The 57,148-nt window shown below is 72.3% G+C and carries 52 protein-coding genes (1 of these 52 cut by a window edge); 29 read left to right on the top strand and 23 right to left on the bottom strand.

Annotated features, from left to right (window positions below):
* From ACRWND_RS07210 to ACRWND_RS07235, 6 genes are all read right to left on the bottom strand, one after another.
* Positions 1-268 carry the start of a TerD family protein gene (locus tag ACRWND_RS07210; RefSeq protein ID WP_431947126.1) on the bottom strand. The gene continues 464 nt to the left of window position 1, outside the view, so only the first 268 of its 732 coding nucleotides appear in the window; the start codon lies at positions 266-268; the stop codon falls past the left edge of the window.
* Between the two features lie 81 nt (positions 269-349).
* Complete coding sequence (locus ACRWND_RS07215) at positions 350-1,492, bottom strand: DUF475 domain-containing protein (protein WP_431947128.1); 1,143 nt, start codon at positions 1,490-1,492, stop codon at positions 350-352.
* Between the two features lie 16 nt (positions 1,493-1,508).
* Entirely contained in the window at positions 1,509-2,084 is a 576-nt protein-coding gene (locus ACRWND_RS07220) for a TerD family protein (protein ID WP_431947130.1), read from the bottom strand.
* Positions 2,085-2,147: 63 nt separating this feature from the next.
* A complete protein-coding gene (locus ACRWND_RS07225) occupies positions 2,148-2,723 on the bottom strand; it encodes a TerD family protein (protein WP_431947224.1) in 576 nt (191 codons plus the stop codon).
* 84 nt (positions 2,724-2,807) lie between these two features.
* Positions 2,808-3,266 carry a peroxiredoxin gene (locus ACRWND_RS07230; protein ID WP_431947132.1) on the bottom strand — a complete coding sequence of 153 codons (459 nt, stop codon included), beginning with the start codon at positions 3,264-3,266 and terminating at the stop codon, positions 2,808-2,810.
* Positions 3,267-3,445: 179 nt separating this feature from the next.
* Positions 3,446-3,886 (bottom strand): DUF3052 domain-containing protein, encoded by a 441-nt coding sequence (locus ACRWND_RS07235; protein WP_026250565.1) that lies wholly within the window; start codon positions 3,884-3,886, stop codon positions 3,446-3,448.
* A gap of 408 nt (positions 3,887-4,294) precedes the next feature.
* Between ACRWND_RS07235 and aceE the strand changes: the two genes are divergently transcribed.
* Positions 4,295-7,039 carry a pyruvate dehydrogenase (acetyl-transferring), homodimeric type gene (aceE, locus tag ACRWND_RS07240; RefSeq protein ID WP_431947134.1) on the top strand — a complete coding sequence of 915 codons (2,745 nt, stop codon included), beginning with the start codon at positions 4,295-4,297 and terminating at the stop codon, positions 7,037-7,039.
* 612 nt (positions 7,040-7,651) lie between these two features.
* On the opposite strand, the gene ACRWND_RS07245 is transcribed toward aceE, so the two are convergent.
* Complete coding sequence (locus ACRWND_RS07245; protein ID WP_431947136.1) at positions 7,652-9,253, bottom strand: MFS transporter; 1,602 nt, start codon at positions 9,251-9,253, stop codon at positions 7,652-7,654.
* Positions 9,254-9,359: 106 nt separating this feature from the next.
* On the opposite strand from ACRWND_RS07245, the gene ACRWND_RS07250 reads away from it, so the two are divergent.
* From ACRWND_RS07250 to ACRWND_RS07260, 3 genes are read left to right on the top strand one after another with little or no spacing between them, the layout of a single operon-like run.
* Positions 9,360-10,043 carry a TetR/AcrR family transcriptional regulator gene (locus tag ACRWND_RS07250; protein ID WP_431947138.1) on the top strand — a complete coding sequence of 228 codons (684 nt, stop codon included), beginning with the start codon at positions 9,360-9,362 and terminating at the stop codon, positions 10,041-10,043.
* Between the two features lie 54 nt (positions 10,044-10,097).
* Positions 10,098-11,294 (top strand): alpha/beta hydrolase, encoded by a 1,197-nt coding sequence (locus tag ACRWND_RS07255; RefSeq protein WP_431947140.1) that lies wholly within the window; start codon positions 10,098-10,100, stop codon positions 11,292-11,294.
* Between the two features lie 54 nt (positions 11,295-11,348).
* The gene (locus ACRWND_RS07260; protein WP_431947142.1) at positions 11,349-12,137 is read left to right on the top strand and encodes a DUF4429 domain-containing protein; all 789 of its coding nucleotides are present in this window, start codon (positions 11,349-11,351) and stop codon (positions 12,135-12,137) included.
* Here ACRWND_RS07260 and ACRWND_RS07265 read toward each other — a convergent pair.
* Complete coding sequence (locus ACRWND_RS07265) at positions 12,098-13,117, bottom strand: aldo/keto reductase (RefSeq protein ID WP_431947144.1); 1,020 nt, start codon at positions 13,115-13,117, stop codon at positions 12,098-12,100. The two genes, ACRWND_RS07260 and ACRWND_RS07265, sit on opposite strands and share 40 nt — an antisense overlap.
* Before the next feature lie 5 nt (positions 13,118-13,122).
* Positions 13,123-13,584: a MerR family transcriptional regulator gene (locus ACRWND_RS07270; protein WP_431947146.1), complete on the bottom strand. Its 462-nt coding sequence runs from the start codon at positions 13,582-13,584 to the stop codon at positions 13,123-13,125.
* 61 nt (positions 13,585-13,645) lie between these two features.
* Here ACRWND_RS07270 and ACRWND_RS07275 point away from each other — a divergent pair, with 61 nt between their 5' ends.
* From ACRWND_RS07275 to fabF, 6 genes are all read left to right on the top strand, one after another.
* Positions 13,646-14,464 (top strand): serine hydrolase domain-containing protein, encoded by an 819-nt coding sequence (locus ACRWND_RS07275; protein ID WP_431947148.1) that lies wholly within the window; start codon positions 13,646-13,648, stop codon positions 14,462-14,464.
* A 236-nt stretch (positions 14,465-14,700) separates the two neighbouring features.
* Positions 14,701-15,900, top strand: a complete 1,200-nt coding sequence (locus tag ACRWND_RS07280; protein WP_431947150.1) for a PucR family transcriptional regulator — start codon at positions 14,701-14,703, stop codon at positions 15,898-15,900.
* Between the two features lie 101 nt (positions 15,901-16,001).
* Positions 16,002-16,937 carry an ACP S-malonyltransferase gene (locus ACRWND_RS07285; RefSeq protein WP_431947152.1) on the top strand — a complete coding sequence of 312 codons (936 nt, stop codon included), beginning with the start codon at positions 16,002-16,004 and terminating at the stop codon, positions 16,935-16,937.
* Between the two features lie 14 nt (positions 16,938-16,951).
* A complete protein-coding gene (locus ACRWND_RS07290; RefSeq protein WP_431947154.1) occupies positions 16,952-17,983 on the top strand; it encodes a ketoacyl-ACP synthase III in 1,032 nt (343 codons plus the stop codon).
* 73 nt (positions 17,984-18,056) lie between these two features.
* Positions 18,057-18,302, top strand: coding sequence for an acyl carrier protein (locus tag ACRWND_RS07295; RefSeq protein ID WP_018556746.1), 246 nt, complete (start codon positions 18,057-18,059; stop codon positions 18,300-18,302).
* 64 nt (positions 18,303-18,366) lie between these two features.
* A complete protein-coding gene (fabF, locus tag ACRWND_RS07300; protein ID WP_431947156.1) occupies positions 18,367-19,626 on the top strand; it encodes a beta-ketoacyl-ACP synthase II in 1,260 nt (419 codons plus the stop codon).
* Between the two features lie 67 nt (positions 19,627-19,693).
* On the opposite strand, the gene ACRWND_RS07305 is transcribed toward fabF, so the two are convergent.
* On the bottom strand, positions 19,694-20,650 hold the full coding sequence (locus ACRWND_RS07305) for a beta-ketoacyl-ACP synthase III (protein ID WP_431947158.1): 957 nt from the start codon (positions 20,648-20,650) through the stop codon (positions 19,694-19,696).
* A 62-nt stretch (positions 20,651-20,712) separates the two neighbouring features.
* Here ACRWND_RS07305 and ACRWND_RS07310 point away from each other — a divergent pair, with 62 nt between their 5' ends.
* Together ACRWND_RS07310 and ACRWND_RS07315 are read left to right on the top strand one after the other, a co-directional pair.
* Entirely contained in the window at positions 20,713-21,315 is a 603-nt protein-coding gene (locus ACRWND_RS07310) for a TetR/AcrR family transcriptional regulator (protein WP_431947160.1), read from the top strand.
* Between the two features lie 936 nt (positions 21,316-22,251).
* A complete protein-coding gene (locus tag ACRWND_RS07315; protein WP_431947162.1) occupies positions 22,252-23,013 on the top strand; it encodes a DUF4239 domain-containing protein in 762 nt (253 codons plus the stop codon).
* Here ACRWND_RS07315 and ACRWND_RS07320 read toward each other — a convergent pair whose 3' ends face one another.
* On the bottom strand, positions 23,014-23,889 hold the full coding sequence (locus tag ACRWND_RS07320; RefSeq protein ID WP_431947164.1) for an NAD(P)-dependent oxidoreductase: 876 nt from the start codon (positions 23,887-23,889) through the stop codon (positions 23,014-23,016).
* Between the two features lie 578 nt (positions 23,890-24,467).
* Here ACRWND_RS07320 and ACRWND_RS07325 point away from each other — a divergent pair.
* From ACRWND_RS07325 to ACRWND_RS07335, 3 genes are all read left to right on the top strand, one after another.
* Positions 24,468-25,904: a cryptochrome/photolyase family protein gene (locus ACRWND_RS07325; protein ID WP_431947166.1), complete on the top strand. Its 1,437-nt coding sequence runs from the start codon at positions 24,468-24,470 to the stop codon at positions 25,902-25,904.
* Positions 25,905-26,131: 227 nt separating this feature from the next.
* Positions 26,132-26,386, top strand: a complete 255-nt coding sequence (locus ACRWND_RS07330; protein WP_431947168.1) for a hypothetical protein — start codon at positions 26,132-26,134, stop codon at positions 26,384-26,386.
* The gene (locus ACRWND_RS07335) at positions 26,383-27,867 is read left to right on the top strand and encodes an SDR family oxidoreductase (protein WP_431947170.1); all 1,485 of its coding nucleotides are present in this window, start codon (positions 26,383-26,385) and stop codon (positions 27,865-27,867) included. Before ACRWND_RS07330 ends, ACRWND_RS07335 begins: the two co-directional genes overlap by 4 nt.
* A gap of 7 nt (positions 27,868-27,874) precedes the next feature.
* Here ACRWND_RS07335 and ACRWND_RS07340 read toward each other — a convergent pair whose 3' ends face one another.
* Entirely contained in the window at positions 27,875-28,291 is a 417-nt protein-coding gene (locus tag ACRWND_RS07340; protein WP_431947226.1) for a MarR family winged helix-turn-helix transcriptional regulator, read from the bottom strand.
* Positions 28,292-28,457: 166 nt separating this feature from the next.
* Here ACRWND_RS07340 and ACRWND_RS07345 point away from each other — a divergent pair, with 166 nt between their 5' ends.
* Positions 28,458-30,593 (top strand): MMPL family transporter, encoded by a 2,136-nt coding sequence (locus ACRWND_RS07345; RefSeq protein ID WP_431947172.1) that lies wholly within the window; start codon positions 28,458-28,460, stop codon positions 30,591-30,593.
* Positions 30,594-30,784: 191 nt separating this feature from the next.
* Here ACRWND_RS07345 and ACRWND_RS07350 read toward each other — a convergent pair whose 3' ends face one another.
* On the bottom strand, positions 30,785-31,279 hold the full coding sequence (locus tag ACRWND_RS07350) for a DUF3145 domain-containing protein (RefSeq protein ID WP_431947174.1): 495 nt from the start codon (positions 31,277-31,279) through the stop codon (positions 30,785-30,787).
* Positions 31,280-31,515: 236 nt separating this feature from the next.
* Here ACRWND_RS07350 and ACRWND_RS07355 point away from each other — a divergent pair, with 236 nt between their 5' ends.
* The 9 genes from ACRWND_RS07355 to ACRWND_RS07395 all read left to right on the top strand — a co-directional run bounded on the left by ACRWND_RS07355 (position 31,516) and on the right by ACRWND_RS07395 (position 42,265).
* Complete coding sequence (locus tag ACRWND_RS07355) at positions 31,516-32,424, top strand: SGNH/GDSL hydrolase family protein (RefSeq protein ID WP_431947176.1); 909 nt, start codon at positions 31,516-31,518, stop codon at positions 32,422-32,424.
* A gap of 230 nt (positions 32,425-32,654) precedes the next feature.
* On the top strand, positions 32,655-33,815 hold the full coding sequence (locus tag ACRWND_RS07360) for a mandelate racemase/muconate lactonizing enzyme family protein (RefSeq protein WP_431947178.1): 1,161 nt from the start codon (positions 32,655-32,657) through the stop codon (positions 33,813-33,815).
* Positions 33,812-34,834: a zinc-dependent alcohol dehydrogenase gene (locus ACRWND_RS07365; RefSeq protein WP_431947180.1), complete on the top strand. Its 1,023-nt coding sequence runs from the start codon at positions 33,812-33,814 to the stop codon at positions 34,832-34,834. The genes ACRWND_RS07360 and ACRWND_RS07365 overlap by 4 nt, the downstream gene beginning before the upstream one ends.
* A 103-nt stretch (positions 34,835-34,937) precedes the next feature.
* Positions 34,938-35,984 carry a hypothetical protein gene (locus ACRWND_RS07370; protein WP_431947182.1) on the top strand — a complete coding sequence of 349 codons (1,047 nt, stop codon included), beginning with the start codon at positions 34,938-34,940 and terminating at the stop codon, positions 35,982-35,984.
* A 6-nt stretch (positions 35,985-35,990) separates the two neighbouring features.
* Positions 35,991-37,112: a multiple monosaccharide ABC transporter substrate-binding protein gene (chvE, locus tag ACRWND_RS07375; RefSeq protein ID WP_431947184.1), complete on the top strand. Its 1,122-nt coding sequence runs from the start codon at positions 35,991-35,993 to the stop codon at positions 37,110-37,112.
* A 66-nt stretch (positions 37,113-37,178) separates the two neighbouring features.
* Entirely contained in the window at positions 37,179-38,729 is a 1,551-nt protein-coding gene (gene mmsA / locus ACRWND_RS07380; protein WP_431947186.1) for a multiple monosaccharide ABC transporter ATP-binding protein, read from the top strand.
* A gap of 1 nt (position 38,730) precedes the next feature.
* A complete protein-coding gene (mmsB, locus tag ACRWND_RS07385; RefSeq protein ID WP_431947188.1) occupies positions 38,731-39,990 on the top strand; it encodes a multiple monosaccharide ABC transporter permease in 1,260 nt (419 codons plus the stop codon).
* A 42-nt stretch (positions 39,991-40,032) separates the two neighbouring features.
* Positions 40,033-41,214 (top strand): aldose epimerase family protein, encoded by a 1,182-nt coding sequence (locus tag ACRWND_RS07390; RefSeq protein ID WP_431947228.1) that lies wholly within the window; start codon positions 40,033-40,035, stop codon positions 41,212-41,214.
* A 205-nt stretch (positions 41,215-41,419) separates the two neighbouring features.
* Positions 41,420-42,265, top strand: coding sequence for a hypothetical protein (locus tag ACRWND_RS07395; RefSeq protein ID WP_431947190.1), 846 nt, complete (start codon positions 41,420-41,422; stop codon positions 42,263-42,265).
* Positions 42,266-42,466: 201 nt separating this feature from the next.
* Here the strand turns inward: ACRWND_RS07395 and ACRWND_RS07400 are convergent, their stop codons facing one another.
* The 3 genes from ACRWND_RS07400 to ACRWND_RS07410 form a co-directional block, all read right to left on the bottom strand.
* On the bottom strand, positions 42,467-43,666 hold the full coding sequence (locus tag ACRWND_RS07400) for a pyroglutamyl peptidase (protein WP_431947192.1): 1,200 nt from the start codon (positions 43,664-43,666) through the stop codon (positions 42,467-42,469).
* Positions 43,667-43,869: 203 nt separating this feature from the next.
* Positions 43,870-44,640: a methyltransferase domain-containing protein gene (locus tag ACRWND_RS07405; RefSeq protein WP_431947194.1), complete on the bottom strand. Its 771-nt coding sequence runs from the start codon at positions 44,638-44,640 to the stop codon at positions 43,870-43,872.
* A gap of 200 nt (positions 44,641-44,840) precedes the next feature.
* On the bottom strand, positions 44,841-46,067 hold the full coding sequence (locus ACRWND_RS07410) for an RNA-guided endonuclease InsQ/TnpB family protein (RefSeq protein WP_431947196.1): 1,227 nt from the start codon (positions 46,065-46,067) through the stop codon (positions 44,841-44,843).
* A 28-nt stretch (positions 46,068-46,095) separates the two neighbouring features.
* Here ACRWND_RS07410 and ACRWND_RS07415 point away from each other — a divergent pair, with 28 nt between their 5' ends.
* Positions 46,096-46,257, top strand: a complete 162-nt coding sequence (locus ACRWND_RS07415; RefSeq protein ID WP_431947198.1) for an Arc family DNA-binding protein — start codon at positions 46,096-46,098, stop codon at positions 46,255-46,257.
* A gap of 222 nt (positions 46,258-46,479) precedes the next feature.
* On the opposite strand, the gene ACRWND_RS07420 is transcribed toward ACRWND_RS07415, so the two are convergent.
* The 6 genes from ACRWND_RS07420 to ACRWND_RS07445 all read right to left on the bottom strand — a co-directional run bounded on the left by ACRWND_RS07420 (position 46,480) and on the right by ACRWND_RS07445 (position 52,183).
* Positions 46,480-47,307 (bottom strand): EI24 domain-containing protein, encoded by an 828-nt coding sequence (locus ACRWND_RS07420; protein WP_431947200.1) that lies wholly within the window; start codon positions 47,305-47,307, stop codon positions 46,480-46,482.
* 35 nt (positions 47,308-47,342) lie between these two features.
* Positions 47,343-47,891, bottom strand: coding sequence for a hypothetical protein (locus ACRWND_RS07425; RefSeq protein WP_431947202.1), 549 nt, complete (start codon positions 47,889-47,891; stop codon positions 47,343-47,345).
* Positions 47,892-48,471: 580 nt separating this feature from the next.
* Positions 48,472-49,479, bottom strand: coding sequence for an NADP-dependent oxidoreductase (locus ACRWND_RS07430; RefSeq protein ID WP_431947204.1), 1,008 nt, complete (start codon positions 49,477-49,479; stop codon positions 48,472-48,474).
* A 200-nt stretch (positions 49,480-49,679) separates the two neighbouring features.
* Positions 49,680-50,408 carry an SCO2400 family protein gene (locus ACRWND_RS07435; RefSeq protein ID WP_431947206.1) on the bottom strand — a complete coding sequence of 243 codons (729 nt, stop codon included), beginning with the start codon at positions 50,406-50,408 and terminating at the stop codon, positions 49,680-49,682.
* Positions 50,409-50,513: 105 nt separating this feature from the next.
* Complete coding sequence (locus ACRWND_RS07440; RefSeq protein ID WP_431947208.1) at positions 50,514-51,410, bottom strand: SMP-30/gluconolactonase/LRE family protein; 897 nt, start codon at positions 51,408-51,410, stop codon at positions 50,514-50,516.
* Complete coding sequence (locus ACRWND_RS07445) at positions 51,407-52,183, bottom strand: IclR family transcriptional regulator (RefSeq protein WP_431947210.1); 777 nt, start codon at positions 52,181-52,183, stop codon at positions 51,407-51,409. Before ACRWND_RS07445 ends, ACRWND_RS07440 begins: the two co-directional genes overlap by 4 nt.
* 242 nt (positions 52,184-52,425) lie before the next feature.
* Between ACRWND_RS07445 and ACRWND_RS07450 the strand changes: the two genes are divergently transcribed.
* The gene (locus tag ACRWND_RS07450; RefSeq protein WP_431947212.1) at positions 52,426-54,327 is read left to right on the top strand and encodes a glycosyltransferase family 2 protein; all 1,902 of its coding nucleotides are present in this window, start codon (positions 52,426-52,428) and stop codon (positions 54,325-54,327) included.
* A 270-nt stretch (positions 54,328-54,597) separates the two neighbouring features.
* Positions 54,598-54,963, top strand: coding sequence for a chaplin (locus ACRWND_RS07455; RefSeq protein WP_431947214.1), 366 nt, complete (start codon positions 54,598-54,600; stop codon positions 54,961-54,963).
* A 60-nt stretch (positions 54,964-55,023) separates the two neighbouring features.
* Here the strand turns inward: ACRWND_RS07455 and ACRWND_RS07460 are convergent, their stop codons facing one another.
* On the bottom strand, positions 55,024-56,475 hold the full coding sequence (locus ACRWND_RS07460; protein ID WP_431947216.1) for a S8 family peptidase: 1,452 nt from the start codon (positions 56,473-56,475) through the stop codon (positions 55,024-55,026).
* Between the two features lie 173 nt (positions 56,476-56,648).
* Between ACRWND_RS07460 and ACRWND_RS07465 the strand changes: the two genes are divergently transcribed.
* The gene (locus ACRWND_RS07465) at positions 56,649-56,924 is read left to right on the top strand and encodes a chaplin (protein ID WP_431947218.1); all 276 of its coding nucleotides are present in this window, start codon (positions 56,649-56,651) and stop codon (positions 56,922-56,924) included.
* The last annotated feature ends 224 nt before the right edge of the window (positions 56,925-57,148 follow it).

Below are 57,148 nucleotides of genomic sequence, written 5' to 3' on the forward strand. Positions count from 1 at the left end.
CGTTGACCATGGCGGGGCCGGCGGCCTGCACCGGCTCGGGCCTGAAGAACTGTGTCTGGCGGCTGAGCCAGGAGCCTCTGCGCTGGTTCCAGCCGCCGGTGTCGGAGGTGCGCATCTGCCAGGACAGGTTGATGCGCAGATTGCCGGCGGCCGCGCCCTGCTTGGACAGGGAGACGGCCTGGTGCCGCCTGGTGAGCTCGATGGTGTGCGCGTTCGCCACGTCGAACTGCGCGTTGAAGCCGCCGCTCGGCCGCAGGAAGTTCCACATGTCCGTCCGTCCCCTGCACGCGGGCCGCCCCCCGCCGGGTGGGCGGGGGGCGGCGTACCGGTTGTCCTGACGAGACAGGGCTCAGACCCCGCTCGTCACCTCCGCTTTGTCGTCCCGCTGCTCGGAGCTTTCCCCGAGACGGCGGTTTCGCACCACCGAGGACCAGTAGGAGGCGCCGATCAGGACGACGCCGACGAGGCCGGTGATGACCTCGTTGATCTCGAACTTGATGGTGACCAGGAGGATGACCGCCAGCGCGCCGATCGCGTAGTGCGCGCCGTGCTCCAGGTAGACGTAGTCGTCCAGGGTGCCCTTGCGGACCAGGAAGACGGTGAGCGACCGGATGTACATCGCACCGATGCCCAGGCCGAGGGCGATGATGAAGATGTCGTTGGAGATCGCGAACGCGCCGATGACGCCGTCGAAGGAGAACGACGCGTCGATGACCTCGAGGTAGAGGAAGAGGAAGAACGCCGCCTTGCCCGCCAGGCCGACGGCCGAGGATCCGCTGCCTGCCGGCTTGCCGCCCGCGCTCAGCTCGTCGAGTTCCTCGTCGGCCTCCTCCGACTCGTCCTCCAGCCGGTCCTCGAAGTAGCTCGAGATACCGCCGACGATGAGGTAGGTCAGGAGGCCGCCGATGCCGGCGAGCAGCACCGTGGAGGACTTGTCGCCACCGCCGTGCGAGACGTCGGTGGCCAGGGTGGTGGCGGTGATCAGCAGGGCGACGAGGGCGACGACCACGGAGAGCGTGTCGAGCTTGCCGAGCTTGGCCAGCGGCTTCTCCAGCCAGGCGAGCCACTTGTGCTCACGCTCCTCGAAGATGAAGTCGAGGAAGATCATCAGCAGGAACATCCCGCCGAAGGCGGCGATCGACGGGTGCGCGGAGGTGACGAGGTGCTCGTACTTCTCCTTGTCGTTGATCGCCAGGTTGACGGCCTCGATGGGCCCGAGTTTCGCCGTGATCGACACGATGATGATCGGGAAGACGAGGCGCATGCCGAAGACGGCGATCAGAATGCCGACGGTGAGGAAGATCTTCTGCCAGAAGGCGTTCATCTTCCGCAGGATGCCCGCGTTGATCACCGCGTTGTCGAAGGAGAGCGAGATCTCCAGCACCGACAGGATGGCCACGAGGGCAAACCCCTTGGCACCCCACAGGAAACCGGCGAGGGCCAGGCCGGCGGCGGTGACGCCGAACGACCACCCGAAAGTTCGGAGGAGCACTGGATATCCAATCCCTTTACGAAACGTTGACCCCAAAGTCTAGGGCGATGCCCCGGAGCCCTGATGCATACCCCTGGCCAACGGCTCGGAACTTCCATTCACCGCCGTAACGGTACAACTCCCCGAAGATCATCGCCGTTTCGCCGGAGGCGTCCTCGGAGAGGTCGTAGCGCGCCAGCTCGCTCTGGTCGGCCTGGTTGACCACCCGGATGAAAGCGTTGCTGACCTGCCCGAAGGTCTGGCCGCGGACATCGGCGTCGTGGATCGACACCGGGAACACGATCTTGTCGACCCGCTCGGGCACGGCGGTCAGGTCCACCAGCAGGACCTCGTCGTCGCCATCGCCGTCACCGGTCAGGTTGTCGCCGGTGTGCTCGACCGAGCCCTCCGGGCTCTTGAGGTTGTTGTAGAAGACGAAGTACTCGTCGCCGAGCACCCGGCCCGAGGCGCACAGCAGCGCGCTGGCGTCCAGGTCGAAGGGCGCTCCGGTGGTGGAGCGCGCGTCCCAGCCGAGACCGATCAGCACGTTGGTCAGGTTGGGTGCGGCCTTGGTGAGAGAGACGTTGCCCCCCTTGGCGAGCGTCACGCCCATGCTGTACTCCTCCTCCGCGGGGGCTCGCGGCCCGCAGGACGCGGACCGCGAGGCCCCGGCGAATCAGACGTTGACGCCGAAGTCCTGCGCGATGCCGCGCAGGCCGGACGCATAACCCTGGCCGATGGCCCGGAACTTCCACTCGGCACCGTGGCGGTACAGCTCCCCGAAGACCATCGCCGTCTCGGTCGAGGCGTCCTCCGTGAGGTCGTACCGGGCGAGCTCCCTGCCGTCGGCCTGGTTGACCACCCGGATGAACGCGTTGCGGACCTGGCCGAACGACTGCTGACGGGTCTCGGCGTCGTAGATCGACACCGGGAAGACGATCTTGGCGACCTCGGTCGGCACCCCTGCCAGGTCCACCTTGATCTGCTCGTCGTCGCCCTCGCCCTCACCCGTGATGTTGTCACCGGTGTGCTCCACGGAGCCGTCGGGGCTCCTGAGGTTGTTGAAGAAGACGAAGTGCTGGTCGGAGAGGACCTTGCCCTCGGCGCCCGTGAGCAGGGCGCTGGCGTCGAGGTCGAAGTCCACGCCCGTGGTGGTGCGGGCGTCCCACCCGAGGCCGACGACGACGGCCGTGAGGTTGGGGGCCTCCTTCGTCAGCGATACGTTGCCACCCTTGCTGAGGCTGACTCCCACGAGTCCTCCCATGTCGTCGCGTTCTGCTTGTCTCGAGGTCGTATCAGGATCAACGCCCCGAGGCTAGTACCCGGTTCCCCGCGACTACAGGGCTTCGAGCGCCTTGAGGTACTCGTTCAGGTCACGGGCGTCCGGCAGTCCGTTGACGACGGTCCAGCGGACCACGCCCTTCTCGTCGATGACGAAGGTGCCGCGCAGCGCGCAGCCCTTGTCCTCGGCGAAGACCCCGTAGGCGCGGGAGACCTCGCCGTGCGGCCAGAAGTCGGACAGCAGCGGGAAGTCCAGGCCCTCCTGGTCGGAGAAGACCCGCTGGGTGTGCATCGAGTCGGTGGAGACGGCGAGCAGCTGGACCTCGTCGTTCTGGAAGGCCGGCAGTTCGTCGCGGAGCGCGCCCAACTCGTCCGTGCAGACCCCGGTGAAGGCGAAGGGGTAGAAGAGCAGCACGACCTTCTTGGCACCCTCGAAGTCGGAAAGCCGCACGGTCCGGCCGTGCTGGTCCCGCAGTTCGAAGTCCGGGGCCTGGTCGCCGACGGCGAGCGCCATGGGGGACACACCTCTCTTGTGGACGGTGACGGAGCCCGCGCCCGGGCCCTGCCGCCAGTCTCGCACCGCGGCCCCCGCCGGGGCGCCGCGGCCCACGCCCAACGCATCGCGGTCCCGGCAAACGCACCGCGCCCCCGCGACGCTCGGTCACGGGGGCGCGGTGCGGCCTGCGGCGCTGCTCAGCGCTTGCCGGCTTTCGCCGTCTTGGGGGTCACCAGTCGACTGGCGGTCCAGTCCTTGGAGACGTTGACACTGCTGGTCTGGGCCAGGCCCGCGGTCTGCGCGGCCTCCCCGATGTCACTCGGCTCGACGTGCCCGTCACGGCCGGTCTTCGGGGTCATGAGCCAGATCTGGGCGCCCTCGTCGATGGCGGACGTGGCGTCGACCAGGGCGTCGGTCAGATCGCCGTCATCATCACGGAACCACAGGATGACGCCGTCGGCGACGTCGTCGTACTCCTCGTCCGCGAGCTCTTCGCCCGTGATCCCCTCAATACCCTCGCGGAGCTCATGGTCGACGTCGTCGTCGTAGCCGAGCTCCTGGACCACCTGTCCGGGCTCAAAACCAAGCCGGCTCGCCGGGTTGGTTTGCTCCTCCGCGTGGCCCGCGGTCGCGCTCACGCTCTGCCTCCTGTCATGGGGGTCGTCTTCCCGCTCCAGTGCGGGGTTATGGGCGGTAGTCCACACGGGCGCGGCGGATCGCGCAAGTACCCAGCCGCCCATCCCGCCCAAACGTTGACGTGTCACCGCAACCCGAACCGTGAGGGGTGACGTAGCTCACTCCACTATGCCAGGATTTCTACCCAATCGGCGCTGCGGTCGGTCGTACGTCCGACTGGGCGTAGAGTTGCCGTTTGGTCGAACGGCCACCGGACAGCCACGCGCGAGCCTCAAGAGGGTCTGCAAGAGGGGGGTCTGTCTCACTTAGTGGTGGTTACCACTCGGTAGAGATGACGTATCCCGAACGCGCGGTACACGATGGAGGCGGCGCGACCCAGCAGAGCAAGACCCTAGAAGCGAAGGAATAGCGTGGCTTCCGGATCAGATCGCAACCCGATCATCATTGGCGGCCTTCCCAGCCAGGTCCCGGATTTCGATCCCGAGGAGACGGCGGAATGGCTCGACTCGCTTGACGCCGCCATCGACGAGCGCGGACGTGAGCGCGCCCGCTACCTCATGCTCCGCCTGATCGAGCGGGCCCGCGAGCGGCGGGTCGCTGTGCCCGAGATGCGCAGCACGGATTACGTCAACACCATCGCGACCAAGGACGAGCCGTTCTTCCCCGGCAACGAGGACGTCGAGCGGCGCATCCTGAACGCGACCCGCTGGAACGCGGCGGTCATGGTGTCCCGGGCCCAGCGGCCGGGGATCGGCGTCGGCGGGCACATCGCCACCTTCGCTTCCTCCGCCTCCCTGTACGACGTGGGCTTCAACCACTTCTTCCGGGGCAAGGACGACGGCAAGGGAGGGGACCAGATCTTCTTCCAGGGTCACGCCTCCCCCGGCGTGTACGCCCGCGCCTTCCTGCTGGACCGGCTCTCCGAGACCCAGCTCGACGCCTTCCGCCAGGAGAGGTCCAAGGCGCCGTACGGCCTGTCGAGCTACCCGCACCCGCGTCTCATGCCGGACTTCTGGGAGTTCCCGACCGTCTCCATGGGCCTCGGCCCGCTGGGCGCGATCTACCAGGCCCGGATGAACCGCTACCTGCAGGCGCGCGGCATCGCCGACACCGAGCAGTCGCACGTGTGGGCGTTCCTCGGCGACGGCGAGATGGACGAGCCCGAGTCGCTCGGCCAGCTCTCTCTGGCCGCCCGCGAGGGCCTGGACAACCTCACGTTCGTCGTCAACTGCAACCTGCAGCGGCTCGACGGCCCGGTGCGCGGCAACGGCAAGATCATCCAGGAGCTGGAGTCGCAGTTCCGCGGCGCCGGCTGGAACGTCATCAAGCTGATCTGGGACCGCTCCTGGGACCCGCTGCTCGCCCAGGACCGCGACGGCGTGCTGGTGAACAAGCTCAACACCACGCCCGACGGCCAGTTCCAGACCTACGCCACCGAGACCGGCGCCTACATCCGCCGGCACTTCTTCGGTGACGACCACCGGCTGCGCGCGATGGTCGAGAACCTCACCGACGACCAGATCCTGCACCTGGGCCGCGGCGGCCACGACCACCGCAAGATCTACGCGGCGTACAAGGCGGCCCGTGAGCACAAGGGCCAGCCCACCGTGATCCTGGCCCAGACCGTCAAGGGCTGGACGCTCGGCCCGAACTTCGAGGGCCGCAACGCGACCCACCAGATGAAGAAGCTGACGGTCGAGGACCTCAAGCGCTTCCGCGACCGGCTGCACCTGCCGATCTCCGACAAGGAGCTCGAGTCCGGCGCCCCGCCGTACTACCACCCGGGCCGGAACTCCGAGGAGATCCAGTACATGCACGACCGGCGCAAGGGCCTGGGCGGTTACGTCCCGACCCGCGTCGTGCGCGCGAAGCCGCTGGCGCTGCCGGACGACAAGGCCTACGCGGCGACCCGCAAGGGCTCCGGCCAGCAGACGATCGCCACCACCATGGCCTTCGTCCGGCTGCTGAAGGACCTCATGCGGGACAAGGAGATCGGCAAGCGCTTCGTGCCGATCGCCCCGGACGAGTACCGCACCTTCGGCATGGACTCGCTCTTCCCGTCGGCCAAGATCTACAACCCGCTGGGCCAGACGTACGAGTCGGTCGACCGCGAGCTGCTGCTGGCCTACAAGGAGTCCCCCACCGGCCAGATGCTGCACGACGGCATCTCCGAGGCGGGCTGCACCGCCTCGCTGATCGCCGCCGGGTCCTCCTACGCCACCCACGGCGAGCCGCTGATCCCGGTCTACGTCTTCTACTCGATGTTCGGCTTCCAGCGCACCGGCGACCAGTTCTGGCAGATGTCCGACCAGCTGGCGCGCGGTTTCGTGCTGGGCGCCACGGCGGGCCGCACCACCCTCACCGGTGAGGGCCTGCAGCACGCCGACGGCCACTCGCACCTGCTGGCCTCGACCAACCCGGCCGTCGTCGCCTACGACCCGGCGTTCGGCTTCGAGCTCGCCCACATCGTCAAGGACGGCCTGCGCCGCATGTACGGCCAGCCCGCCCCCGGCGAGGACCCGAACGTCTTCTACTACCTCACCGTCTACAACGAGCCGATCGTCCAGCCGGCCGAGCCGCAGAACGTGGACGTCGAGGGCATCCTGAAGGGCCTGTACAAGTACCGGTCCGCCGAGGCGGGCGCGATCCCGGCGCAGATCCTGGCGTCCGGCGTCGCGGTGCCGTGGGCGCTGGAGGCGCAGAGGATCCTCGCCGAGGAGTGGAACGTCCGGGCCGACGTGTGGTCCGCGACCTCCTGGAACGAGCTGCGGCGTGACGCCGTGGAGGCCGAGGAGCACAACCTGCTCCACCCGGAGGAGGAGCAGCGCGTCCCGTACGTGACGCGGAAGCTCAGTGGCTCCGAGGGCCCCTTCGTGGCCGTGTCGGACTGGATGCGGGCCGTCCCGGACCAGATCTCCCGCTGGGTGCCCGGCACGTGGCAGTCGCTCGGCGCCGACGGCTTCGGCTTCGCCGACACCCGTGGCGCGGCGCGCCGGTTCTTCCACATCGACGCCCAGTCGGTGGTCCTCGGCGTGCTCACCGAGCTCGCCAGGGAAGGGAAGATCGACCGCTCGGTGCTGAAGCAGGCGATCGACCGCTACAAGCTGCTCGACGTCGCGGCCGCCGACCCCGGCGCCGCGGGCGGCGACGCGTAAGGCCGTCGCCCCACCCGGGGCCCCCGTCGCGACCACGCGGCGGGGGCCTCGGTCGTTCCCGGCTCCCCGCGGGCCCGGTCACCGGCCGGCCATCCGGAAGGCGCGGACCGTGTGCCGTGGCTCCGGGACCCCTGTGCCGGACGGGAACGTCGTGAAGTCGCCCTGGGGTGGCGCTGCCGGCGCTCCGGCGGGTCGTCACCGGCCCGCCGGACCGGTGGGCCGGCGACTTCGCGGACGTCCCCGGCGGCAGCGGCGCACGGGGTTCCGATGTCTGTGTCCGCGCGTTCGTGGACGAGACGTGCCCCGCGGAAGCCGCCTCCGGCCCATGGGCGCGGCTCGCCCGGATCGCGGCGAGTGGCGGGACCGCCCGCCGCGGCGGCCGGGGCGGCCCGGCAGCGAGCGCCGGAGTGGCCGGGGCTGCCCGGGCCGCGGCTGCCGCGGTCAGCACAAGGCCCAGGACGGTCAGTGCTGCCAGGGCGGTCAGTGCTGCCGGTACTGCGCCGTGCATGTGGATCACTCCCCCGTGGTGGCCGTGCTTCCACGGTGAACGGCGAGGCCCGGGGCCGCCAAGGGCCCCGGGCCTCGTTCACCCGGATAGGGGGTTCTCCGGCGTCAGATGTGCACGCCGCCGCCCGCGGCGTCCGCGTTGACGCCGCGCTTGGTCAGGAAGGCGATGGCCGCCGCGAAGGCGGCCACGACGCCGGCGACGGTGAAGGCGAGGCCCATTCCCGAAAGGAAGGTCTCATGGGTGACCTTCGTGACCAGCGCGACGACCTCGGCCGGGGTGTCCTTGGCGACCGGCGGCACACCGACCACGACCGCGTCGGCGGCCTGCGCCGCCTGCTCGCCCTTCAGCGGGGGCAGGCCCGCGGCGGCCCACTTCTCGGGCAGCACACCGTCCACCCGCGAGGCCATGACCGTGCCCAGCACGGCGGTGCCGAGGCTGCCGCCCACCTGCATCGCGGAGCCCTGGAGGCCGCCGGCCACGCCCGACAGCTCCAGCGGGGCGTTGCCGACGATGACGTCGGTGGCGCCGACCATCACGGGGGCCAGGCCGAGGCCCAGCAGTCCGAACCAGAGGGACATGACCGCTGTGCCGGAGTCGGCCTCGAGGCTCGTCATGCCGAACATGGCGACCGCCGTGAACACCATGCCGCCGACCAGCGGCACCCTGGGGCCGAACCTGGTGATCAGCGCGCCTGCGACGGGCGAGCTGACGATCATCATCGCGGTGAGCGGCAGCAGGTGGACGCCGCATTCCACCGCCGACATGCCGTGCACGTTCTGCAGGTAGAAGGTGACGAAGAACAGGCCGCCCAGGAAGGCGAAGGCCATCAGCACCATCAGCGCGGTGCCCGCGGACAGCGGCACCGAGCGGAACATCCGCAGCGGGATCAGCGGCTCGGCGGACTTGTTCTCCCAGAGCGCGAACAGTACGAAGAGCAGCACCGAGCCGACCAGGAAGCCCAGCGTCAGCGGATCGCCCCAGCCCCACTCAGGTGCCTTGATCAGGCCCCACACCAGGCCGAACATCGCGCCGGAGAGCAGCACGATGCCTGGGATGTCGAAGGACCGCGGGGCGTTCTCGGCGCGTACGTCCTTCAGGATGACCAGGCCCATGGCGAGCGCGACCAGGCCCACGGGCACGTTGATGAAGAAGACCGATTCCCAGTTGACGTGCTCGACGAGCAGCCCGCCCGCGATCGGTCCGGCGGCGGTGGAGGCGCCGATGACCATGCCCCAGATGCCGATGGCCATGTTGAGCTTCTCGGCCGGGAAGGTGGCGCGCAGCAGGCCGAGCGCGGCGGGCTGCAGCAGCGCGCCGAAGACGCCCTGCAGGACGCGGAGCGCGATCACCATGCCGACGCCGCTGGACACGCCGATCAGGCCGGAGGTGAGGGCGAAGCCCGCGAGGCCGACGAGGAAGGTCTGGCGGTGGCCGAACCGGTCGCCGAGCTTGCCCGCGGTGATCAGGGAGACCGCCAGGGCCAGCATGTAGCCGGTGGTGATCCACTGGATCTGCTCGCGGGAGGCGCCCAGGTCGGCCTGGATGGCCGGGTTGGCGACGGCGACGATCGTGCCGTCCAGCGCCACCACCATGACGCCGACGGCGACCGAGAACAGGGTCAGCCAGGAGTGACCGCGGAGGGATTTCTTGGAAGGCGCCGGTATCGGTTCCGGGGCCTTGTCGGTGACGACGGAGCCTTGGGTCATGGGCAGGAGAATATGGCAGAGACTGACAAGTGACCAAAGCAGACATGCGCTGGTAACTGACAGGTTGCACGGAAAGTATCGTGGCCCCAACGGAGGTGGACGGCAGATGAAGCACGCGACGTGCGCGGCACCCGTGTGCGGGCTGCGCGAACGCAAGAAGCGGCGCACGCGCGACGCCCTCATACGGGCGGCGATCGAGCTGTTCGTCGTCAAGGGGTACGAGCGCACGACCGTCGACGAGATCGCCGCGGAGGTGGAGGTCTCGCAGCGCACCTTCTTCCGCTATTTCGCGGGCAAGGAGGAGGTCGCGCTCGCACTGGAGGACATCGTCGAGGCGGCCTTCGTCGGCGCGGTGGCCGAGCGCCCGGCCGGCGAGGCCCCCTTCGAGGCGCTGCGCGCGGCGCTGAACGAGTCCTGGCACAGCATCGGCGCCGTCATCGCCGCCGTCGTACCGCTGCCCACGTACATGGCGATGTACCGGGTGATCGAGTCGACGCCGACGCTGCTGTCCGCGCAGATGCGCCACTCGGCGCTCGTCGAGGAGCAGCTGGCCTCGGTCATCGCCGCCCGCGAGGGCCTGGACCCGGCCGACCCGCGGCCGCGGGTGCTGGTGTCGGCCGTAGGCGGGGTCATCCGGGCGGCGCAGCGCCTGTGGGGCAACGGCGACGAGACCACTGTGGAGTCCATCCGCCGGATCACCGAGGAGCATCTCGACCTGCTGGTCCCGGTCCTGGCGCAGCCCTGGGACGAACACCGCGGTCTGTCCGGAATCTCCCTGCTCCAAACGTGACGTGAGTCACTGCGTGCTCCGGGCGGTGTACGGCGTCTCCTAGGGTGTCCCCCAGTGAACCTCGCCGACGAGCGATTCAGCTCCCCCTCCCTGCGCGCCTTCCTGGCCCTTGCCGTGGTCTTCGTGATGCTGGCGACCACCGGCTGGACCGTGCTGCGCCACCACGAGGGCGGCGGGAACGCGCTGTCGGTGGCCACCGCCGCGTGGCGGCACGGCTCGGTGGGCGGGCGTCCGCTCCCCGACCCCCAGGCGGCCCCGGGCGTCATCGCGCGCTTCTTCGGCGCGATCGGACCGGAGTCGGGCAAGCGGCTCGCCGACCGCTACCCGCTCGTCGTGGGCAACCTCGACGGCGCCCCGCTCACGCTGCGCTACCAGGCCAACCGGCGCTCGCTCGTCACGGCCCGCGCCGAGGAGACCGCCCGCTCGCACAGCCCCGAACTGACCGCAGAGGGCCGCCAGGACGCCGCGCAGCGGGCCGACCGCTACGCCTCCCTGCTCGCCGGCGGACGACAGATCCTCGCCTTCGATCCCACCGGCCGCGGCCGGGCCGCCGAGGTCTTCGGCGACCTCGGCGACGCCGAGCGCGTGGCGCTCGTCGTGCCCGGCGTCGACACCGACGTGCTCTCTTTCGAACGTGCGGCCGATCCCACCCGCGCCCCGGTCGGGATGGCGCGTTCCCTGTACTCCGCCGAGCGTGCCGCAGCCCCCCGCACGCGCACGGCGGTCATCGCCTGGGCCGACTACACCACCCCGCAGGGCGTCGGGCTGGACGCCTCCACCGGGGAGCTGGCCGAGCAGGGCGCCGTCCGGCTGGCCGCGCTGGTACGGGCGCTGCCGGCCCGCGGCCACGTCGCGCTGTTCTGCCACTCCTACGGCTCGGTGCTGTGCGGGGTCGCCGCCCCCGAACTGCCGCACGGCCGGGTCTCCGACATCATCGTCCTCGGCAGCCCCGGGATGCGGGTGGACAAGGCGGCCGACCTCGGCACGACCGCCCGGGTGTGGGCGACACGCGACAGCACCGACTGGATCAGCGACGTACCGCACATGGAGTTCGCCGGGCTCGGGCACGGCGCCGACCCCGTCTCCCGATCCTTCGGCGCCCGTGTGGTGACCTCCGATGCCGCCGAGGGGCACGCGGGGTACTTCCGCGCCGGCACCGACAGCCTCGCCAACTTCACCAGCATCGCCCTCGGCCGCTACGCGCACGTCCGGTGCGCCCCCGGCAGCGACTGCACGGCGGACATGGCCTAGTCCGGCCGTGCCCGGCCGGTTCCCGAAACGACGACGCGGCCTACCATGACCCGTATGGGTGACGTATTGGCCGGATCCAACGCCGTATGGGAGTTCGACGCCGATGCGGTGCTCATCCGTTACGAGCGGGGCATGCGCAACTCGAAGCTGTTGCAGACCCTGGCGCGGCGGCGCCTGCCGTACGCGGCCCTGTCGGGCGTGGAGCTCGCCCCGTGGCGGCGGGGCACGGTCGTGCTGCGCGCGCTTCCGCGGCAGGGCGCCGATCCGCTGATGGTGGCCGCGCGGGGCCAGCTCAAGGAGATCTCCGACCCCTACCGTCTGGTGCTGCCCGCCGAGCGGGAGCTGCTGGCCGAGTACTACGCCGAGCAGCTGCTCTCCGCGATCACCGCCGCCGGGGGCGGCGCGGACGCCGGCCCCGCCCCTCGGCACCTGGTGGAGGCGCCCTCGGCGCCCCTGTCGTTCAAGGCCTACGACGGCAAGGCCTCCTTCGACGGCGAGACGGTGTCCTTCCGCTGGTTCTGGACCGGCGCCTCGACCGCCAAGTGGAAGGCAGGTGACCAGCACTTCCCGGTCAGCGAGCTGTCCGGGGTGGACTGGCGCTCCCCCGAGATGCTCGGCGGCCATCTGCGGCTGCTGCCGCGTGACGGCGACGGCCGCGGCGCCGGCAACCCGGACGACGACCCGGCCACCGTGGTCTTCGGTCTGGGCTACGGGCTCGTCCACGAGTCGCTGCCGCTCGCGGCGGCGGTCGTCGCGGCGATCCAGCGGACCGCGCGGACACGGCCCGCCCCGGACCGCGACAGCTACTCGCGCGCCGCCGACGTCGAGGACATGTCCGGGTAGCGGTCACCCGCGACCTGCCCCGCGATCGGCTCCAACCGCCCCAGCTCGCCCTCGTCCAGCACGATCCGCGTCGCCGCCACGTTCTCCCGCACCCGCTCGGCCCTGCGCGTACCCGGAATCGGCACGACGGCCAGCCCGTGCACCCGCGCCCGCTGCTGCACCCACGCCAGGGCGATCTGGGCGGGCGTGGCGCCGTGCGCCGTCGCGATCTCGCGCAGCGGCTCCAGCAGGTCCAGGTTGCGCTTGGCGTTCTCCCCGGAGAAGCGGGGCTGGTACTGCCGGAAGTCGTCCGCGGACAACTGCGAGGCGTCCTGGAAGGAGCCGGTGAGGAACCCGCGGCCCAGCGGGGAGTACGGCACGAGGGCCACGCCCAGGTCGGCGGCGGCACCAGTCAGCGATATCTCCACGTCACGGCTGAACAGCGACCACTCCGACTGCACGGCCGCGACCGGGTGCACGGCGTGGGCCTCGCGCAGTTCGGCCCCGGTCACCTCCGACAGGCCCAGGTGCCTGACCTTCCCCGCCCGCACGAGTTCGGCCATCGCGCCGACGGACTCGGCCAGCGGCACGGCGGGGTCGCGGCGGTGCATGTAGTACAGGTCGATGACGTCCACGCCGAGGCGGCGCAGGCTGCCGTCGACGGCCTGCCGGATGTACTCCGGGTCGTTGCGCACACCCCGGTGATGCGGATCGTCGGCCTTGCGTTCGATGCCGAACTTGGTGGCCAGGGTGATCTCGTCCCGGTGCGCGCGGACGAAGGGCGCGATGAACTCCTCGTTGGCGCCCAGGCCGTATATGTCGGCGGTGTCGAAGAGCGTGACCCCGAGGTCCAGTGCCGCCTCCAGGGTGGCGCGGGCGGGGGCCTCGTCGGTGGGGCCGTAGAACTCGCTCATGCCCATGCAGCCCAGGCCCTGCACACCGACCAGGGGGCCATCCGTACCGAGCGCGACCTTGGCGATCGGTTTGCTGTTGTCGCTCATGCCTTTCATGCCCTCTCCGGCGCCCGACGGGCGTCAGCGTAGGTGTCGATCTTGTGGTCGAGGACCGCGAGGGTGTCCCGCAGCTCGGCGATCCGCCGCCGCACGTCGCGCCGGGTCGACTCCAGGAGCTCCCGGCGGGCGCAGAGGGTCTGGTCCCCCAGCCGCACCAGTTCGGCGTAGCGGACCATGTCCGCGACCGGCATCCCCGTCAGCCGCAGCTTGCCGACGAAGGCCAGCCAGTCGAGGTCCCGGTTGGTGAAGCGGCGCTGCCCGGTGGCCGAGCGGTCGACGTGGGGCATCAGCCCGATGCGCTCGTACCAGCGCAGCGTGTGGGCGCTCAGACCGGTGATGTCCGCCACCTCGCTGATCGTGTAGCGGTCCCTGCCGTCCGGGAGCGGGTGCCGTGCACCCTCGGAGCAGCTGAGCACGCTGCCGGGCTCACTCTTGGCCACCTGCGTCACGGTCATAGCCTCCACGCTAAAACCCTGGAGTGCACTCCAGGCAAGGCCATTCGTTAGGCTCGCGGTCATGCGGAGCCTGAGCAGCCTGAGCGCGATCGAGAACTGGCCTGTCCCGACGGCCGCGGCGGCGGTCGTGCGCCGTGACGGCACGGTCGTCGGGTCGTACGGCGAGACGGGGCGGCGCTTCCGGCTGGCCTCGGTGACCAAGCCGCTGTCCGCCTACGCGGCGCTGGTCGCGGTCGAGGAGGGCGCGATCGAGCTCGACGAGGCGGCCGGCCCCGAGGGCTCGACCGTACGGCATCTGCTCGCCCACGCCTCCGGCCTCGCCTTCGACGAGCACCGGGCCATGGCGGCCCCCGGCACGCGGCGGATCTACTCCAACGCCGGCTTCGACGCGCTGGCCGACCACATCGCCAAGGCCAGCGGGATCCCGTTCGCCGAGTACCTGCGGCAGGCGGTGCTGGAGCCGCTCGGCATGCGGGCCACAGACTGCCCGGGTTCGGCGGCCGCGGGCGCGGTATCCACCGTCGACGACCTGGTCCGCTTCGCCGCGGAGCTGCAGGCGCCGCGACTGCTGGCCCCGCAGACCGTCGCCGCGGCGACCTCCGTCGCCTTCCCCGGCCTGAAGGGCGTGCTGCCCGGCTACGGCGGCCAGAACCCCAATGACTGGGGCCTGGGCTTCGAGATCCGGGGCCGCAAGTCACCGCACTGGACGGGCGCCGCGTCCTCCCCCCGCACCTTCGGCCACTTCGGCCAGTCCGGCACCTTCCTGTGGGTCGACCCCGAAGCCGGCGTCGCCTGTGTCGTCCTGACGGACCGCGACTTCGGCGAGTGGGCCCTGCCGGTGTGGCCGGCGCTCACGGACGCGGTGCTGGCAGAGGTCTGACCGGCGCCGCGGGAGAACGGCCGCCGTGCCGGACCGGCGCGGACCGGGCGGTGACCGTCATAGGGCCCCGGCCGGGTCGGGCCCCGTCAACGGGGCACGGCGCCGACCGCCTCGCCGGACCGCCCCGCGCTGCGGCGCCGGCGGGACGGCCCCCCGGAGCCTCCGCGCCGAGCCACGGAGCGCGCAGGTGAGGGGTCCGTGCCATCCATCCGCCCGGATAAGGCAGGCTTGTACCCGTGCCAGAACCCGCGCTCAACGCATTCGACCCCGCCCGCGACCACCCGCACTCCGCCACGCTGAGGAGGCTGGAGAAGTCCGCGGGGCGCCTGGCTGCGGCCGCGATCGCGCGGATGGACGGACAGCTGCCCTGGTACCGGGCCATGCCCCCGGAGAACCGCTCGTGGATCGGGCTGGTGGCCCAGGCGGGGATCGCGGCCTTCACGGAGTGGTTCCGCCACCCGGAGACCCCGCAGGCGATCAGCACCGACGTCTTCGGCACCGCCCCGCGCGAGCTGACCCGGGCGATCTCGCTACGCCAGACGGTGGAGATGGTGCGCACCACCATCGAGGTCATGGAGTCGGCGATCGACGAGGTCGCGGCCCCCGGAGACGAGTCCGTGCTGCGCGAGGCGCTGCTGGTGTACGCGCGGGAGATCGCCTTCGCGACGGCCCAGGTGTACGCGCAGGCCGCCGAGGCACGCGGCGCCTGGGACGCCCGGCTGGAGTCCCTGGTGGTCAACGCGGTGCTCTCCGGCGAGGCGGACGAAGGCGTGCTGTCGCGGGCGGCGGCGCTCGGCTGGAGCTCCCCCGACAACATCGTGGTGGTGCTCGGCACGGCGCCGAACGGCGACAGCGAGCTCACCGTCGAGGCGATCCGGCGGGCGGCGCGCCACGCCAAGCTGCAGGTGCTGACCGGAGTGCTCGGGGACCGGCTGATCGTGGTCGCGGGCGGCGACGGCGAACCGCTGCGGGTCGCCAAGGCGCTGATCGGGCCGTTCGCGCCCGGGCCCGTGGTGGCCGGGCCCGTGGTCGGGGACCTCCTCGCGGCCTCGAAGTCCGCCCAGGCGGCGGCCGCGGGCCTGCGGGCGTGCGCCGCCTGGCCCGACGCGCCGCGCCCGGTGCTCGCCGACGACCTGCTCCCCGAGCGCGCGATGGCGGGCGACCGACACGCCCGCGATCAGCTGGTGGAGGAGATCTACAGGCCGTTGGAGGAAGCTGGTTCGGCACTGCTGGAGACGCTGTCCGTCTACCTCGAACAGGCCTCGTCGCTGGAAGGAGCCGCCCGGATGTTGTTCGTTCACCCCAACACCGTTCGCTATCGGCTCCGGCGTGTGACGGACGTCACCGGGTGGTCGCCCTCGGACGTACGCTCCGCCTTCACCCTACGCATCGCTCTCATCCTGGGCCGACTCTCCGAGTCCGGGCAGACACCCTAGATGCGCTCGGAGCCTTTGTGGGACACCAACAAATCGCCCGTCGGTTCTTGGTCCCTGTCCCCACGGGCGGGGATCGCCCCGCGCAGGAGAGAGTTGAAAGCGTGCTCGTACTCGTCGCTCCCGGCCAGGGCGCCCAGGCCCCCGGCTTCCTGAACCCCTGGCTCGAACTCCCCGGTGTCGCCGGCCGTCTCGACGGTCTGTCCGCGACCGCCGGTCTCGACCTCACCCGCTTCGGCACCACAGCGGACGCCGAGGAGATCCGTGACACCGCCGTCGCCCAGCCCCTGCTGGTCGCGGCCGGACTGCTCGCGGCGGAGCAGCTGTTCGGCGACACGGCCGCCGCGCGGTCCGCGCTGGGCGCCGTGGCCGGTCACAGCGTCGGTGAGATCACGGCGGCGACCGTCGGCGGCGTACTGAGCGCCGAGTCGGCGATGACCTTCGTCCGCACCCGCAGCACCGCGATGGCCCAGGCCGCCGCGGTCACCGAGACCGGCATGGCGGCCGTGCTCGGCGGGGACCCGGAGGCGGTCGTCGCCCACCTGGAGAAGCTCGGGCTCACCCCGGCGAACATCAACGGCGCCGGACAGATCGTGGCGGCCGGCACGGCCAAGCAGCTCGCCGAGCTGGCCTCGGACAAGCCGGAGAAGGCGCGGGTCATCCCGCTGAAGGTGGCGGGCGCGTTCCACACCCACCACATGACTCCGGCCGTGGCCGTGCTGGAGGAGCTGTCGCAGACGCTGGCGGTCTCCGACCCGGCGCTGCCGTACGTGTCCAACACCGACGGCACGGTCGTGCGCTCGGGCGCCGAGATCGTCTCCCGCCTGGTGTCCCAGGTGTCCAACCCGGTCCGCTGGGACCTGTGCATGGAGACCTTCAAGGAACTCGGCGTCACCGCGATCATCGAACTGGTCCCGGGTGGCACCCTGGTGGGCCTGGCCAAGCGCGCGCTGCCCGGCGTCACGACCCTGGCCCTGAAGACCCCCGACGACCTCGAGGCCGCCCGCGTGATCGTGGCCGAGCACGGCACCCAGGAATAGGAGTCCCCGCACACATGGCGAAGATCAGGCCCAGCAAAGGCTCCCCGTACGCGCGCATCATGGGCGTCGGCGGCTACCGGCCGACCCGCGTGGTGCCCAACGAGGTGATCCTGGAGAACATCGAGTCCAGCGACGAGTGGATCCGCTCGCGCTCCGGCATCGCCTCCCGGCACTGGGCCGGCCCGGACGAGACCGTAGCCGAGATGTCGATCACCGCCGCGGGCAAGGCCATCGCCGACGCGGGGATCTCGGCCGAGGACATCGAGGGCGTCATCGTCGCCACCGTCTCGCACTTCAAGCAGACCCCGGCCGTCGCGACCGAGATCGCGCACCGGATCGGCGCGGGCAAGCCGGCCGCCTTCGACATCTCGGCGGGCTGCGCGGGCTTCACCTACGCGGTGACCCTCGCCAAGGGCATGGTCTCCGAGGGCAGCGCGAAGCACGTCCTGGTGATCGGCGTCGAGCGGCTGAGCGACCTGACGGACAAGACGGACCGCGCCACCGCCTTCCTCTTCGGCGACGGCGCGGGCGCCGTGATCATCGGCCCCGCCGACGAGCCCGAGATCGGCCCCACCGTCTGGGGCTCGGAGGGCGACAAGGCGGGCACCATCACCCAGACCGTGCCGTGGGACCGCTTCCGCGTGGGCGACGTCGCGCAGCTGCCGGTGGCCGAGGACGGGGAGCTGAAGTTCCCCGCGATCACCCAGGAGGGTCAGACCGTCTTCCGCTGGGCGGTGTTCGAGATGGCCAAGGTGGCCCAGCAGGCGCTGGACGCCGCCGGGATCACCGCGGACGACCTGGATGTCTTCATCCCGCACCAGGCCAACATGCGCATCATCGACTCGATGATCAAGGCGCTCAAGCTGCCGGAGCACGTCGCTGTCGCCCGCGACGTCGAGACCACCGGCAACACCTCCGCCGCGTCGATTCCGCTCGCGATGGAGCGCCTGCTCGCCACCGGTCAGGCCAAGAGCGGCGACACGGCACTGATCATCGGGTTCGGGGCAGGGCTGGTCTACGCCGCCACTGTCGTTACCCTCCCCTAGGCAACACTCACGCGGCGCGCACTCCCGCCCGCCGCAGCCCGCAGTAACCAGCACGAAGAAGGAGAGCGCCACCATGGCCACCCAGGAAGAGATCGTCGAGGGTCTCGCGGAGATCGTGAACGAGATCGCCGGCATCCCGACCGAGGACGTCCAGCTGGACAAGTCCTTCACCGACGACCTGGACGTCGACTCGCTGTCCATGGTCGAGGTCGTCGTCGCCGCCGAGGAGCGCTTCGAGGTCAAGATCCCGGACGACGACGTCAAGCAGCTGAAGACCGTCGGCGACGCCGTCGACTACATCCTCAAGGCCCAGGCCTGAGACTGAACCACCCCAGGACGACGTGTCTGTCGCCCGCCCTTCTAGACGTGGAGAGACAATCCCTGTGAGCCCGACCAATCACTCCGTGGTCGTCACCGGTATCGGCGCAACCACTCCGCTGGGCGGGGACAGCGCGTCGACCTGGGAAGGGTTGACCGCCGGACGTTCCGGCGTCCGACCCTTGGAGCAGGACTGGGCCGCCGAGCTGTCGGTGCGCATCGCCGCACAGATCGCCGTCGAGCCGCTGGAGGTCCTGCCCCGCCCGGTCGCCCGCAAGTTGGACCGTTCGGCGCAGTTCGCCCTGATCGCCACCCGTGAGGCCTGGGCCGACGCCGGCTTCACCGCCAAGGCCGGCGAGGACAGCTCGGTCGACCCCGACCGCCTGGGCACGGTCATCGCCTCCGGCATCGGCGGCGTCACCACGCTGCTCGACCAGTACGACAACCTCAAGAACTCCGGCCCGCGCAAGGTGTCCCCGCACACCGTGCCGATGCTGATGCCGAACAGCCCCTCGGCCAACGTCAGCCTCGAGGTCAACGCCCGCGCCGGTGTGCACACCCCGGTCAGCGCCTGCGCGTCCGGCGCCGAGGCCGTCGGCTACGCGTACGAGATGATCCGCTCCGGCCGCGCCGACGTCGTGGTGGCCGGCGGCACCGAGGCGGCCGTGCACCCGCTGCCGATCGCCGCGTTCGCCAACATGATGGCGATGTCCAAGAACAACGACGACCCGCAGGGCGCCTCCCGCCCGTACGACAAGGGCCGTGACGGCTTCGTCCTCGGCGAGGGCGCGGGCGTCGTCGTCCTGGAGTCGGCCGAGCACGCCGCCAAGCGCGGTGCCCGGGTCTACGCCGAGGTGCTGGGCCAGGGCCTGTCCTCGGACGCCCACCACATCGCGCAGCCGGAGCCCACCGGCCGCGGCATCGCCGCCGCGCTGGAGCAGCTGATCGCCGCGACCGGCCTGGACCTGGCGCAGATCGCGCACCTGAACGCGCACGCGACCTCCACCCCGCAGGGTGACGTCGCCGAGGTCAAGGCACTGCGCAAGGTGCTCGGCGAGCACCTCGACCACGTGGCCATCTCCGCCACCAAGTCGATGACCGGTCACCTGCTCGGTGGCGCCGGCGGCATCGAGACGGTCGCCACCGTCCTCGCCCTGTACCACCGGATCGCCCCGCCGACGATCAACATCACCGAGCTGGACGAGGACATCGACCCCGGTCTGGTCTCCACCGAGGCCCGGAAGCTGCCCGAGGGCCCGATCGTGGCCATCAACAACTCCTTCGGCTTCGGCGGCCACAACGTGGTCATGGCCTTCAAGGCCTGAGCCGTACGGCACCTCTGAGGGCCGGTCAGCCGCTCGCGCGGCGACCGGCCCTCGGTCGTCTCCCGGCTCAGGGGCAGCCGACGACCTGCCCGGCCCAGGAGAGCCCGCCGCCGAAGCCCAGCAGCAGCACGGGGGCGCCCGGGGTGAGCTCGCCGCGCTCGACGAGCTTGGAGAAGGCGAGCGGCACCGAGGCCGCGGAGGTGTTGCCGGAGTCGACGACGTCACGGGCCACCACCGCCTGCGGGGCACCCAGTTCCCGCACGACGGCCTCGATGATCCGCAGGTTGGCCTGGTGCGTCACGATGCCGCCGAGCTCGCCCGCCGCGACGCCGGCACGGCGGCAGGCCTCCTCGGCGATCGGGGCGAGGGTCGTGGTGGCCCAGCGGAAGACCGCCTGGCCGTCCTGGGCGAAGCGGGGCTGCCAGGAGCCGGCCAGCCGCACCGCGTCGGCGCGGGTGGGGTCCGAGCCCCACACGACCGGGCCGACGCCGGGGAGCGCCCCCGCAGCGGCGTCGGTGGCGCTGAGGACGGCCGCGCCGGCGCCGTCGCCCAGCAGGACACAGGTGCTGCGGTCGCTCCAGTCGGTGAGGTCGGACATCTTCTCGGCGCCGATGACCAGGGCGTGCCGGGCGGCGCCGGCCCGGACGGAGTGGTCTGCGGCGGCGAGCGCCGTGGTGAAGCCCGCGCACGCGTTGTTGAGGTCGTAGGAGGCCGGCGCGGTCATGCCGAGCCGGGCCGCGACCTGGGCGGCGGTGCTGGGGGAGCGGTCCATGGCGCTGGAGGTGGCCACGACGACCAGGTCGATCTCGGAAGGGTCCAGGCCCGCCGCGGCGAGTGCCTTGCCGGCGGCGGCGGCGGCCATGTCGGCGACCGTCTCGTCCTCGCCGGCGATGTGCCGGGTGGCGATGCCGGTGCGCTGCCTGATCCAGGCGTCACTGGTGTCGACCATGGCTGCCAGGTCGTCGTTGGTGAGGACGCGGTGCGGCTGGTGGTGCCCCACGGCGGCGATACGGGATGCAGTCATGGCGGAACTATAGCGACCGACCGATCGGACTCTAAATCTGGAGAGGTGGTTACGATGGCGGGATGAGCCCACGAAAGTCCGCCGCCGAGGCACGGCACACCCGCGAGCGGATCATCGAACGCAGCGTCGCGGTCGCCTCCGTGGAGGGGCTGGAAGGCCTCACGATCGGTCGGCTCGCGGCCGACCTCGGCATCAGCAAATCCGGGCTGCTCGGCCACTTCGGCACCAAGGAGGCGCTGCAGATCGCCGCCCTGCGGCGGGCATCGGAGATCTTCACCAGGGCCGTGTGGGTGCCCGCCTCGGGGGCCTCCCCGGGCCTCGCCCGGCTGACCGCGATCTGCGAGGCCTGGGTCACCTACCTCGACCGCGAACGCGAGGCCTTCCCCGGCGGGTGCCTGTTCACCGCCTCCGCCGTGGAGTTCGACGGCCGCGAGGGGCCGGTACGGAACGCGGTCGCCCGGCTCTACGCCGTCTGGCGGCGCCGGCTGAACCGCGACATCCGGGCCGCCGTGGAACACGGCGACCTGCCCCCGGACACCGACCCGGAACAGCTCGTCTTCGAGCTGCACGGGATCTACTTCTCCCTCAACCACGCCGTCCAGCTCTTCGGCGACCGCGGCGCCCCCGACCGCGCCCGGCGTGCGCTGCGGCGCGTACTGAGCTGACGAATCAGCCCTTCGGGGGGATTGAACCCATCCCCCGGATGGCCGCGTGCGGCGCCGCGCACCATCGTGAGCATGAGCATCTGGCTAAGAGGCCGCCCGGGTAGGTGGGGTGGACCGAGGAGCGGGTGGAGGGCCGAGTCCGGCACGGCGGAGAGAGACGCAGCGGAGCTGCGGCGACCGACGACAACGCCGCCAGGCGAGAGCCATCGACCCGCGACGCCGCCCCGCCCATCCGCGCGGACTCTCAGGGCGGCCGGCCTCACGGCGGTCGCGGCGCTGACGGTGCTGGTGCCGGGGGCGGCCGGGGGGACGGCGCACGCGCACGACCGGCCGGGGCCACCGGGCCCGCCCGTGGTCCGGTACCTGCCCGACGGGACCCTGCGGGTGGAGGTCGGCGGCGGCGCCGTCCGGGTCGAGACCACCCGTGACGGGGAGACACACGCCCGGGTCACCCACGGCGCGGACACCGTGGAGGCCCGGACGGGAAAGCACGGCTCGTCCGCGACCGTCCGGCGGCGGCACTGCCCCGCGTACGAGTCGACGGTGAAGGCCCGTACGGGCAGCGGCGGTTCACGGGCCTCGGTGTCCTGGAGGCAGCCCTGCGCGCCCGCGCCGCGCCCCACACCCACCCCTCCCCCACCGCCCCCTCCCCCACCGCCGCCCCCTCCCCCACCGCCGCCCCCAGCCCCAGCCGCTCCGAAACCCACCCCGCCCCCACCGCCGGCTCCGACGCCCACGCCGACCCCGCCCCCGACGCCCACGCCGACTCCCGCACAGCGCGCGGAACTCCCGCCCGTCGCCTACCGCAAAGCGAGCGCGCCGCCCCCGCCCCAGGGGCCGAGCATCGTCCACCTGATGCTGCTCGTCACGGCCCCGGCGGTCCTGTCCGCCGCAGCGCTCAAGCCCCGCTCCCAAGCCCGCTCTCGGAGGTGACCGATGTCGGACTGGCTCGTCCTGGGCATCGTGATGGCCGCGGCCTGCGCCGTGGTGCTGACCATCGTGCTCATCAACCAGCGCCGTATCGGCGATGACGACGACCCCTCGGAGACCCCCGACGTCATCGAGTACATGACGATGATGATCGGCGTGGTGTACGCCATCGTCCTCGGCCTCGCCATCGCCGGCGTGTGGGAGGCGCGCGGCGCCGCCGAGGACACCCTGCACCGCGAGACCCAGGCCCTGCACGAGGTACGGCAGCGCGTCCAGGTCTACCCGGCCGACGTGCGCGACCAGGTGCACGCCGACGTGGACGCGTACGTCTCCTACGTCGCGCGCACCGAACTGCCCCACATGCTCGAGCACGGGGAGAACACCCGCCGCGGCTCGGAACTCCTGGACCGGCTGCGCCGCGACGTGACGGGCTTCGAACCGCGCACCCCGCTGGCCAACCAGGCGTACCAGCCGATCGTCGACCAGGTCGCGGCCGTCGACGACGCGCGCACCGCGCGCGGCGAGAACGCCGGACCGACCATGCCGGGGGTGGTGTGGTTCGGCCTGGTCACCGGCGCCCTCGTCGCGGTCGGGCTGATCTTCGGCCTGCAGATCAGGCGCTCCCGACGCGAACTCGTCCTCGCCGGGCTCTACAGCGCCCTGATCGCCTTCCTTCTCTTCCTCATCTGGGACCTGGACGCCCCCTTCGGCCGGGACGCGGTCGAGGCGGCCGCGTCCTTCACCAGCCTCTTCCCGCACATCAGCTGATCACTTCTCGAAACTCGCGAAGTACGAGGCGGCCATGTCCTCCTCGCCGTGCCCGAGTTCGGCCGCGCGGCGGAAACGTTCGGCGCCGGCCGCTGCCACGTCGAGCCGGACGCCGACAAACTCCCCCGCCTCCACGATCAGCCGGGCGTCCTTCTCCGCGGTCCGCACGCCGAAGCTGGGGGCGAAGTCGCCGGCCAGGATCGACGCCCCCTTGGCCTGCAGATAGCCCATGTCGAGGGGGCCGCCGGAGACGGCCTTGAGGAAGTCCGCGGCGTCCACGCCGAGGCCCTTCGCCAGCGCGAGGGCCTCGGCGGTGCCATGGGTGACGGTCAGCACCCAGCTGTTGATCACCAGCTTCAGGCGGCTGGCCGTGCCCTCGGCCGCGTCCTCCCCCACCCACACGGTGCGGCTGCCGATCGCGTCGAAGACCGGCGCGACCCGCTGCCGGGCCTCCTGCGGCCCGGCGGCCAGCACCAGGAGCTGCCCGTTCTCCGCGGGCTGCCGGGTGCCCAGCACGGGCGAGTCGAGGTACACGATGCCGTGCTCGCGGGCGAACTGCACGAACGCCCCCGGGGCGCCCACGCCCGCGGTCGTGGCCTGCGCCCAGACCGCGCCCTTGCGCAGGCCCGGCGCCGCCTGCCGCATGGTGTCGAGGGCGGAGTCCGCGTCGAACAGGATGGTCAGCACCACGTCGGCGCCGTCCACCGCCTCCGCGGGGGTGTCGGCGACGCGTGCGCCGTCCTTGCCGAGCGGTTCGGCCTTCTCCTTCGTACGGTTCCACACACGGACGTCGAGGCCCGCCCTGACGAGGTTGCGGGCCATCGCGGCACCCATGATGCCGGTGCCCAGGACTGCTACTGAGGTGGTGTCGGACATGACTGCCACGGTACGACGGACCCATCCGCAGCGCTCGCGGCGCCGCAGGCCGGACGCCGGACGCTGCAAGCCGGAGGGTGCGCCCCGCGCCAGGGCGCGGCCTGCGGCCGCCGGCGTCCCCGCAGCCCTCCGCGGTCGCGGACGGCCGGTACGGACGCCTGGCGACGGTGACCGCCGCGCCGGTGGGTCGCCCGGTCCGGCAGCCCGCGCACGCCCCCTGCGTCACGACCGTAGACCGCCAGGTGGTGCGAGGACCCCAAAAATCCGCCTCCCCAAGGACACGGGCGCCGCCCTCTCCCCGAGGCCACCGGTGCGCGCCCTGGCGGCGGCCCCCGGACCAGCGGCCTCCGCGCGGGTCGCCTCGACCTCGCGTGCCCCGGGCAGCGGGGTCGGGGCCCCGGGGCATGGGCAGGAGACCGACGTCGGCACGAGCGGGGTGAGGACACCCGGCGCGGCCCCGCCCGCCGGCGCGCGGATCTCGACGCGGCAGGACGGGACGGTGCGCCTCACGCCGCGGGGAGGAGCCGCGTCCTAGGCTCACCGGGCGGGACCCCGGCCAGGAGGAGTGAGCACCGGACTTGACGACGTCGATCTGCCTGTTCACCGCCGACCTGCGGCTGCACGACAACCCTGTCCTGCGGGCCGCCCTGGACTCCGCGGAACAGGTCGTGCCCCTGTTCGTGCTCGACGAGGCCATCGAGGCCGCGGGCTTCGCCACCCCCAACCGCGCCGCGTTCCTCGCGGACTGCCTCGCCGACCTGGACGCGGGGCTGCGCAGACGCGGCGGCCGGCTGGTGCTGCGCCGCGGGGACGTGGCGCGCGAGGCGTGCCGGGTCGCGGAGGAGACCGACGCCCGCCAGGTGCATGTCGCCGCCGGGGTGAGCCGCTACGCCGCGCGGCGTGAGGAGCGGCTGCGGGCGGCGCTGACCGGTGCCCGGCGCGAACTGCGGGTGCACGACTCCGTGCTGACCGCGGTGCCGCCCGGCGCGGTGACCCCGGCCGGCAAGGACAGCTTCGGGGTCTTCACGCCGTACTTCGGCCACTGGCAGGCCGTGGAGCTGCGCGACCCGCTGGGCGCGCCCCACACGGTCCCGGTCCCGGACGGCGTGGTGTCCCGGCCGCTGCCCGAGGCGCCGGGGGGCACGTCACCCGGGCTGCCCGCCGGAGGGGAGACCGAGGGGCGCGAGCGCTGGCGGGCCTGGAGCGCGTCGGGACTCGCCGCCTACGAGGACCGCCACGACGATCTGGCGGGCGACGCCACCTCGCGCCTGTCGCCGTATCTGCACTTCGGCTGCCTGTCGGCCACCGAGCTGGTCCGGCGCGCCCGCGACGCGGGCGGTCCCGGCGCGGACGCCTTCGTACGGCAGCTCGCCTGGCGGGAGTTCCATCACCAGGTGCTGGCCGCCCGCCCCGACGCCGCCTCCAGGGACCTGCGGCCGCGCGGCGACCGCTGGCGCGGCGACGGCCCGGAGGCGGAGGCGTGGCGGGCGGGACGCACCGGCTACCCGGTGATCGACGCGGCGATGCGCCAGCTGCGGCACGAGGGCTGGATGCACAACCGGGCACGGCTGCTGGCCGCGAGCTTCCTGGCGAAGACGCTGTACGTCGACTGGCGGATCGGCGCCGCGCACTTCCTGGAGTGGCTGGTGGACGGCGACATCGCCAACAACCAGCTGAACTGGCAGTGGGTGGCGGGCACCGGCACCGACACCCGCCCGAACCGGGTGCTCAACCCCCTGGTGCAGGCCCGCCGTTTCGATCCGGACGGCGCCTATGTCCGCCGCTGGGTGCCGGAACTGGCCGGTGTGGAGGGCGGCGCCGTGCACCGCCCCTGGCAGCTCCCCGAGGCCGAACGGGCGGCCCTGCGCTACCCGGCTCCCCTGGTCGACCTCGGCGGGGCCCTCGCCCGCTTCCGCGACGCCCGTGGCGCGCGGCCCGACGGCGCGGAGGTCCGGGGTGCCCCGGGCGCAGCGCCGGATGATGTGGCGGGCGGCACCGCGGAGGGCGGCCGATAATGACGGAGAGCCTCAGGGAAGGGGCGATCCGATGACTTACGGTGACGAAGCGCGCGCCGGCGCGCCACGGCCGGTGGGGCGCCCGCGGTGACGCCCGAGGCCCGTCCCCTCCCGGGTACGCCCGGCCGTCCTCCGGCCCCGCGCGCCACCGGGGCCCGGAGGGGCCCGGTGCCGCCCGTCGTCCCCTCGGCAGGCACCACCGCCGCCCCGGAAACGGAAGGAGTCCGATGAGCCCGCGCCTGCGGACCGCCGCCCGCCCGGTCGCGGTCCCGCCGCTGCCCGCGCCGGCCCCGCCGCGTGCCGGGGCCCCGCTCGTACCGCTTCTGCTCCCGGTCGCCCTGACGGCGGTGGCGGCCCTGGGAGCGCTGGGGGCTCTGGGAGCGCTGGGGGTTCTGGGAGCACGGGGGGCCCTGGTGCGCGCCCTGCTGCCGCCCGAGCCTGCGGCCGGCCCCTTCGCCCGGGACGCGGCGAGCCCGCGATGAGCCTCACCTGCCTGGTGACGGGCGCCAGCGGCTACATCGGCGGCCGGCTCGTCCCGGAACTGCTGGCGGCCGGCTACCGGGTGCGCTGCCTGGCCCGTACGCCCGGCAAGCTGCGCGACCACCCGTGGGCGGGGGAGGTCGAGATCGTCAGGGGCGACGTCACCGACCCGCGGTCGGTTGCGGCGGCGATGGAGGGTGTGGACGTCGCGTACTACCTCGTGCACGCCCTGGGCAGCGGGCGGGACTTCGAGCGGACCGACCGCGAGGCCGCGGAGGTCTTCGGCTCCCGCGCGCGGGCCGCGGGCGTGCGGCGGATCGTGTACCTGGGCGGCCTGACCCCGGCCGGGGCACCCGAGCGGGAGCTCTCCCCGCACCTGCGTTCACGTGCCGAGGTGGGCCGGGTGCTGCTCGACTCCGGCGTGCCCACGGCCGCGCTGCGGGCGGCGGTGATCATCGGCTCCGGATCGGCCTCCTTCGAGATGCTGCGCTACCTCACCGAGCGGCTGCCCGTGATGGTCACCCCCCGCTGGGTGGGCACCCGGATCCAGCCGATCGCCGTACGGGACGTGCTGCGCTACCTCGTGGGCTGCGCCACGCTGCCGCCGCGGGTGAGCCGCGCCTTCGACATCGGCGGCCCGGACGTGCTCACGTACCGCGCCATGATGCTGAAGTACGCCGAGGTGGCGGGGCTGCCGCGGCGCCTGATCGTGCCGGTGCCGGTGCTGACGCCGCGCCTGTCGAGCCACTGGGTGGGGCTGGTGACCCCGGTTCCGGCGTCCCTCGCACGACCGCTCACGGAGTCGCTGCGGTACGAGGTCGTCTGCCGGGACCACGACATCGCGCGGTGGGTCCCCGATCCGCCCGGGGGAATGATCGGCGTCGAGTCGGCGCTGCGCCTGGCGCTGCAGCGCATCCGGGAGGCGAACGTGGTCACCCGCTGGTCCTCGGCCGCGGTGCCGGGGGCGCCGAGCGACCCGCTGCCGACGGACCCGGGCTGGGCGGGCGGCTCCCTGTACACCGACCACCGCGAGCGGGTCGTGGACGCCTCACCCGGGGCGCTGTGGCGGGTCATCGAGGGCATCGGCGGCGACAACGGCTGGTACTCCTTCCCGCTGGCCTGGGCCGTGCGCGGCTGGCTCGACCGCTTCGTCGGCGGGGTGGGGCTGCGCCGGGGACGGAGGGACGCGGCGCACCTGCGGGCGGGCGACTCGCTGGACTTCTGGCGGGTGGAGGAGATCGAGCCGGGCCGGCTGCTGCGGTTGCGCGCCGAGATGCGTCTGCCGGGGCTCGCCTGGCTGGAACTGACGGTCGGCCGGGACGACGCCGGGCGCACCGTCTACGGGCAGCGGGCCCTGTTCCATCCGCGCGGGCTGGCGGGGCATGCGTACTGGTGGAGCGTGTCGCCTTTCCACTCCGTGGTCTTCGGCGGCATGGCGCGCAACATCGCCGCCGCGGCCCGTGCGGGCGCGGCGGGGCCGTAAGGCCCGCTCAGTCCTGGTCGGGGGCGCGCAGGGCGGTCAGCTCGTCGTTCATCGCGGCCAGGAAGCGCAGGACGACGGCGAGTTCGTCCTCGGTGAAGCGGGCGCGCGCCGCATCGGTGCGCTCCGCCAGGGGTTGGAAGAACTCGCGCGCCACCTCCCTGCCGCGCGGGGCGTAGTGCAGGTGGACCACGCGGCGGTCGGCGGCGTCGCGGGTGCGGCGGATGTGCCCGGCGCGTTCGAGCCGGTCCAGGCAGGCGGTGACGGCACCGGAGGTGAGGTTGAGGCGTTCGCGCAGCAGACCGGGGGTCATGGCCCCTCCGCGGCCGTCGCCGTCCAGGACGGCCACCAGCGCCTGCACGTCGGTGTGGTGCAGCTTCTGGCTCTGCGCGAAGTCCTGCGCGACGCGGTTGAACTCGCTGTTCATGCGGCGCAGCTGCACGGCGAAGGCGCGCAGTCCGGTCGGGGACTCGTCCTGGAGGTTGTCGGACACTCCCCCATCGTAAATAACCTCAATGGTGAAGATAGTCAATCGGTGAGATGTATTCTCCCCGCGAAGAGGTCCCCGGTTCCGCATCCCACGGGAGAGAGCGATGACTTCCCTGCCGCGCGTCGTCCGATGGCTGCTGCCCGTGGTGATGCTGGTCGCCTGGCTGGGCGTCGGGGGCGCCCTGGGCCCGTACGCGGGCAAGCTCGGCGAGGTCTCCATCAACGACCAGGCCTCCTTCCTGCCGCGCAGCGCCGAGTCGACGAAGGCCATCGCCGAGCGGGAGGCGTTCAGCCGTGACGGGACCGTACCCGCGATCGTCGTCTGGACCGCCGACCGGGGCACGGTGACCGACGCCCAGCAGCGGGCCGCCACGGCCGCCCTGGCCTCGTTGGCCGGCACGCAGGGGGTGACCGGGCGCCCCTCCCCCGTGCTGCGCTCCGACGACGGCCGGGCGTTGCAGGGCGTCGTACAGCTCCGGCCGGACCTCGGCCGCGAGGTCGGCGACGCCGTCGACCGGATCGCGCGGTCGGCGGCCGGGGTGGCGGGTACCACCGCGCACGTGGCCGGTCCCGCGGCCTCGCAGGCCGACCTCGGTGACGCCTTCGCGGGAATCGACGGGCTGCTGCTGTTCACCGCGCTCGGTGTGGTGCTGGTGATCCTGCTGCTGGTCTACCGCGCGGTGCTGCTGCCCCTGGTCATCATCGTCGGCTCGGTCTTCTCGCTCGCCCTGGCCTGCGGGGTGGTGTACGCGCTGGCGGACCGCGGGACCGTCCGGGTCGACGGCCAGGTCCAGGGCATCCTGTCGATCCTCGTCATCGGCGCGGCGACCGACTACGCCCTGCTGCTCGCCGCCCGTTTCCGGGAGGAACTCGCGGCGCGCGACGACCGGTTCGCGGCGATGCGCGCGGCGCTGCGCCGGTCCGCCGGGGCAATCGTCGCCAGCGCGGCCACCGTGGCCCTCGGCCTGCTCGCCCTGCTGGCCAGCGACCTCACCAACAACCGGGCCCTGGGGCCGGTCGGCGCCATTGGCATCGTCTGCGCGGTCGCGAGCAGCCTGACCTTCCTTCCCGCGGCGCTGCTGCTGTTCGGCCGGACCGCCTACTGGCCCGCCCGGCCGCGGGAGAGGCGTCCGGAGGGGGAGGGTGTGTGGCGGCGGGTCGCGGCTCTCGTGGACCGCACGCCGCGCCGGGTCTGGGCGGTGAGCCTGGCGGTGCTGGTGGGCTGTGCGGCCTTCGCACCGATGCTGACCGCCCGGGGCGTGCCGCTGGACGAGATCTTCGTCCGCCAGGCGCCCTCCGTGACCGCCCAGCGCGCCCTCGGCGAGCACTTCCCCGGCGGTTCGGGGAACCCCGCCGTGGTCATCGCGGAGGCCGACCGGCTCGACCCGGTCACCCGGGCCGCGGCGGGCACCGGCGGCGTCGCCTCCGTAGCACCGCTGACCGCCTCGGGCCGTCCCGGCGGGGGCGAGCCGCTCGTCGCCGGCGGCCGGTTCCTGCTGGAGGTGACACTGAAGGACGCCGCCGACAGCGACGCGGCCAAGGCCACCGTGCAGCGGCTGCGCGCGGCCGTGCACGCCGTGCCCGGCGCGGAGGCGGTGGTCGGCGGCTACACGGCCCAGCAGGTGGACACCCAGCACACCGCCGAGCGCGACCGCACCCTCGTCGTCCCCATCGTCCTCGCGATCATCCTGGTGATCCTGGCGGCCCTGCTGCGCAGCCTGCTGCTGCCGCTGATCATGGTCGCCACAGTGGCCCTCAACTTCGCCGCCACGCTGGGGGTCTCGGCGCTGGTCTTCCGCCACGTGTTCGGTTTCTCCGCGACGGACGCCTCGGTGCCGCTGTACGGCTTCGTCTTCCTGGTCGCCCTCGGCGTGGACTACAACATCTTCCTGATGACGCGGGTCCGCGAGGAGACGCTCCTGCACGGCACGCGGCAGGGCGTGCTGCGCGGGCTCACCGCCACCGGCGGGGTGATCACCTCGGCGGGCGTGGTGCTGGCGGCGACCTTCGCGGCGCTCGGCGTGATCCCGCTGGCCTTCCTGGTGCAGATCGCCTTCATCGTGGCCTTCGGCGTGCTGCTGGACACGCTGCTGGTGCGTTCGCTGCTGCTGCCCGCACTGGTCGTGGACATCGGCGCCAAGGTGTGGTGGCCCGGCACCGCCGCGACCCGCGGCCAAGAACCGCCGTCACCCGAAAACACCACGGCACCAGGGTGGAAGGTTCAGCGTCAGACGACCTGATGCAGCCAACGCACCGGCGCACCCTCCCCCGCGTAGCGGCGGCTGGACACGCTGCTGGTGCGTTCGCTGCTGCTGCCCGCACTGGTCGTGGACATCGGCGCCAAGGTGTGGTGGCCCGGCACCGCCGCGACCCGCGGCCAAGAACCGCCGTCACCCGAAAACACCACGGCGCCAGGGTGGAAGGTTCAGCGTCAGACGACCTGATGCAGCCAACGCACCGGCGCACCCTCCCCCGCGTAGCGGAAGGGCTCCAGCTCGTCGTCCCACGGCTTGCCGAGCAGCTTGGCGACTTCCGTCTCCAGGTCGGCCTCGCCCTTGCGGGCGCGGGCGAGCGCGGCGCGCAACCGGTCCTCGGGGATGAGGATGTCCCCGTGGATGCCGGTGACGGCGTGGAAGATGCCGAGTTCGGGGGTGCTGCTGTAGCGCTCCCCCTCGGCGCCGGCGCAGGGCTCCGCCGTGACCTCGAAGCGCAGCAGGTTCCACCCGCGCAGCGCGGACGCCAGCTTGGAGGCGGTGCCGGCTTCCCCCTGCCAGGAGAACTCGGCCCGCCAGGTGCCCGGAGAGGCGGGCTGGCGGATCCAGTCCAAGTTCACACGCACGCCGAGCACGCCCGCGACGGCCCACTCGACGTGCGGGCACAGCGCGCGGGGCGCGGAGTGCACGTACAGAACTCCACGTGTCGTCACCGGGACCTCCAGTGTGGGACGAGGTACGCCTTCCCCAGCGGCCTCATGCCCATAACCGAGCCATCCGGGACAGCAGTGGACATTCTGCACTAATCATAACGAATGAGACAAGATCTGACCTCTGATCACCTCTTTCGCACCACCTGTCAGGGAAAAAGCTACCGCGCGGCGTGGGGCGAGGAGTGACGTACCGTCGGGATCAGCGATAAGTCACCCACTCGTCCGAGGGAGAACGGATGCGCCAGTCGCTCCCGCGCGCGGTCAGCGGCGCCCTCACCACGCTGGCCGCCCTGCTCACGGCAGCCCTCACGGCCGGCTGCTCGGTCGCGAACGGTCCGGGCGCCGCCGAGGCCGGCACCGCGGGGCAGCCAGGGGCGGTGCAGCGCCCGGCCTACGCGTGGGACACCAGTCCCGCCTCGCTGGCCGCCCTGGGGGACTCCATCACCCGTGCCTACGACGCCTGCGGCATCCTGACGGACTGTCCGGACCTGTCCTGGGCGACCGGCAGCCGCAGCTCCGTGGAGAGCCTGGCTGCCCGGGTGCTGGACAAGCCGAGCGCCCAGAGCTGGAACCTGGCGGCCAGCGGCGCCAAGATGCGCGACCTGCCGGCGCAGGCGAAGAAGGCGGTCGCACTGCGGCCGCAGCAGGTGACGATCCTGATGGGGGCCAACGACGCCTGTGCGCGCAGCACCGACCGCATGACCCCGGTGGCCGAATACCGCCGGGATTTCTCCGCCGCCCTGCGGACCATCGACAGCGGACTGCCGAAGACCCAGGTCTTCGTCGCGAGCGTGCCCGACCTGATGCGCCTGTGGGAGGTCGGCCGGCAGAACGTGCTGGGGCGGCAGGTCTGGAAGCTGGGCCTGTGCCCGTCCATGCTCGGCGACGCCGAGTCGATGACCTCGGAGGCTCAGAAACGGCGGCAGACCGTACGCGAAAGGGTGATGGCGTACAACGACGTCCTGCGCCAGGAGTGCGCGCGCCATGAGCGCTGCCGCTACGACGGCGGCATGGTCTTCGACTACAGATTCACCCAGAAGGAGCTGAGCAAATGGGACTGGTTCCATCCGAGTGAGGCGGGTCAGGCCAAACTCGCTCGGCTGGTGTACGCGGCGGCCTTCGGGCCGGGCGCGGCCGGCGGCTGACCGGGCCCCGACCGGGCCGACCGGGCCGGGTGGACCCAGGACCGCATCGGCGTCCGGCGTTTCGGACGCCGATGCGGCACGCGCCACCCGCGAACGGACTCAACTCGGCAACATCGCAGACACCTGCCCGACACACCCATTGACACCGCCGGGACCCGTAACTACGTTCCCTTCAGCATTTCGAACGTGTGACGAAATCTCGAACGACACCCTGTGAGGGGCGGCTTCCCGTGCGCATCACCGGCATCAGCACCCATGTCGTGGGCACTCCCTGGCGGAATCTCACCTACATCCTCGTTCACACCGACGAGGGACTCACCGGCGTGGGTGAGACCCGCATGCTCGGCCACACCGACGCGTTGCTCGGCTACCTCCGCGAGGCGGAGGTCAACCACATAGCCGGCTCCGACCCGTTCGCGGTCGAGGACCTGGTCCGCCGGATGAAGTACGGCGACTACGGGCGGGCCGGAGAGATCGTCATGTCGGGCATCGCCCTCGTCGAGATGGCCTGCTGGGACATCAAGGGCAAGGCCCTCGGCGTCCCCGTCTGGCAGCTGCTCGGCGGCAAGGTGAACGAGAAGGTCAAGGCGTACGCCAACGGCTGGTACACCACCGAGCGCACTCCGGAGGCCTACCACAAGGCCGCCCGCGCGGTCGTGGAGCGCGGCTACCGGGCGCTGAAGATCGACCCCTTCGGCACCGGCCACTTCGAGCTGGACCACGCGGCGACCTCCTACTCCATATCCCTCATCGAGGCCGTGCGCGACGCGATCGGCCCCGAGGTCGAGCTGCTGGTGGAGATGCACGGCCGGTTCAGCCCGGCGACCGCGATCCGCGTGGCCAAGGAGCTGGCGCCCTTCAAGCCCAGCTGGATCGAGGAGCCGGTGCCCCCGGAGAACCTCAAGTCCCTGGCGAAGGTGGCCGCCCACACCGACCTGCCGATCGCGACCGGTGAGCGCATCCACGACCGCTACGAGTTCCGCGAGCTGTTCGAGCTGCAGGCCGCCGACGTCATCCAGCCCGACCTCGGGCACATCGGCGGCATCAACGAGGTCCGCAAGCTGGCCGCTACCGCCGAGACCCACTACGTGCTGGTCGCCCCGCACAACGTCGGGGGCTCCGTACTCACCGCCGCGAGCCTCCAGCTCGCCGGGTGCACCCCCAACTTCAAGATCCTGGAACACTTCAACGACTTCGCGGACTCCGAGATCAAGAAGGTGGTCAAGGGCGCTCCCGTGGTGGGCGAGGACGGGTACTTCACCCTTTCGGACGCCCCGGGCCTCGGTGTCGAGCTCGACGTCGACGCCGCCGCCGAGTTCCCGCAGCAGCAGGCCCGGTTCGACCTGTGGGCCGAGGGCTGGGAGCGCCGGAAGCCGAAGGGCACGCGGTGACCGTCCGCACCCCCCGCGCCGTCGTGCTCGACGGGCCCGGCCGGCACCGGATCGCGCCGACCGAACCGGTGCCGCCGGGTCCGGGCGAGGCGCTGGTCCGGGTGCACGCCGCGGGCATCTGCGGCAGCGACCGCGAGATGTACGCCGGCACCCGCCCCGAGGGGTACGTGCGCTACCCCGTCACCCCGGGGCACGAGTGGTCCGGCACGGTGGAGGCGGTGGGCGCCGGGGTGGCCCCCGGGCTGGTGGGCCGGAAGGCCGTCGGCGAGGGCTTCCGCAACTGCCAGGTCTGCGAGCGCTGCCACGCGGGGGAGACGACGCTGTGCAGCGCCCCGTACGAGGAGACCGGCTTCACCCGGCCCGGCGCCATGGCCGACACCCTGACGCTGCCCGCCCGGCTGCTGCACGTCCTGGACGACGCCGCCGACCTGCGCACCGCGGCGCTCCTGGAGCCGGCCGCGTGTGTGGCGGCGGCGCTGCTGAAGGCCCCGGCCGCGCCGGGTGAGCGGGTGGCGGTCGTCGGAACCGGCACGCTCGGCATGCTGGCGGTGCAGCTGCTGGCGGCGGTGTCGCCGGCGGAGCTGCTGGTGGTGGGCACCGGGCGGGTCCGCGAGGAGCTGGCCGCCGAGTTCGGCGCCACGCGGTTCCGCACGGCCGGTGAACTGGCGGACGTGGAGGGGCGGTACGACCTGGTGGTCGAGGCCGCCGGGTCCGCCTCGGCGGCCCGTGCGTCGGCGGGGCTGCTGCGCCGCGGCGGCAGGCTGGCCCTGACCGGCATCCCCGCGCCGGGGGCGCTCGGACTCGACCCGACCGACCTGGTGGTGCGCCAGCTGACCGTGCACACGGTCTTCGGGGCGCCGCCTGCCGCCTGGGCGCACGCCGTACGGGCCTTCGACGCCGGGATCCTCGACCCGGCACCGCTGATCACGCACGAGCTGCCCCTGGAGGAGTACGCCGACGCCCTGGAGCTGCTGGGGAGCCGGGACCCCTCAGTGGGGAAGGTGCTGCTGCGTCCATGACCGCTCTCCGCGCGGCGGACACACGGTGTCCCGTCCGTGCCTTCCCCGACCCTGTGAACCGAACGTCGTCCGATATCCCGAACGGCGAGAACGAAGGAGCACCGTGACCGACGCACCCACCCCGAGCCCCGGCACGGCCGGCACCGCCTCAGGTCGCCGGCAGCCGGGCGAGTACGCGCTCGCCCTCCTCGGTCACGGCGCGCCGGCGGACGACCCGGCCGACGCCTCCCCGCACTCCTTCCCAGACGGCGGCACCTGGCGCACCGAGATCCCCTCCGTGGAAGGACCGGAGGTGCTGGCCGCCGTGCTGGAGGAGAGCGAGCGGCTGGACGTCCCGGTCCACCGGATCAGCCAGGGCAGCGGCATCTGGATGCTGACGGACGCGGAGATCACCGAGATGGTCGCCGCCTGTGCCGAACGCGACATCGAGCTCTGCCTGTTCACCGGTCCGCGCGGCACCTGGGACGCCGGCGCCGCCACCCGCACCGACTCCCGCGGTGGGGGCCTGCGCGCCCGCGGCCACGACCAGGTGGCCGGCTGCGTCGAGGACGCGCTGCGGGCGGCCGCCCTGGGGGTGCGCTGCCTGCTCGTCGCCGACGAGGGCGTGCTGTGGCTGCTGCACCGGCTGCGCGAGCAGGGGCTGCTGCCGGCCGACACCACCTTCAAGGTCTCGGCGCTGGTCGGCCCGGTCAACCCGGCCGCCTACGCGGTGTGGGAGCGGCTGGGCGCGGACTCCGTCAACATCCCCTCCGACCTGACCCTCCAGCAGATCACCGAGATCCGCCGGGTCAGCCGGGCTCCGATGGACTTCTACATCGAGGCCCCGGACGACCTCGGCGGCTTTGTACGGCTCTACGACGCGGCGGAGCTGATCCGCCGCGGAGCTCCGATCTACCTCAAGTTCGGGTTGAGCAAGGCACCCGGCATCTACCCGTACGGACGCCAGCTGCGGGAGGTCGCCCTGGCGACCGCCCGCGAGCGGGTCCGGCGCGGCCGCCTCGTGCTCGACCTGCTCTCCCGGCTCGGCGCGGACGGCGGGCGCTCCCCGCTGGGCGCGCGGCTGCCGGGCCCGCTCCACCGCTTCCCCCAGGACATCGCGACCGACACCGACCAGGCGGCCGACACCCGCCTGGCCGCCGAAAGGATCTGATCAGCCATGCGCATCGCCAGAGCCGCACGTCTGCGCACCGCCGCCGCGCTGGTGGCCACCCTCGCCCTCGGCGTTACCGCGACCGCCTGCGGGCAGAGTGACAACACCGGTGGCGGTGACAAGGACGGTGGGAAGGGCGGCACCGTCGGCATCGCCATGCCCACCAAGTCGTCGGAGCGCTGGATCGCCGACGGCGCCAACATGGTCAAGCAGTTCGAGGACCTGGGTTACAAGACCGACCTGCAGTACGGCGACGACAAGGTCGAGAACCAGGTCGCCCAGATCCAGAACATGATCACCAAGGGCGACAAGCTCCTGGTCATCGCGGCCATCGACGGCTCGGCCCTCAGCGACGTGCTGCAGCAGGCCCACGACGCGGGCATCAAGGTGATCTCCTACGACCGCCTCATCCTGGGCACGGCGAACGTCGACTACTACGCGACCTTCGACAACTTCAAGGTCGGCCAGCTCCAGGGCGGTTACATCGTCGACAAGCTCGGCCTGAAGGACGGCAGCAAGAAGGGCCCCTTCAACATCGAGCTCTTCGCCGGCTCACCGGACGACAACAACACCAGGTACTTCTTCAACGGCGCGATGGACGTGCTCAAGCCGTACATCGACAAGAAGCAGCTGGTCGTCAAGAGCGGCCAGACCGAGCTCAACCAGATCACCACCCTGCGCTGGGACGGCGCCACCGCCCAGGCCCGCATGGACGACCTGCTCAGCAAGTCGTACACCTCCGAGGACGTGGACGCGGTCCTGTCCCCGTACGACGGCATCTCCCGCGGTGTCATCTCGGCGCTGAAGAGCGTGGGCTACGGCACCGGCAACAAGCCGCTGCCGATCGTCACCGGCCAGGACGCCGAGGTCGCCTCGATCAAGTCGATCATCGCCGGCGAGCAGTCCCAGACGGTCTACAAGGACCTGCGCGAGCTGGCCAAGGTGGCCGCCCAGATGGGCGACGCGGTGCTGACCGGCGGCAAGCCGGAGATCAACGACACCAAGAGCTACGACAACCGCACCAAGGTCGTCCCGACCTACATGCTGCCGCCGGTGAGCGTCGACAAGTCCAACTACAAGCAGGCCCTCATCGACTCCGGCTACATCAAGGAGTCCGAGCTCAAGTAACTCCGCGGCCGGGGCACGTGCCCCGGCCGTCCACGTCCCCCGACCCGAGGAGAACGGAAAGCAGGAATGGCCGGACCCGTCCTCGAAATGCGCTCCATCACCAAGACCTTCCCAGGGGTCAAGGCGCTCTCCGACGTCACCCTGACTGTCGCCGAGGGCGAGGTCCACGCCATCTGCGGTGAGAACGGTGCGGGCAAGTCGACCCTGATGAAGGTGCTCAGCGGGGTCTATCCACACGGCAGTTACGAAGGGGAGATCCTCTTCCGCGGGGAGACCTGCGAGTTCCGCGACATCCGCGCGAGCGAGCAGCGCGGCATCGTGATCATCCATCAGGAACTCGCCCTGGTGCCCTACCTGTCCATCGCCGAGAACATCTTCCTCGGCAACGAGCACTCCAGCCGGGGTGTCATCAGCTGGAACGAGACGATGCGGCACGCGGGGCGGCTGCTGAAGCGGGTCGGTCTCGCCGACCCGCCGTCCACCCGCGTGGCGGACATCGGCGTCGGCAAGCAGCAGCTCGTCGAGATCGCCAAGGCGCTGTCCAAGGAGGTCAAGCTCCTCATCCTGGACGAGCCGACCGCCGCCCTGAACGACGAGGACAGCCGCAAGCTGCTGGACCTCATCCTGGAGTTCAAGGAGCAGGGCATCTCCTGCATCATCATCTCGCACAAGCTCAACGAGATCGCCAGGGTCGCCGACTCGATCACCATCCTGCGGGACGGGCGGACCATCGAGACGCTCGACATGAAGGCCACCGACGAGGAGGGCCGCAGCACCGTCACCGAGGAGCGGATCATCCGCGGCATGGTCGGCCGCGACCTCGACCACCGCTTCCCCGAGCGGGAACCGGAGATCGGCGAGGTGGCCTTCGCCGTCGAGGACTGGACCGTCCACCACCCGATCGACCAGCAGCGCAAGGTCGTCGACGGCGTCTCCCTCAACGTCCGGCGCGGCGAGATCGTCGGCATCGCCGGGCTGATGGGGGCCGGCCGCACCGAGCTGGCCATGAGCGTCTTCGGCCGCTCCTACGGTCGCGGCATCAGCGGACGGGTCTACCTGCACGGCGAGGAGATCCGCACCCGCACCGTCCCGGAGGCGGTGGACCACGGCATCGCCTACGTCACCGAGGACCGCAAGCACTACGGGCTGAACCTCATCGACGACATCAGCCGCAACATCTCGCTGAGCGCCCTGTCCAAGGTCGCCCGGCGCGGTGTCGTCAACCAGCACGAGGAGGCCCGGGTCGCCGAGTCCTTCCGCTCGACGATGAACATCAAGGCCCCGACGGTCTTCGAGACCACGGGCAAGCTGAGCGGCGGCAACCAGCAGAAGGTCGTCCTCAGCAAGTGGATCTTCGCGGAGCCGGAGGTCCTCATCCTCGACGAACCCACCCGGGGCATCGACGTCGGGGCCAAGTACGAGATCTACACGGTCATCAACGACCTGGCGGCCCAGGGCAAGGCCGTCGTCTTCATCTCCTCCGAACTGCCGGAGCTGCTCGGCATGTGCGACCGCATCTACACGATGTCGGCGGGCCGGCTGACCGGGGAGATCCCGCGCGAGAGCGCGACGCAGGAAGTGCTGATGCGCCACATGACCATGGACCGAGGTATCTGAGATGGGCAGCCCGGTGAAGACCGACACAACTCCTCCACCGCCCGCCGGGGGCACGGCCGCGGCCGTCGGGGACGGCGGCCCGAGGGCCGGAGCCGCCGGCCTCCTGCTGCAGGCGGTACGGCGCAACATGCGCCAGTACGGCATGATCATCGCGCTGGTGCTGATAGCGGCGCTGTTCCAGATATGGTCCGGTGGCATCCTGCTCAAACCGCAGAACGTCACCAACCTCATCGGCCAGAACAGCTACATCCTCATCCTGGCCATCGGCATGATGGTGGTGATCATCGCCGGTCACATCGACCTGTCCGTCGGCTCCCTCGCCGCCTTCGTCAGCGCGGCCGCCGCGGTGATGATCATCCACCACCACGTCTCGTGGCCGCTGGCCCTGGTCGCCTGCCTGCTCATCGGCGCGGTCGCCGGCGCCTGGCAGGGCTACTTCATCGCGTACGTCGGGATCCCGTCGTTCATCGTGACCCTGGCCGGCATGCTGCTCTTCCGCGGCGGCACGCAGATCTTCCTCGAGGGCCAGTCCATCTCGCCCTTCCCGAGCGGCTTCCAGAAGATCGGCAACGGCTTCCTGCCCGAGGTCGGGCCGCACACCAACTACCACAACCTGACGCTGCTCATCGGTCTGGTGGTGATCGCCATCGCCGTCGTCCAGGAGGTCCGCGACCGCCGCCAGCAGCTCGCCTACGACCTGGACGTGCTGCCGCGCAACTTCTTCCTGCTGAAGCTGCTCGCCATCGTGGCCTGCGTCGTCGCCTTCACCCTGACCCTCGCCAGCTACCGCGGCGTGCCCATCGTGCTGCTCATCCTCGCCGGGCTGCTCATCGTCTTCGGCTTCGTGATGCGCAACGCGGTGATCGGCCGCCATGTGTACGCGCTCGGCGGCAACCAGGCGGCGGCCAAGCTCTCCGGCGTCAAGGACAAGCGGGTCGTCTTCCTGGTCTTCGTGAACATGGGCGTGCTCGCCGCGCTCGCCGGCGTGGTCTACGCGGCGCGGCTGAACGCCGGCGTCCCGCAGGCCGGCATCAACTTCGAGCTCGAGGCCATCGCGGCCGCCTTCATCGGCGGCGCCTCCGCCACCGGCGGCGTCGGCACGGTGCTGGGCGCCATCATCGGCGGCCTGGTGCTCGGGGTGCTCAACAACGGGATGTCGCTGGTCGGCATCGGCACGGACTACCAGCAGGTCATCAAGGGTCTGGTGCTCCTGGCCGCGGTCGGCTTCGACGTCTGGAACAAGCGCAAGGTCGGTTCGTAGAGCAGCTACCTATCGAAGGAGCCGCACGTGGACAGACGTACATTGATCGCAGGCGCGGCACTCGGGGCGGTCGCGCCCGCGATCGGCGGGACGAACGCCTGGGCGGCCGGAAAGGCCGCCCAGGCGCGGCAGGCCGCCGACGCCAGGCACAGGCCCGCGGGCAGGAGCAAGGTGAGCAAGGAACACTTCGGGACCCTCGAGGACGGGACCAAGGTCGACATCTGGACGGTCAGCAACGGCGGGATCACCCTCAAGGTGCTCTCGTACGGCGGCGCCGTCCAGACCTTGGAACTGCCCGACCGGCGCGGCCGCCGCGCCAACGTCTCCCTCGGATTCGACGACCTGGCCGGCTACGTGGCGAACAGCCCGTACTTCGGCGCGCTGATCGGGCGCTACGGCAACCGCATCGCGAACGGGCGGTTCACCCTGGACGGCCACACGTACCAGCTGCCCGTCAACGACGGCCCGAACAGCCTGCACGGCGGCGACCGCGGCTTCGACAAGCGGGTCTGGTCCGTCGAGAGCTTCACGGCGGGATCGGACGCCGGGCTCGTGCTGCGCCACACCAGCGCGGACGGCGAGATGGGCTACCCCGGCACCCTGAAGGTCAAGGTCGTCTACACCCTGACCGCCGACGCGCGGTGGCGGATCGACTACTCGGCCACCACCGACAAGGCGACGGTCGTCAACCTCACCAACCACACGTACTTCAACCTGCGCGGCGAGGGCGACGGCGACGTCTACGACCACGAGGTCCAGCTCGCCGCCCGGCGCTACACCCCGGTCGGCGCCACCCTGATCCCCACCGGTGAGCTGGCGCCCGTCGCGGGCACCCCGTTCGACTTCCGCTCGGCGAAGCCGATCGGCCGCGACATCCGCTCCGCGCACCAGCAGATCCTCTACGGGCAGGGCATCGACCACAACTTCGTGCTCGACAAGGGCCGCACGGCCGCGCCCGAGCACTTCGCGACGGTCACCGAGCCGGTCTCCGGCCGGGTCATGCGCATCGCCACCACCGAACCGGGTGTGCAGTTCTACACGGGCAACTTCCTGACCGGGGCCTTCGCCGGCTCCTCGGGCCGGGTCTACCGGCAGGGCGACGGCTTCTGCCTGGAGACCCAGCACTTCCCGGACTCCCCCAACCAGCCCTCGTTCCCGTCGACGGTCCTGCGGCCGGGGCAGACCTACCGCTCCACCACGGTGCACTCCTTCGACACCCACTGAGCGGCGCCACGCTCCTCACGGACGGGGGCGGCCGGGGATTCTCCCCCCGGCCGCCCCCGTCTGTCGACCCGGGGACCGGCACGGGGTGAACCCTTCGCGGCCGTACGGGGCCACCGGAATGACAGCGGCGGACAGTGCGCGCACCGGTGGGTACGCATCCCGTCGATCAAGCCCTGCGGCTTCCGCATCCGACGAGGAGTCACCCATGAGTCCTGACCGCAGGTCGCCCTCGCCGCGCACGTTCCGGCGGTACGGACGGCTGACCGGCGTGGTCGTGCCACTCGCCGTCGCCGCGGCCGCGGCGACGGCGCCCGTGCTCGCCACCACCCCCGGCAGCATGAGCAGCGCGGCTGCCACCAGGGCGGCCGTGGACGACCCCCGGCCACCGGGCACGCGAAGCGTGGCCTCCGACGACGAGGAAGAGGAAGACGGCGAGGGCGAGGGCGGGGGGAAGGAGAAGGACCGCGACGGGGGCGGCCGCGAGCGCACGGACCAGCGGGGCGGCCGGGAGACCGACCGGGGTGACAACGGCCGGAACGAGGGCGAGGACCGGGAGCAGCGCGGCGACCAGCGCGACCAGGGCCGGGACCAGCGCGGCGACCAGCGCGACCAGGGCCGGGAGCAGCGCGGCGACCAGCGCGACCAGGGCCGGGACCAGCGCGGCGACCAGCGCCAGCAGCAGCCCCGCGACGACCAGGGCGGCAACCTCGGCGGCCGCGCCGGCGACTGCGTCAGCATCGACTCCACCCTCCGCGGGGGCGACCAGGAGATCACCGTCGCGGTGTTCGACGGCCGCGTCTTCATCGGCGGCCGCACCCTCCCGCGCGGGCGCTTCGTCTGGCACTCCCTCAGCGGCAACCGCGGCTATCCGCGCGGTGTCTGCGGCGCGACGGTGACCGCCGCGGGCTCCGGTGTGTGGGTCAAGGCGATCACCCGGGACGGCCGGGTCGTCGAGACGCACTGCGCCGTCAACGAGGCCCCCGGCGGGAAGAGCTCCTGCAGCGAGTGGAGGGCCCTGGAGAGCCACTCGTTCCGGTCGCCCGCCAGGTGACCCGCGCCCGCGCCGGCCGGTGAGCGACCGGCCCGCGCGGGCGGGTGCGTCAGGAGGCCCCGGCACCGGTCACCGGCGTCCCGCCGGTACGGCGGCGGGCACGACCGCTCGGCAGGCCCGCCGAGCAGCGGCAGCAGCCCCGGGCCCGACGCGCAGACCGGCGTCTCGCGGACCGGCTTCGGCGGCGCTGGTGCGGCTCCGTCAGCCGAGCGTGCCCGCTGCCGCGACGAGGAGGGCGCGGATCTGCGCGGTGACGGCCAGCCGCTGGGCGACGACGTCGGGGTCGGTGACCTCACCGGTGGCCGGGTCGGTGTTGCCGGGACCGAAGTGGAGCACCGGGGTGTGCACATGGCCGCCCGGTGCGGGCAGCGCGAGGGTGTCCCGGAGCAGGGTGGCCCGGTAGGCGATCTCGTTGGAGAGGTAGTCGCCGCCGCCCCCGGCGCGCGCGGCGGAACCGGACGTCGGGCCGCCGTCGTGGGTGACGGGGGCGGCGGCCCCGGCGGGGACCTCGGTGACGGTGGTGCGGTCGTACACCGGGTAGGCGCCCGTGCCGGCGGCCGCCATCACCGCGTACGGGAGCGTGGACGCCGTCCACTGCGGCGGCCGGCCGAGGCCGGCGACCGGGACCGGGCCGGTGGCGGACAGGCCGGCGTTGTCGGGGTGGCCGCCGCGCCATGCGCCGTTGAAGCGCTCGAGGTCGAAGCGTCCGTCCCGGCCCTGGCTGACGGTGGCGAAGAGGTCGACGCGGCGCGGTCCGGGCCGGAAACGGGGGCGCAGCACGCCTTCGACCGCGCCGACGGTGAAGTCGTCCCAGCGCACCGGGAAGACGACCGTCTCGACACGGGCGGGGCCCGAGGCGGTGTCCAGCACGACGCCGTCCAGGGCGAGCGCCGCTGCCCCGGAGGGATTGCTGCGGCGTATGTCGGTGTCGAGCAGGAAGGGGTCGAAGCCGGTCAGCAGGACGCGCCGGACGCCCTGGGCCACCGGCGGGCGGTCGGCGTCCTGCCCCCGGGACGCGCGCTCCAGGCGGGCGGCCAGCGCCGCGCCGACGGCCTCGGGCAACCGGAACGCCGGTTCCCACCGCCGCAGTTCCCTGCCGAGGGCGAGCCGGGCCCAGTACAGCGGCCGGTCGTCGTCGTGGCTCAGGTCGCCCTCAACCGGTCCGCGCCGCTGCGCCCGGTCCACCGCGGCCCGCCACAGGGCGCGCCCATGCCGCCGTACGACCCGGGCGGCCTCGGCCGGGTCGCGGGCCTCCGCCAGCGCCCGGGCGAACCGCGGTGCCGCGGTGTGGAAACCGCTGCGCCGCAGGATCTCCTGAGGCACCGCCCCTTCCAGGCGCAGTTCCTCGGCCTCGGGCCGCGGTACGTCGGCGGGTACACCGGGGTGGAGCGGCAGCCGCATCGCGGGGGACCTCCTGGGCGGTCGGGTACGGGTCGGTCGCCCCGAGCATTCCTCACCGGGGCCCGCCTCCGCCAGGCGCCCCCGGTCACCGGGTCCTGGTCCCGTGCGCCGCACGGCCCGGAGGCTGCCCACCGCCCGGCCGCACGGGGACGGGCGCCGAGGGCACGGACTTAAGGTGCGGGGCGCACATCCGCGGGGCGGTCCTAGGCCGGCAGAGCCCTGCCCGGTTTGCGGACGAGGAAGAAGATGCTCGGCCCGAACCCCACGCGGGCCAGCGGGGACTGCAGCACGCCCTCGGCCCGCACCAGCGCCGTGTGCGGGACGACCCGCTTCAGCCGCGTGCTGCGCAGGTTGGACACCGACAACCGCCGCTCCTCGCGCAGCCCCGCGGCCTCGAGTTGCGCGGCGACCGTGCGCGGATGGTGGTTGACGAACGGGATGCTGTCGCGCTCGCGGTTCTCCGGCGAGCGGATGTCCACCGGCGACCGCGGCACCCGCCTGCGGTGCGCCGCGTAGCGCAGCCGGTTGGCGGCGTGCGCGAGGTTGGCGGTCTCGATGACGGCGGTGCCGCCCGGGCGCAGTATCCGGGCGACCTCGGTCAGGGCGTCCCGCGGGTCGGGCAGGTGGTGCATGACGCGGATCATCGTGACAAGGTCCACGCTCTCGGAGTTCAGGCCCAGGCCGCCCGCGCTCATCAGCCGCATGCTCACCCCGGCGATCCCCTTGAGGTACTGCTCCGCGTCGTCGAGCTGCTTGCGGCTGGCGTCCACCAGCGTGACCCGGTCGGCGAACTCCCGCAGCACGGGGACGAGCCTGCCGTAGCCGCCTCCGATGTCCGCGGCGTGGCCGAAGTGCCGCCCGTCGAGGAGCCGGCGCAACGCGACGACCTCCGCGTCGTGCTCGTAGCCGCGGCCCACCCAATAGGCGCGGTAGCTCTGCGGGTTGTCGTCGTACTGGTTGGTGCGCTGCGCCATGACGCCCTCCCCCTCGCGGGCTTGTCCTCCGCAGTAAGGTCACCCGGCGGGCGCGGAACGGTTCCCTCCGCTTCGCCCCCGACGGCGAACCGGTCTGTCAGCGGTGCAAGGGGCTTCCCCCGGTGGTGAGGCGCCTCCTCGGCCCGCTCGGGCCTCAGCTGTTTGACACCTCCCCTCCCTGAAGGGAGGGGATTCCTGGCTCAGGCTGCCTCCGGGAGCAGCGCCCCCGGAGGTCTTACGCCCTCGACGCCAGCCGGGTTGAGACCAGCCCGGACCAGCATCACGCGCGCGGAGTTCTTGTCCCTGGGGGATACGACTCCGCACGCGGTGCAGGTGTAGGTACGTTCCGAAAGAGGAAGTGCGTGCTTGGTTCTCGCTCCGCACGCCGCGCAGTCCATGGTGGTGTGCGCGGGATGCACGAGACGGATGTCCCGCCCGTGCTTGCGGCCCATCTCGATCAGGGCCGTCTTCGTGGCGCCGATCGCCGCGTCGGCAGCTTTACGCGCCATGGTGGTCTTCGCGAGGAACTTCGGCCGGAAGTCCTCGACCGCGATGACGTCGTGGTCGGTCACGACGCGCTTGGCCCATGTGCGGGCGATGTCCTGCCGCTGCCACGCCACCTTCTTGTGCAGCTTCACGGCCTGGGCCTGCACCTGGCGGTAGCCGTTGGACGCGGCCTGGCCGCGCGCGGGCTTACGGCGCGCCATCATCCGCTGGTAACGGGCCAGCCTCTGCGCGGCGGTCCTGCCGTGCTGCGCGTGCGGCAGGTCGTGGGCGTCGCTCGTGGTGGTGGCGGTCTCCTTGACGCCCCAGTCCACGCCGAGCACGCGGCCTGTCTCCGGGAGCGGCTGCACTGCGGTCACGACGACGAACGATGCGTACCAGTGACCGAGGCTGTCCTGGTACACGCGAACGCTCGACGGCGGGGACGGCAGGCCGCGCGACCAGACCACGGGCAGGACGATTCCGCCGGCCAGGTGCAGACGCCCGTCCTTGAGGCGGAAGCCGCGGGTGGTGTAGTTCAGCGTCGGCAGCGCTTCCCGCTTCTTCTTCGGTTTGGGCATGCCCGCGCGCTGCTTCACCGGCAGCCCGGCCCTGATGTCCTTGAGTGCCTTCGCACGGGATGTGGCGAAGTCGCGGATGGTCTGCTGCTGCGGCACCGATGCGCCTTCCCGCAGCCACGACATCGCGGTGCGGGCTTCGGTCAGCATCTTGTCGAGCTGGGCCGGGCCGCACGTCACCTTGTCGTCCGGGCGGGCGCGGTTCGCGGCGTGGACCTTGCGGGACATGGCCACGCACTCGTTCCACACCCACCGGCAGCGCGCCCACTCGGCCTCCAGGCCGGCGCGGGCGGTCGACGACACGCGGAGCCGGTAGGTGTACCGGGCATGCCCCGTACCCTCCGCGACTGTCTGCCGTGCCGTCATGACACCAGCCTACCACTACAGTTGAGGCATGAATCATGAAGAAGTACGCATCACACTCCGCCTGCCCGCAGACCTTCACGCGTGGCTCGTCGCCGTCGCCAAGCGCGACCGACGGTCCCTCAACTCCGAGATCGTGCACCGGCTGGAGGTCGGGCGCGACAACGTCCCGGCAGACGACCAATCGCCCTGACGGCGATTGCTCTTCCCCTGCCCTGCTCCGCAGGGGTCCGATTCCTCCCCGACCTGAAGACCGGGGCATCCTCGGAGGCAACCGGTGACGGATCCGCGCGGTCCGCCTCAGCCGAGGCGAAGCGGCCGGTTCTGCCGCTCGGTGTCCTGCCTCACCCTGCCGAGCCGGCCACCGCCGGCCGACCCGGTCACGTCGGCGCCGGTCGTCCGGGCGGCGAGGACGTCAGGGCTTGCGCAGGTCCAGCGGCGGCCGCACGGGCGCCTCGGGCTCCGGTCGCGGCTCCGGGTCCTCGCGCGAGCGCTCCGGGTCGTCCTGCGGCGGCATCAGGGACCGCGCCAGAAGGGTCCCTCCGGCCACCGCGCCCGGCATGAGCACGACGGAGACCAGCGGTACCAGGAAGCACAGGGTCAGCGGCACCCCGAACCCGAGCGTGAGCGCCATCCGCCCGCGCAGCACGCGCATCCGCTCCCGCAGCGGCACCTCCCGGCGCTGGAAGGCCACGCCGCTGAGTTCGAGGGCGAGGAAGTACCCGGAGACGCAGAAGCCGAACACGGGGACGACGGTCTGGCCGACGACGGGGATGAAGCCGGCGGCGAAGAGCAGGACGCTCCAGGCCGCGACCCGGACCAGCACCCGCAAACTGTCCCGGGCGGAGCGCAGCAGATCGCGCCACAGCGGGACCTCGGGCGCGTCCGGGGCGCCGCCCTCGGAGACGTCGACCCGCTCGGCGAGGGACTCGTAGAAGGGCTGGCCGACCAGGAGGGTCACCGCGGTGAAGGAGATCACCGACAGCAGCAGGCCGCCGCCGAAGACGACCGCGGTGAGCAGCCCGCGGAACAAGCCGCGCCAAGGCGAGTCCCAGGCGTCGGCGAAGGGCGTGGCCCAGGCGGCGGCGTCGTCGGCCCAGAAGGCGAGGCCGACCAGTGCCGCCGCGTAGCCGACGAAGGTGATCAGCGCGGGCAGTAGCCCGAAGCCGAACCAGCGTCCGTGCCGCAGCACCCATCGCTGGCCGTCCACGAAGAGCCGTATACCGGCGGCGAGATCTCGCATGCGCGACAGGGTATGCGAACCGCGAGCCGTACGGTTCAGACCATGACCTCGCAGTCGCGGGCGCCCGAGAGGTCCGGGTCGAACAGGCAGACGTCCGAGCCGGTGTCACCGGTGACGACTCCGGTGCCGGCGGTGTCCTCGGCCCGCAGGAAGAGCACGTCGTCGCCCGGCCCGCCGCTGACGATGCCGGAGTTGGCGTCGGCGTCGCCGATCAGGTCGACCAGGTCGCCGCCGGCGCCTCCCGCGACGCGCCCGCTGTTCCCGCCGTTGATCTCGATCATGTCGGCCCCGTCGCCGCCGTCGACGCTCCCCGCGTTGCCGCCGCGGACGGTGATGACGTCGATGCCGCCGCCCCCGGCGACCACCACCCCGGCGGGGACGCCGTACGGGCAGTCGATCTCGTCGAAACCCTGGCCGCCGGTGACGGCGCTTCCGGCGACCGGCCGGCCGTTCACCGTGCAGTCGGCGACAGCGGGTGCGGGCGGTTCGCCGGCCCGCGCGGAGCCGCTCGGGATCATGGACGACCCGGCCAGGAGGAGTGCCGCGCCTGCCAGGAACGGACGGATGCGCTTGCGTACGGTCAACGCGGCTCCTGGGGGTGGGCGCCTTGGAGAGCGGTGCGGTTGGCACGAGCGTCGTGTCCTGGCCCGCGGCCCGCAATCGGACGGGGTCCGCCCGGGGGACCGCACCGCACGGAAGCTGACTCATCGTCACCGAGCGGCCGCCGGTACCGGGTCGGCGGTGTGCGCCCGCAGAACGGGACGGCGCCCTTCCTCGCCGCGGTGGACGCCCGAAGCGGCGGTGGCGCCGGTCCGCGCGTACGGAACCGGGGCCGGCGGCGCGGGCCGGCTCGGCGGGCCCGTACCCCGGAGAGGCTGTCAGGGACCTCCCCGGGGCGTATGGGGTCAGCCCCCCGGCCACCGGCAGATGCGGCGGCCGACGGGGCTGTGCGGGACCTCGCCGTCTACGTACCCGCGACAGCGCGCCGCTTACCCTCCGAGGGGCCCGGATCTGCGCCGAGCGGCACGCCGGCGCGATACGGGCCCGCGTCGAAGGGGCCATGGGGACGGCCGGCGGCGTGCGTTCCGGCCGCGGAGCGGGCGTTCGGCCACCTGCGGCTCCGGCCCTCTCTCCGCTCCCGTTGCCGTCACCGTCCGCCCCGCCCTACTCCGGCAGACGCACCAGCATCTTCCCGATGTTGTCGCCGCGCAGGACCCCGAGGAAGGCATCCAGGTTCTTCTCGATGCCGTCGACGACGGTCTCGCGGTAGCGCAGCTTGCCCTCCCGGATCCAGCCGCCGACCTCCTCGACGAACAGCGGCTGGAGATCGTAGTGGTCGCCGACGAGGAATCCCTCGATGCGCAGCCGGTTCTGGATGAGCCGGAACAGGTTGCGGGGGCCCGGGGCGGGCTCGGTGGCGTTGTAGTGGGCGATCATCCCGCAGACGGCGACCCGGCCGCGGAGGTTGAGGGCGCCGATGGCCGCCTCGAGGTGCTCACCGCCCACGTTGTCGAAATAGACGTCGATGCCCTCGGGCGCGGCCGCCGCGAGTTGCTCGGCCACGGGGCCGTTCTTGTAGTTGAAGGTGGCGTCAAAGCCGTACTCCTCGCGCAGGAGCGCGACCTTCTCGTCCGAGCCGGCGCTGCCGATCACCCGTGCGGCGCCCTTGAGCTTGGCGATCTGGCCGACCTGGCTGCCGACCGCACCGGCCGCGCCGGAGACGAAGACCGTGTCGCCCTCCTTGAGGGCGGCGACGCGGAGCAGACCCGCGTAGGCGGTGAGACCGGTCATCCCGAGCACGCCCAGGTAGCTGCTCAGCGGGGCGAGGCCGGGGTCGACCTTGACCGCGCTCTTCGCCTTGACCAGGGCGTACTCGCGCCAGCCGAGGAAGTGCAGCACGTGGTCGCCGGGGGCGAAGTCCTCGGCACCGGAGGCGACGACCCGGCCGACCGCGCCGCCCTGCATGGGCTCGTCCAGCCCGTACGGCTCCGCGTACGACTTGGCGTCGTTCATTCTGCCGCGCATGTAGGGGTCGACCGAGACGAAGAGATTGCGCACGAGGATCTCCCCCGGCCCGGGCGCGGGGACCTCGGTCTCACGCAGTGCGAAGTCCTCCGGCTGCGGCCACCCGTGAGGACGGGCGACCAGGTGCCATTCGCGACTCTTGGGCATGCGGAACGCCTCCAAACTTTTGATTCTCAAGTCACCATGAGGCGGGAGATCCGAGTAAGTCAAACAGAGCGCTGTCGGCGTGTCCCCGCGCGCACCGGAGCGCCGGCGGAGGCGAGCGGCGGCCGCACCTGGAGCACGGCCGCGCAAAGGATGTGGAACGGAACGGCGGAGGATCCGGGGGGGGACGGGCACGGCGCCCGTCAGGTGCACCACCACAGGAAACGGTTGCACGGGGGCTTCGGCGGCGGCGTCGGGGCGACCGGCGGGGAGGCCGGCGCCGAGTGCGGCGGGGCCGCGGAGGTGGGAGAACCGCCCCCGTCGTCCTCCGGGGTGGCGCCCACGGAGGGGACGGTGGGCGTGTGGCTGACCGTGGCGGAGACCGACACCGTGGGGGACGGCGGCTTCTCGGCGCTCTCCGAGACGCTGGGCGACACGGAGGCGCTCGCACTCGCACTGGCACTCGCGGACGCCGTGGCGCCCGCGTGCTCGGGCGCCGTCGGGGCTCCGGAGGCGCCGCTGCGGGGCGAGGCGGCCGTGCCCGGGGAGGCGCCGCCGGCCGGCGAGTGCTCCGGGGCGGCCGAGTTCGCCTCCGTCACATAGCCGGCGAGCGGCAGTTCCGCCACGCTCCAGCCGACGAGCACGATCGCGGCGCCCACCAGAGTGCCGACCAGCAGCCGTGAACGGCGGCGGGCGCGGACCCGGCGGGTGCGGACCCGGCTTCCGGAGCGGCGCGGGCCCCGCTCCCCGGACTTGCGGCGCTCCGCACGGCCGCCCTCGAAGGTCCCGGTGTTCGCTCCGTCGCCGGTGGCGGGTTCCCGCCCGGGCGCGTCAGCGGGCCCCTGCTCGCTGAGCTGGTGGGCGGGCGTTCCGCACCCCGGGCAAGAGAGGGCGCCGTTGATGTGCCGTCGGCAGGCTGCGCAGTAGTCCATTGCCCGGGCAGCGTATGGGACGCAGCGATACGACGTACATATGAGAAGCCCGTTGATCCCGTGAAACCTCTGTGAAACCTGGGACATGCGGGTTCAGGGCGGCGATCAGCCCCGAATCGACCCCGAACCACCACAGGTTCCACCGCCGAACGGCACATCGGGCATCCCCTGCCCGGCCGCCGGCACCACCAGCAGCGATCCCGACAGGGGCCGCTCCGCCAGCTCCCGGGGGTCAAGACCCGTGCTCGCGGAAGTGATGTAGAGATCCGTCAGGGACGGACCGCCGAAGGCGCACGCCGTGGGCCGCCGCACCGGCACCTCCACCACCCGGTCCAGCTCGCCCCGCGGGGTGTAGCGGCGGACGGCCGCCCCGTCCCACAGGGCCACCCAGACGCAGCCCTCGGCGTCCACGGTGAGCCCGTCCGGGACTCCCGCGGACTCCTCGACGACGGCGAACGGCCGTCGCTCGCGCACGAGTCCGGTGTCGCGGTCGACGTCGAACACGTCGATGCGCCGGGTCGGGCTGTCCACGTAGTACATCAGGGAGCCGTCCGGGCTCCAGTCGGTGCCGTTGCTGACGGTCACGTCGTCCAGCACCGGCACGACCGTGCCGTCCGGCGCGATCCGGCGCAGGGTGCCGCCGCCGGGCGCCTCGTCGTAGCGCATGGTGCCGGCCCACAGGGTGCCGGCGGCGTCCACGGCGGCGTCGTTGCCCCGCCGCCCGGGGACGGGGTCGCGGTGCAGCCAGCGGAAGGCGCCGTCCGCGTCGTACAGTCCCACCCCGTCGCGCAGGTTGACCACCACGCCGCCGCCCGCGCGCGGCTTGGCGGCGCCGACGTGCTGCTCGGTCGCCATCACGGTGTCGCCTCCGCCGGCCGGGTCGTACCAGTGCACCCGGGAGGCGAGGATGTCCACCCACAGCAACCGCGCGGCGACCGGGTCCCAGGTGGGGCCCTCACCGAGCCGCGCCCCGGCCTTCAGGGCCAGTTCGACGGCGCTCACCGCGCACCGCCCCGGTAGCCGAGACGCTCGGACAGGTCGGCCGCGCCCTTGACGGCGAGTTCCTCCAGCTCCACCCGGCGCTCCTCGCTCCAGCGGATCATCGGCACCGAAATGCTGAGCGCGGCCACCACCCGCCCCGCCGAGTCGCGGACCGGGGCGGCGACGCACGAGACGTCGGGGTTGGACTCGCGCCGCTCGACGGCGACGCCCCGCTCGCGCACCGCGTCCAGTTGGCGCCGCAGTTCGCCGGCCGTGGTGATGCTGTGCTCGGTCATCGCCTTCAGCGGGCCGTCGCCCGGCAGGCGTTCGTCGAGGTCGTCCGGCGGCAGCGAGGCCAGCAGCATCTTGCCCACGGAGGTGCAGTGCGCGGGCAGCCGCCGCCCGGCGGCCGACACCATCCGCACCGCGTGGGTGCTGTCCACCTTGGCGATGTAGATGACGTCGGCGCCCTCCAGGATCGCCACATGCACCGTCTCGTCGCAGGTCTCCGCGACCGCACGGGCCACCTGCTGGCCCTCGGCGGCGAGGTCGAGCTGCTCCGCGTAGCGGCTGCCCAGCTGGTACGTGCGCACGCCGAGGCGGTAGCGGCCCGGCTGGCCGGCCTGCGGCACCAGATAGCTGCGCGCGGCGAGGGTCGTCACCAGCTCGTGCACGGTGGTGCGCGGCAGACCGAGCCTGCGGGTGATCTCGGGCGCGGACATCGTGCCGTCGCCTTCGAGGAAGAGCTCCAGGATGTCCAGGGCTCTGGTCACGGCGGGTACGAGACGTCCCATCTCTGCTCGCTCTCTCCGGCACCTGTTCGATATTTCGCATAGCGATCGGTATCGCGAACACAGCCTATCCGCGCCGGGTAAAGCGGGCAACGCTCGCACACACGCCACGCCGATTGTCGGCTTGTCGGACAAGTCTAGGGCCGTTTGCTACTTTCTCAGTGCCCATCAGGGCTTTTGTCCTGACTCGCACCTTCCGGTGATTCCTTCACCTCTCTCCTCCTCCCTCCTCCTACGGGGTCGCCGTGACGATCACGCCCAGCAGCATGCGCAAGACGCCCGCCCGGACCGGCGGGCTCGTCCCCTCACCGGCCACCGGCGACGACGGCCGGTCGGCGCCGGACACCGGCGCTCCCCGCCCCCACGACTACGCGCGCCACGGCACACTTGCCGGAGCTCTCAGCGACCCGCCGCGGCCAGGAGTCCTGTACCGGGTCAGGTACCGCTCCCTGATCTACCGCGAGGGCCACCGGGCCCGCACCCGGCTGCTGCTCGTCGCGGCTCCCCTGGCCGCGCTGGGTGTGCCGGCCTGGCTGCTGCAGCCGCGTCACTGGACGGCACTCGAGTCCGTGCCGCAGTGGGCGTACGCCGCCGACGTCGCGGTGCTGGTCTGCCTCGGGCTCGTCGGGCTCTGCCGACTGGTCGCCGCCGCCTCCCACGCCCACGCCGCCCTGGTCGCCCGCGACCCGGTCCCGGTCGCCCCGGTACCGGGCACTCGGGTGGCCCTGCTGGCCTCAGCCCCGGCCGGGGAGTCCCTGGCCGCGGTGCGGGCCACCCTGGAAGGCGCCGTGCGCGTACGGCACGACGGCCCGCTCGACGTATGGGTGCTGGACGCGGAGGGCGACCCGCAGGTCCGGGAACTCTGCGAGACGCTGGGCGTGCGGCACTTCACCCGCAAGGGCGTCGAACGCTGGAACCGGCCCGAGGGCCCCTTCCGCGCCGGCACCCGGCACGGCGACCACAACGCCTGGCTCGACGCCCACGGCGACGCCTACGAGTTCACCGCCTGCGTCGACGCCGGACAGATCCCGCTGCCCAACTACCTCGAGCGGACGCTCGGTTACTTCCGCGACCCGGACATCGCGTTCGTCGTCGGCCCGCAGGTCCACGGCGACCACGGCACGGTCGTGACCAGGGCCGCCGAGAGCCACCGCCTGCTCGTCGACGCGTCCGTCCAGCGGGCCGCCAACCGCTACGGCTCCGCCCTGTTCACCGGCACCACGAACGCCGTCCGGGTCTCGGCGCTGCGACAGGCCGGCGGGCTCTACGACTCCGCCGCCGGCGACCTGGCCACCGGGCTGGCGATCCACAGCCGCCGCAATCCCGTCACCGGCCGCACCTGGCGCTCGGTGCACACCCCGGACGTGGTGGCCGTCGGCGGCGGACCGTCCTCCTGGGCCGACTTCTTCGCCCTGCAGCGGAGCCGGAGCCGCGGCGCCTGCGAGTCCCTCCTGCGCCAGTTCTGGAAGGCCCCGTGGAAGCTGCGCCCCGGCAGCCTGCTCACCTACACGCTGGCTGCCACCCGCTACCCCCTCGCGGGGCTCGGCTGGCTCGTCACCGTGCTCGCCTGCGTCCTCCTCCTGCTGGTGGGCGCCCCCGGGGCCGCCTTCGACCCCGCGGTGTGGCTGGCCCTCCACGGCACCGCCGCCGCGTTCCGGATCGCCCTCTGCCTGGGCATCCGCGGACGCAACGTCAGCCCCCACCGGCCGAGGGGCTGCTCCGGAGCCGCCGGGGCGGCGGTGTCCGCGCTGGCGGCCCCGCTCCACCTGACCGCCCTCGGCGGGGCACTGCTGCGGCGCACGCCGCGCAGGAACGCCGGGACCGGCCCGGCCCGCCCGGACCGGCTCGCCGCCTTCGGGGTCCCCCTGCTGTGGGCGGCCCTGCTCGCCGGTGCGCTGTTCGCCGCGTTCCCCCTCGGCCACGCCGACCCGGCGCCCCTCGCCTGGGCGGCGGCCATGCTGCTGACCACCCCGGCCCCGCTGCTGGCCCGGCAGTCCGGTGTGCCGCGGCGCCGGGCCGCGGTGGCCGCGTCGGCCGCGTCGGCCGCACGGGAGGTCCGGCACAGGGGCAGGGGCCGGCACCGCGCGCCCCGGCGACGCGCCACCACCCGGATCGCCGCGATGCGCCGGCACCTGGTGCGGCGCTGAAGGGCCGGGTCGCGTACGGAGCGGCCGACGCGGCGTCAGGGCGATGGAGAAGCCCGTCCACGCGACCTGACCTACCGTCACCGCGGCGCCTCCTTGCCCGTTCCCCTCGTCCTGCGGAAACCCGAACGCCAGTCCCGGAGGGCGGGGCTGACGATCGACCACGCACTGCGCCATCCGGTAGCACTATCCGGGTGATAGTGCACATTCATGGACAAATTGGGTAGTTATGAGATCAAGACCTCTGGTCCGTCCAGTCCGAAAGGAACAGAAGTGAAGCGTTTCTCCAAGGCCGTCGCCCTGACGGCCGCCACCGGTGCCCTCGTCCTCGGTTCCGCCACCACCGCCCTCGCCGAGGGCTGGGACGGCGGCGGCAAGGGCTACGGAAAGGGCCACGGCAAGGGTTACGGCCACAGCAAGGGCTACGAGAAGGGCTACGGAAGGGGCTACGGCTTCGACACCTTCGGCTTCGGCCGCGGCGGCGCCAACGCCAGCGCTCTCGCCTTCGGCTCCCCCGGCTTCCTGAGCGGCAACGTCGTCCAGGTGCCGATCAACGTTCCGATCAACGTCTGCGGCAACGGCCTGAACGGGCTCGGCCTGCTCAACCCCGTCGCGGGCAACGTCTGCATCAACGGCTGACGCGGACCGTCCCATCTCCCGGGGCCGCCGGAGGGCACTCCCTCCGGCGGCCCCGCCATGTCACAGGCCGTTGGTGTAGGCCGACAGCCGCGCGGTGCCGTAGCCGCCGTCGATGGGAACGTTGCGGACGGCGTGACCGGTGAGCCACGCGCTGAGGTCCTTGAAGGACACGTCACCGTGGGTGTCCTTGTAGAGGGCGGCGATCCCGGTGACGTGCGGAGCGGCCATCGACGTGCCGTCCATGTCGCGGAAGCTCCCGTTGAGGTACGCCGACAGGATGCCCATGCCCGGTGCATGGATGTCGACGCAGGTGCCCCAGTTGCTGAACCAGGCGCGGCGGTCCTCCTGGTCGATCGCCCCGACCGTGAAGGCCGTCCGCGAGCTCGCCGGTGACACGAAGCACGCGTTGAGGTTGTCGTTCCCGGCCGCGGCCACGGGGAACACCCCGGCGGCTGCCAGGCCCTCCACAGCCCTGTTGGCGGCCGGCGACCAGCGCCCGGCGAGCGACAGATTCGCCACGGCGGGCTTCCTCGCGTGCCCGGCCACCCAGTCGACGCCCGCGATCACCGCGGAGTTGGAGGTGCGCCCGACGCACGGGAAGACCCGTACCGACACCAGTGCCGTCTTGCGCGCGACCCCGGTGTAGTAGCCGCCGACGACCCCGGCCACATGGGTGCCGTGGCCGTTGCAGTCCCCGCCGTCCAGGCCGTCGCCGATCGCGTCGTAGCCGGGAACGGCACGACCGCCGAAGTCCGGGTGGGAGAACTCGATGCCGCTGTCGACGATGTACGAGGTGACCTTGGCGCCCGTGGCACGCACCTCGAAGCCCGTTCCCCCAAGGGCCCGGTTGTTGATCCGGGTCAGTCCCCAGGGCGTGAAACCGCCCAGGCCGCGCAGCCCTCTCGTCCGGGGCTCCGGGGCGACCGGCGCCGGGGCGACCGAGCCCAGCGCCGGCTGGTACGGCACCGTCTGATCCGGCGCCGGCGGTAGCGGGCCGGACCGTGCCGGCGTCGCCTGCCCCGGGGGTGGAACCGGCCCCGCCGGGAATGGCCCCTGTCCCGGCCCGGGTCCCTGGGCCGGGGCCGCGGGGGCGGTGGCCGTCTGCGGGAAATCGACGGGTCCGGTCGGCTCACCCGGGAGGCCACCGGGGTACGGAGGCTCCAGGTCGCTGTCGGCGGGGGCGTCCTCCCCGAGGGGGATGGAGACCACCGCGTCCTGCTCCACCTCGTCCACGCCGGGCGCGGCACGCACCCTCTGCACCTGGGCCGGGGTGAGCCGGGCGGCGAAGCCGGCGATCGCATGCCGGTAGGTGAACAACGGCTGGACACCCAACCCCTCGAGGACGGTCTGCGGCGCCGTGCCGTCGTGCAGCGTCACGATGTACTGGTCCGGGATCGCGCCCGGCGGACCGGGCCGCGGTTCCGCCGCGCTCGGCAGGGGCGTCGCCAGGGCGAGGGCGGGAAGGGCCGTCATCAAGGCGGCGGAGGCGGTCCGCCGGAAGGAAGGTCGCATCTGCGGAGCTCCTTGACCGGTAGTAGATCTGACGATCCCCCAGGTTTCTGGTTATCAGCTCAGCATCCTGGGCGCCCCGTTCCGGCGGCTGTTCGGGTGATGCTCCGCATCCGCCCCGCCTCGAGCGTCGTTGACCAGACCGCACAACCAGTGAACAAGGAAAGGAAAAGCTCGTGAAGCGTCTCTCGAAGGCCGCAGTGCTGACCGTTGCGGCCGGTGTCGCGGTGATGGGCAGTGCGGGCGGCGCCCTCGCCAGCGACGGCGGCAAGGACTTCGACCGCGGCGGCGCCTCGGCCGAGGGTGCGGCCGTCGGCTCCCCGGGTGTGCTCAGCGGCAACGTCATCCAGGTCCCGGTCAACGTCCCGATCAACCTGTGCGGCAACAGCATCAACACCCTCGCGCCCTCGCTGCTGAACTTCACCACCGGCAACGCCTGCATCAACGCCTGACGGCGGCGCCCTCGAGGGCGCCCGCCTGCCGTCCGCGTCTCGTCAGGAGCTGTGACACGCTCGAGAGGCCTCCCGCCCGCGCCACCCCACGGCGGCCGCGACCGGGAGCACGGCCCTCGCGCCCACCGCACAGGCCTTTGACGTCCACGGTGGCAGAGAATCGCGGGACGTCGAAGATCGGAAGAGCACACGTCTGAACTCCAGTCACTTGGAGGTATCTGGTG

Origin of the sequence: Actinacidiphila sp. bgisy167, from assembly GCF_965342175.1 — a bacterium.
Taxonomy (GTDB): domain Bacteria; phylum Actinomycetota; class Actinomycetes; order Streptomycetales; family Streptomycetaceae; genus Actinacidiphila.

Bases quoted from the DNA above. Each gene is read 5' to 3' on its own strand.
- ACRWND_RS07220 (WP_431947130.1), bottom strand. From the start codon at position 2,084: ATGGGCGTGACGCTCGCCAAGGGGGGCAACGTCTCTCTCACCAAGGCC.
- ACRWND_RS07230 (WP_431947132.1), bottom strand. From the start codon at position 3,266: ATGGCGCTCGCCGTCGGCGACCAGGCCCCGGACTTCGAACTGCGGGAC.
- ACRWND_RS07245 (WP_431947136.1), bottom strand. From the start codon at position 9,253: ATGACCCAAGGCTCCGTCGTCACCGACAAGGCCCCGGAACCGATACCG.
- ACRWND_RS07250 (WP_431947138.1), top strand. From the start codon at position 9,360: ATGAAGCACGCGACGTGCGCGGCACCCGTGTGCGGGCTGCGCGAACGC.
- ACRWND_RS07260 (WP_431947142.1), top strand. From the start codon at position 11,349: ATGGGTGACGTATTGGCCGGATCCAACGCCGTATGGGAGTTCGACGCC.
- ACRWND_RS07265 (WP_431947144.1), bottom strand. From the start codon at position 13,117: ATGAGCGACAACAGCAAACCGATCGCCAAGGTCGCGCTCGGTACGGAT.
- ACRWND_RS07270 (WP_431947146.1), bottom strand. From the start codon at position 13,584: ATGACCGTGACGCAGGTGGCCAAGAGTGAGCCCGGCAGCGTGCTCAGC.
- ACRWND_RS07275 (WP_431947148.1), top strand. From the start codon at position 13,646: ATGCGGAGCCTGAGCAGCCTGAGCGCGATCGAGAACTGGCCTGTCCCG.
- ACRWND_RS07290 (WP_431947154.1), top strand. From the start codon at position 16,952: ATGGCGAAGATCAGGCCCAGCAAAGGCTCCCCGTACGCGCGCATCATG.
- ACRWND_RS07295 (WP_018556746.1), top strand. From the start codon at position 18,057: ATGGCCACCCAGGAAGAGATCGTCGAGGGTCTCGCGGAGATCGTGAAC.
- ACRWND_RS07305 (WP_431947158.1), bottom strand. From the start codon at position 20,650: ATGACTGCATCCCGTATCGCCGCCGTGGGGCACCACCAGCCGCACCGC.
- ACRWND_RS07310 (WP_431947160.1), top strand. From the start codon at position 20,713: ATGAGCCCACGAAAGTCCGCCGCCGAGGCACGGCACACCCGCGAGCGG.
- ACRWND_RS07315 (WP_431947162.1), top strand. From the start codon at position 22,252: ATGTCGGACTGGCTCGTCCTGGGCATCGTGATGGCCGCGGCCTGCGCC.
- ACRWND_RS07320 (WP_431947164.1), bottom strand. From the start codon at position 23,889: ATGTCCGACACCACCTCAGTAGCAGTCCTGGGCACCGGCATCATGGGT.
- ACRWND_RS07330 (WP_431947168.1), top strand. From the start codon at position 26,132: ATGAGCCCGCGCCTGCGGACCGCCGCCCGCCCGGTCGCGGTCCCGCCG.
- ACRWND_RS07335 (WP_431947170.1), top strand. From the start codon at position 26,383: ATGAGCCTCACCTGCCTGGTGACGGGCGCCAGCGGCTACATCGGCGGC.
- ACRWND_RS07340 (WP_431947226.1), bottom strand. From the start codon at position 28,291: ATGAACAGCGAGTTCAACCGCGTCGCGCAGGACTTCGCGCAGAGCCAG.
- ACRWND_RS07345 (WP_431947172.1), top strand. From the start codon at position 28,458: ATGACTTCCCTGCCGCGCGTCGTCCGATGGCTGCTGCCCGTGGTGATG.
- ACRWND_RS07355 (WP_431947176.1), top strand. From the start codon at position 31,516: ATGCGCCAGTCGCTCCCGCGCGCGGTCAGCGGCGCCCTCACCACGCTG.
- chvE (WP_431947184.1), top strand. From the start codon at position 35,991: ATGCGCATCGCCAGAGCCGCACGTCTGCGCACCGCCGCCGCGCTGGTG.
- mmsA (WP_431947186.1), top strand. From the start codon at position 37,179: ATGGCCGGACCCGTCCTCGAAATGCGCTCCATCACCAAGACCTTCCCA.
- mmsB (WP_431947188.1), top strand. From the start codon at position 38,731: ATGGGCAGCCCGGTGAAGACCGACACAACTCCTCCACCGCCCGCCGGG.
- ACRWND_RS07395 (WP_431947190.1), top strand. From the start codon at position 41,420: ATGAGTCCTGACCGCAGGTCGCCCTCGCCGCGCACGTTCCGGCGGTAC.
- ACRWND_RS07400 (WP_431947192.1), bottom strand. From the start codon at position 43,666: ATGCGGCTGCCGCTCCACCCCGGTGTACCCGCCGACGTACCGCGGCCC.
- ACRWND_RS07405 (WP_431947194.1), bottom strand. From the start codon at position 44,640: ATGGCGCAGCGCACCAACCAGTACGACGACAACCCGCAGAGCTACCGC.
- ACRWND_RS07410 (WP_431947196.1), bottom strand. From the start codon at position 46,067: ATGACGGCACGGCAGACAGTCGCGGAGGGTACGGGGCATGCCCGGTAC.
- ACRWND_RS07415 (WP_431947198.1), top strand. From the start codon at position 46,096: ATGAATCATGAAGAAGTACGCATCACACTCCGCCTGCCCGCAGACCTT.
- ACRWND_RS07420 (WP_431947200.1), bottom strand. From the start codon at position 47,307: ATGCGAGATCTCGCCGCCGGTATACGGCTCTTCGTGGACGGCCAGCGA.
- ACRWND_RS07430 (WP_431947204.1), bottom strand. From the start codon at position 49,479: ATGCCCAAGAGTCGCGAATGGCACCTGGTCGCCCGTCCTCACGGGTGG.
- ACRWND_RS07435 (WP_431947206.1), bottom strand. From the start codon at position 50,408: ATGGACTACTGCGCAGCCTGCCGACGGCACATCAACGGCGCCCTCTCT.
- ACRWND_RS07445 (WP_431947210.1), bottom strand. From the start codon at position 52,183: ATGGGACGTCTCGTACCCGCCGTGACCAGAGCCCTGGACATCCTGGAG.
- ACRWND_RS07460 (WP_431947216.1), bottom strand. From the start codon at position 56,475: ATGCGACCTTCCTTCCGGCGGACCGCCTCCGCCGCCTTGATGACGGCC.